This is a genomic window from Streptomyces sp. NPDC039736, assembly GCF_055596485.1.
This window is the reverse complement of the sequence record NZ_JBVIUQ010000003.1, coordinates 438,250-492,263: the sequence shown is the minus strand read 5'-3', so window position 1 is coordinate 492,263 and position 54,014 is coordinate 438,250. Positions and strand designations below refer to the sequence as shown.

Below are 54,014 nucleotides of genomic sequence, written 5' to 3'. Positions count from 1 at the left end.
CGGAGTTCCCGGGTATCCAAAACCAACAGGGACCAAGGGACTCAAGGACTGGGAAACTCAACCGTCGTACGGAGGTTTCTTGCCAGTCCGCTCCTGGGACGGTCCTCCGGGCGGGGCCGGGCCTCTCCCACCTCTTGGCACAGGATGTCGTCTCCGTCACTCGTACGAGCTGAATTTCGCACCTGCAACGCCTCAGGGATGTTCCCGCGACGACTGAGTGCCGATAGACCGGGCATACGCCTGCCTCAAGGCGGTACTACCGATCACGGATTGGGGCGTACGCGCATGAACAGCGAGCAGTTGGTCCAGCAGACCGTCGAAGAGCGCGGCCGGCGGCGGGCAGTGCAGGCGTCCCCCCAGCGCTTCTCCGGGACGACGAATCCGTTTCCCGGTCGTTCGGGGATGTCCTGGCGTACAGGGGCGGTGCGGACCCCGTCCGACCGCATGCCCGGTCCGACGCGTGGCTGGGGGACCGAAGGCGTCGCCCACGCACGGAGGGCTGCGCGGGACTTCACCGAGGGCCTCTCCCCCGCCCCCGCTGCGGACGCAGCCGATTCCCTCGTTCTCGTCGTGTCCGAGTTGGTGACCAATGCGGTCCGGCACGGCGGGGGCCGCTACACCCTCGCCTTCTCCGCCTCCCCCGACACCCTCACCGTCGCGGTGGGCGACCCCAGCCCGGAACTCCCCCACGAACGCACTCCCGACCTCGACGACGGGAGCGGCGGCTTCGGCTGGCACCTCGTGCAGCTCCTGGCCCAGGAGGTGACGATCGTGCGGGCCCGTCACCCGCGATCCCGGTGCACGCCGAGGCAGCCCGCCATCACTGAGACCGGGACGGTACCTGTCACCGGCAAGACGATCCGTGCCGTACTCCCCCGGTAGAGGAGTCCCGACGGCGCGGGTGCCCTGCCTGCGGCCTCCTGGCGAGGGAATCTGCCGTATCGCAGCCCCACAGAGCCGAGGCGTCGCCTAACGTGAACGCATGATGGAACCTGACACCGCAGCGCCCTGGGACGTCACTGATCCCGGCGTGCTCCGTCTGCCGTCCGGGCGACTGGTCCGGGGCCGGGGGCTGCGCCGCCCGCTGCCGCCGGGGACCACTCCGACGTATGCGATCTACCTGCTCGGCAAGCAGCCGCCCGCAGTCGCCTGGGAGGCTGCCTGGTTGCGCTGGCCGGACTTCCGCCTGCCCGCCGACCGGGCCGAGGCCCGCCGCCTGCTCACCGGAGCCTGGGACCGGGCGGGGACCGACCGGGTGGAACTGGCCTGCGAAGGCGGACGAGGACGGACCGGTACCGCACTCGCCTGTCTGGTCGTCCTCGACGGTGTCCCTGCCGCGGAAGCCGTCGACTTCGTGCGTGCGCACTACGATCCGCGTGCCGTCGAGACCCCCTGGCAGAAGCGGTACGTGCGGAACTTCACCGCCTGACCCAGGGCCGGCGTCCGCCCGTCACCCCGGTGGCAGCAACTCCTCGGCGGCGGTGGCGGCCACCGCCGCCGCGACCGCCGCCAGGGCCGGCGAGTCGAGCTTCCACTGCTGCCAGAACAACGGGACGTCCATCGTGCGGTCGGTCGCAAGGAGCGTCAGCGCCCCCGACCGCAGCAGGGGCAGTGCGTGGGCCTCCGGTACGAGCCCCCAGCCGAGCCCGGCGACCACAGAGGCACAGAAGCCCTCGGAGGTCGGCATGTAGTGCCGGAAGGCGCCCGCGGTGGGCAGCGGGGCATCAGTCCCGCCCAGCGAGCGCACGAAGACGTCCTGAAGTGCGTCCCGTCGGTCGAAGGACATCACCGGGGCCTCCCGGAGCCGGTCCACCAGCCGTCCCGACGCCAGGTACCGTTCCTCGAACTCCGGACTGGCCACCGGCAGGTACCGGGCCCGACCCAGGGCTCGCACGCTGCATCCCGCCACGGGATCGGGCGACGAGGTCACCGCCGCCATCACCTGGCCTTCGCGCAACAGGGCGGTGGTGTGGCCCTCGTCCTCACGGTGCAACTCGAAGCAGATCGCGGGTTCCCGCGGAACCCGCGTCAGAGAGGGCAGGAACCAGGTCGCGAGCGAATCGGCGTTCACGGCGACGGCCAGCCGTGTCGGGCCCTGCCGCCCCCCGGGCTCCGACGTCAGTCCCAGCTCGGTGCGCGCACCCCGCTCCAGCAGCGCGAGCTGACGGGCGAACCGCACGATCACCTGCCCCGAATCGGTGGGCCGCACCGGCTTCGACCGCATCAACAGCACGCGCCCGGTGCGCTGTTCCAAAGCCTTGATGCGCTGGCTGACGGCAGACGGGGTGACGTGGAGGGCGGCAGCGGCAGCGTCGAAAGTGCCCTCATCGACGACCGCGAGAAGGGTGTTGACCTGGTCCAGGGGAAGTTCTTCCATCACGAGCGCTAATGGTACGTAAGAATCTTTAGCTGGACTGAATCCACGCCGCTCCCTAGCGTCGACACCATGACAGACAGCACCTCAGGGATCGTCGCCGCAGTGCTCGCGGGTTTCGGAACGGGTCTCGCCCTCATCGTCGCCATCGGGGCGCAGAACGCGTTCGTCCTGCGACAGGGAGCACACCGTCATGCGGTCCTCGCGGTGGTCGCGATCTGCGCTGTCTCCGATGCCGTTCTCATCGCGCTCGGAGTGACAGGCGTCGGCGCGTTCGTCACGGCCTGGCCCGCCGCCCTCACCGTGGTGGGCCTCGCCGGCGGCGCCTTCCTGATCACGTACGGAGTCCTGGCCGCCCGACGAGTCCTGCGCCCCTCCCCCGAGGCCGCTCTCACCACGACCGGCAAGGCGACCGGCTCCGCCCGTGCGGCCGTGCTCACCTGCCTCGCCATGACCTGGCTCAACCCCCACGTCTACCTCGACACCGTCCTCCTGCTCGGTTCGGTCGCCTCCGATCACGGCTCTCTGCGGTGGGCCTTCGGCGCGGGAGCGATGCTGGCGAGCCTGACCTGGTTCGCCGGCCTGGGCTACGGGGCGCGCCTGCTGAGCGGTCTGCTGGCAAAGCCGGGGGCCTGGCGGGTGCTTGACGCAGTGGTGGCGGTCACCATGGTGGCCATGGGCGGGATGCTGGTCGCCGGAGTGTGAGGGAATTCTCCGATCTGCGAAAGGCTGTGGCGAACCGGCGAGGACCCCGTTCCTTCGGCCCGGCCAGGGGGTTCCGCACCCCTCACGTACCGTCAAGAACCGGTCCTGCCACCCGACACGCAGCCCTTCGGCCCCACCCATGTCACCCAAAACTCCCCGGAGGTGAGTAAGGTAACCGCATGACCGTCCCATACGCCCCGGACGACCGGGAAAAGGTAGTGGCGAAGCTTCCCGCCTCCCTGCGCCAAGAACTCAAGATCAGAGCAGCCGAGTTGGGCGTCGACATCAAGGATGCCGTCACCGAAGGGGTGCAGGCGTGGCGTTCGGACGCCTCCGAGCACCCCGTCGTCGACACAACCGGCGGCAGCTCCTTCTCGACGTACCTCCCCACCGGCCTGTACGGGGAGTTCAAGGACGACTGCAAGGAACGCGGCCTCCCCTTCAACCAGGGCATCGCCCAGGCCATCCGCCTGTGGCTCGGAGCCCACCCCTCCCCCCGTCGGCCCGCCCGCCCCAACGGCGCCCGGCGCATCATCTTCGGCAACCAGAAGGGCGGCGTCGGCAAGACGGCCACGTCCTCCGGTGTGGCCCAGGCCCTGGCCGAGGCCGGCAACCGCGTCCTGCTCATCGACTTCGACCCGCAGGGCCACCTCACCAAGCAACTCGGCTACCAGCTCTTCGACATCGAGGAGCCGAGCCTCGCCAAGCACATGCTCGGCGAGGCCAAAGGCGACCTGCGCGAGCTCCTCGTCCCGATAGAGGAGAGCGGCTTCGCGGGCCGGCTGTTCCTGCTGCCCGCGTGCAAGGACGCCTTCCTGCTCGACGCGAAGCTGGCCACCAGCCGCTTCGTGCGGGTCAAGGAGACCGCCCTGGAGAAGGCCATGGAGCCGTTGGAGAAGGAGTTCGACTACATCGTCGTCGACTGCCCGCCCAGCCTCGGCTACTCCATGGACACCGCGCTCTACTACTGCCGCACCCGCGAGGACGAGGAACCGGAGACCTGCGGAGTCTTCGTGCCGGTGCTCGCAGAGGACTCGTCCGCGGACGCCTACGACATGCTCTACGACCAGATCCAGGATCTGACCGCGGACATGGAGGTCGAGATCACCATGCTCGGCTTCATCGTCAACATGTACGACAGCCGCAAGGGCTACATCGCCACCTCCTCCCTGGACAGTTGGAAGGCGATCGGTGACCCGCCGGTCATCGGCATCATGCCGGAGCGCAAGGAGCAGCGCGAGGCCGTCCGCCTCAAGCAGCCGCTCCTCAGCTACGCGCCCGACTGCGAACAGTCCGAGATCATGCGCACCATCGCACGGAGGATCACCTCATGAGCGTCGCCGACCGTCTCGGCACCGGTTCCTCCTTCGGTGGCGTACCGCGCGGCCGAAGCGCCCGTGGACGCGCCAAGGCGCTCGTCCAGGGCGATGTGCCGGAGTACGAGCTGTCCCGCATCCGACTGGAAGAAGTCGCCCCGACCCCCCTCAACCCGCGCCGCAACTTCGGCACGGAGGAGGAGATGACCCGCTTCGGCGAAGAGCTGCGCAACACCCAGCTCGCCGCCTGTGTGGCCATCTCCCGCAAGGCCTATCTCAAGGTGTGGCCGCAGCACGAACTGGCCATCGACGACGCTCAGTACGTCCTGATCAACGGCGAGCGCCGCTACCGGTGCGCCCTGCATGTGGGCCTGGAGTCACTGGACTTCGTCGTACGGGACGACCTGGCGTCCTCGCGCGAGGCCTTCATAGACCACCTGCTGAAGGAGAACCTGGAGCGCGAGGACTTCGACGTCGTCGAACGCGCCCGGGGCGTGCAGCAGTTGGTGCTGGTGTGCAGCGAGGAGTCTCCCTCGGGAGCCCGGGCGCGGGCCGCGAAGCGTCTGGGCCGGGACCGCTCCTGGATCACCAATCAGCTCGCGCTGCTGGACCTCCCCCAGGACCTGCAGAACATGCTCAGCACGGGCTCCCTGCCCGAGCGGGACGGGCGGTTGCTGGCACGGCGGCTGAAGGAGGAACCCGGACTCAGCGTGCCGGCCCTTCTCCAGTACCTCCATGACCACCGGGAGCAGGAGGCCCGAGCCCGCGAGGAAGTCAAGGCGGCCGCCGAAGCGATCAAACGCCGGGGCCGGAGCACCGTCGAAGAGGCCCTCACGCAGAAGAACGCCGAGTTCGCGGCGGAGCAGGCCGAGGCTGAGAAAGTGTTGTCCGCGGACAACATGCCGCAGCCGGTGTGGCAGGACGCCCCTGCCCCGCGTGTGTCCGAGTCCGCCGCGCCCGTACCGACTGAAGCCGCGGCTCCTGTCGCGGTCCCGGCTCCCGCCCCCGAGCCCGTGGAAAGCCCTGCCCCGACGCCCGCCCCCGTGCGGGCCGTGCCGGAAGCCGAGCTGTTGTCCGCGGACAACAACTCCCCCCGCGTGGCTGCTCCGACCACCAACAGCGTCGCTCTCCATGACGACAGTGACGCGTCCGGGGACGGCGGCGCGGACACTGCATCCGTACGATCCGACGCTGCCCGACGACTGGTACGGCAGCTCGGTGCCACGCCGAAGGAACAGGCCCGCACTTTGGCCGCAGGGCTCAGCAGTGAAGAACTCGTCGCGCTGATCGAGGAACTGCACCAGCACATGTGAGGCTTCCCCACCGAATCGAAGGGGCACGTATCCGGTCGACCATGCCGGGGCGTGCCCCTTCGGCGTTCTCTACGCGGAGCGAGGAACAGGCCTGCCCCTCTCCCCCGCGCACCCCGCAGCAATACTGAGCCGATGGACAACACCACGCTCGTTCTGCCGCCCCGACTCACCGCGTCCGCCCGTACGATGCGTGAGGCCGCGCGGGAGCGTGGACTGTCCACGGAGCAACTGCCCACCTTTCAAGTGCCTTCCGGGTTGCGAGCTGAGCACATCCATGCGGGGCCCAGTTTCGCGGACGTGGTGGCACCCGTACTCGGCATCGCGCTTCTCCAGGCTCCCGAGGACTGGCTGGCCCGGTTGCCCCGTGCCTTCACTCAGCGGGACATCACTCTCATGCCGTTCCGCCAGGCTCGGGAACTGCGGCGGCCCGCGTTCATCAAGTCGCCCAACGACAAGCGGATCCGCGCCATGGTCTACACCGACGGATCACGCCTGCCGGAGGCCGACGAGATCGACGCGGAAACGCCGGTACTGGTCAGTGATGTCGTGGAGTTCACCGTCGAATACCGGCTGTACCTGCTCGACGGGACGGTCCACACCGGAAGCAGGTATGCGGAACACGGGCGGCTGAGCGTCGGCCCGCTGAGCCAGGACGCGTCTGCTTTCGGCACGGACCTGCTGTCCGCATGCGGTACGACGTTGCCCTCCGCCATCGTCGTGGACGTCGGTCGGACCGATGGGCAGTGGGCAGTGATCGAAGCGAACGCGGCCTGGGCGAGCGGTATGTACAGCGCGGACCCGCAACGTGCTCTCGACGTCCTGCTCCGCAGCACGGGCCTGATCGAATCGATGCTTGCGGACGCTCACCGCTTCTTCCGGCACTCCTCTCCCCCGGCGGTCCGATCGGCGCGCTGATTCACTTCCCGGGTCGGCCGGCCCGGGCCTCCACGAACTTGCTGGAGCTTGCTGTTGTCCGCGGACAACACCCCAGAGCCCCGGTTGCTCGAAGCGCGTCGGCTCTGTTGTCCGCGGACAACATCTCGGATCCGCGCTGCTCTCCTCCGGTGATGCGCCGGTCCTGTTGTCCGCGGACAACGTTTCAGCTCCACCATCGCGCTTGGTGGTGTGCCGGTCCCGTTGTCCGCGGACAACGTTTCAGCTCTGTTGCCGTTCTTGGCGGTATGCCGCTCTCGTTGTCCGCGGACAACAACTCAACTCCGTTATTGCCCTCGGCGGTGTGCCGGTTCTGTTGTCCGCGGACAACGTCTCAGACCCACCGTTGTCCTCAGCGGTGTGCTGATTCTGTTGTCCGCGGACAACACCACGCGTGCTCAGTCTTCGCCGACGTGGGTGATACGGGTGTCACCGAGCCGGTGCTGCACGTCCTGGAGAAGGAGTTGGAGGAGCTCCGTGAGCCGGTCCTGTTGTTCACTGTCGAGGCCACCGATCAGCTCGGCCTCCCTTCCCAGCACCTGGTCGACGGTCTCCTCGACCAGGTCGTGTCCGGCCCGGGACAGTGTGACGTCGACCGTGCGAGGGCGTCCCTCGCCTGGGCGGCGCGTTACCAGGCCTTCGCGTTCCGCCCGGGCGATTCGCTGGGAGATGGCCCCCGCCGTGACCAAGGAGCGGCGACTGAGCTCTCGGGTGCTGAGGGTGTAAGGGGGACCGCTTCTCCGCAGCACGCTGAGAAGGTCGAGGGTGGCTGCGTCCACTCCTGCTTGCGCGAGAACGCGCCTGCGGTCGTCGCCGAGGAGCTTGGCGAGTCGCCAGATGGGGGTGACGATTCCGATGGAGGAGACGGGTGTGCCGGGGCGTTCACGTACCCAGGCGGCTGCGATGTCCTGGACCGGATAGCCCGAAGCGCTGTCCGTCGGGTACTGCTCGTCCTTGCCCGCCTTCACTGGTTCTCTTGCCAAAGTACCGCTCCTCTGTTTACGTTTAGATCTAAATTTAGGTCTGAACGGCAAGTTCTGGGAGGCATCGTATGTCACGCACCATCCTGGTGACGGGCGGCGGAACGGGCATCGGCCGTGCTGTCGCCGAACACTTCGCGGCCCAGGGAGACACGGTCGTGATCACGGGACGACGGCCCGGGCCCCTGAACGAGGTGGCTGCACGGAACAAGAAGATGCGTGCCGTGTCCTGCGACCACACGGACCCGGAGGCGCTTCAGCGGCTCCTGGAGGAACTCCCTGGGAGGATCGACGTACTGATCAACAATGCCGGAGGCAATACCGACTTCGACCGAGCATCCGAAGCGGAGCCCGACCTGGCGTCGTATGCCCAGGCGTTCCGGGCCAACTTGGAGGCGAATCTGATCAGTGCCGCTCTGACGACCAAGGCCCTGGAGTCACGGCTGTCGGCAGGAGCGACGGTGGTGCAGATCGGATCCATCGCGGCCGACCAGGCTTCAGGTTCCTACGGTGCGGCCAAGGCCGCGCTCGCCAACTGGAACCTGAACGTCGCGGCAGAACTCGGACCCCGCGGCGTCACGGCAAACGTGGTGTCGCCCGGCTACATCGCCGACACGGAGTTCTTCCGTGACCGCCTCTTCGACGACCGGCGCAGCTCTCTGATCGACGCCACCGCAACCGGCAGGGCAGGAGTGCCCGCGGACATCGTGGGCGCCGTGGCCTTCCTGGCGTCGCCGGCTGCCCGGCACATCACCGGGCAGGTTCTGAATGTGAACGGTGGCGCACGCACCACCAGGTGACGTCGAGCAAACAGCAGGAGCGGCCGCCGAGTGAATGAGCAAGGGCACTCGTTGTTGTCCGCGGACAACAAGCGCATGTGTTGTCCGCGGACAACAGCCGGGGCCGCCGGTGGCCCATTGGCGACCCCAAAGTCGACGAGAAACGCAATTTTCGCGAATCCGGGCAAAAATCGACCCACAGAATGGGCGCTCAGAGGCCCGAACTCACGAGGGCTGGTGTGATGGGGTCATCGCCGCTGCGGGAGGCTCCCAGTGGCCCTCCTGGGCGTTTTTGGCTTCCTGTGAGGGCTTGGTGGTGGCTCAGGAGCCTTCAGAGAGGGGGATCACGGTCCGGTACTTGCCACCGGGCGACTGCTGAGGAGGTTCCGGGGCTCGCACGATGGTCAGCTCGCCGAGGTTGTTGTCCGCGGACAACACCTTCAGCTCCGTCTCCACCGAGCCCCAGACCTCATCTGGCAACGCACCCCCGGTCAGTCGCAGTCGAACGCGGAGTACGGAGGGGGCGGTCTGGACGACCTGGAACAACTCCACTCCGGGCGTGCGGTCGAAGAGCGTGCTGAACGCCAGCGGACTGAGCCGTACTTCTTCGCCGGAGGCACCGGGGAAGGTCAGGATGTCGCCCGCCCGGCCCTGCACTCGGATCGCGGGCAGTGGGCTGCCGCAGCGGCAGGGCGTCGGCTTCAGGAGGACGCTGTCCCCGAGGTCGTACCGAAGGAACGGTTGCACACGGTTGGCGAGGTTGGTGACGAGGACGGTGTGCGAGTACTGGCCGGGTGGGGTCGGCCGGTAGTCCGCCTCGACCGGTTCCACCACGGCCCAGTCGGAGTTGACGTGGTACCAGCCCTGCGCGCAGCTATAGCTGAGATAGGTGCACTCGGTGGCTCCGTAGGCGGTGCGGACAGCGGTGCGGCCGCCGAAGGCTGCGGCTGTCCGGTTCATGTCCGCTGTGGTCATGGTCTCGCCTGCCGGTTGCAGCAGCACGGGGTCGATCGTCAGGCGCCCGGCTTCCCTCTCCGCGGTGAGCAGCATGATCGTGCTGGTGTAGCCGATGATGACGGCCGGCCGGTATGCGTTGAGCTGGGCGACCAGTTCGGGCAGCGGGGTGTGGACGGAGAAGACGCGAAGGATCTTGTTGCGCCAGCCTCCTTCACGGGCCGCGCGACGGTTGCCGGCGAATCCCACGTAATGCCCGCCCACCGCCACGAGTTGAGCGAATCGGCCGCCTCGGGCCGCAGCCCGCAGGATGCCCGAGGGTCCCAGCCAGGTGGTGAGGGCCTGTGACATGAGCGCGGCACCCACGTTCAGGTACCGGTCGTCGAGTACGAACAGCCCGCGTCGGCCGCTGGTTCCGGAGGTGGTGGCCACCATGTACCTGCCCAGGAAGGGCTGCCCGATCTGTTCGGGGTCGTCGACGAAGGCGCGGATGTTGTCGTACGTGATCTCCCGGTCGGTCGACCAGTCGTCGAACCGCTCCATTAACCGGCGCTTGTCGGTGACGGGGAGGAGGGCCGGGTCATCCACCCGCCGGGGGAGGCCCCGGTAGAGATCGCGGTAGTACGGAGACCCTGCACGGGCCCGGGCCACGGCGTCGGCCAACCGGGCGCGTTGACGGCGGGCGAGCCCTTCCGTGCCCTGTCGGCGGGCTCGTCGGATGTCCTGGCCGAGCCATGACATGTCTGCCGGAGTGTTGTCCTGCGTCATCGTGAGGTGCTCCTTCGCGGGGGAGTGGAGTGGGCAGGGGGAGGGGAGGGGAAACCGACCTGCCGGAGGACGGCGAGGAAGTACGCCTCGACGTCCTGGGCGGCGGTGGTGTCGGGATACGCAGCCAGGTGCTGAAGTGCCGCGCCGCTGAGTACCAGTTGGAGGGTCTCCGGGTCGCAGTGCGGGGGCAGCTCACCTGCGGCACTGGCGTGCTCAAGGGTGTTACGGACGGCGCGACCGCGGTGACTTCCGTAGGCCGCGTCGTAGGCGCGCAGCAGCTCGGGCAGGTCGTCCATCGTTCCGTACAGGCGGCGGACGAGCCGGCGGGAACGGGGTTCACTGAGGTGGCGGGCCCAGTCCCGGACCATGGCAGGCACGTCCGGCCAGCTCAGTGCTTCGGGGGTGGTGTTCCGGTACTCCCACTCGATGGCACGCACCAGGAGCTCCGTCAGGTTTGGGAACCGGCGGTACACGGTCGCCCGCGTGACCCCCGCACGGCGGGCGATCTGCTCGATGCTGGTCGCGCCGCCACCCCGTTCGATCAGCAGGTCCAGCGCTGCGGCGAGGATCGCCTCGTCCGCCTCACGGCTGCGAGGGCGCCCGGGTGGGCGGGGAGGAGGAGCGGCAGGGTCGATCGTCATGCAGAAACGATACAGCGCTGCTCCGTATTTAATCCAGAGGCGTAGAGGCGTAGAGGCGTAGAGGCGTAGAGGCGTAGAGGCGTGGAGGCGTAGAGGCGTAGAAGGGAGAACCATGGGCCCGACCGTCATGAAGACCGCGGAAAGGGCCTCCCCATAACCTGTCCGCATGACGGAGAACGGTGGAGCAGGCGGGGGCAGCGGGCTTGATCCGATCGATGGCGTCGAGGTCCGCGCCTTCCTGGACGGAAAGGCCTTCGAAAGCTGGCTGGAGGACAACTTCGGCCGCCAGGAAGGCGTTTGGGTCAAGGTGACGAAGAAGAAGTCAGGAATCCCGTCCGTCACCGACGACGAACTCGTCGACACCGGACTGTGCTTCGGCTGGATCTCCGGACAGCGTCGCTCGCTCGACGGGGACCACTATCTCCAGCGGTACGTGCCGAGGCGGCCGGGGAGCCTGTGGTCGCAGGTCAACGTCGACAAGGTGGCGGTGCTGCTCACGCAGGGGCGGATGCGCGAGCCCGGAATGGCCGAGGTGCGCAGGGCGCAGGAGGACGGCCGCTGGACGAAGGCGTACGAATCCCAGAAGAACGCCGTCGCGCCGCCCGATCTGGCGGCGGAGCTCGACGCCGACCCCGAGGCGAAGAGGGCCTTCGACGCGCTGGACAGGACAACGCGCTACCAGTTGATCCTTCCGCTGCTGCAAGCCCTGACACCGAAGGCGCGGGAGGCCCGCAGGGAGCGTGTCCTGCGCGCGCTGAGGTTGCCCGGGGGAAGCTGAGGGCTTCCCTTCGGCGCGGGCACCGCCGATCGGACGGAGAGCGGGCTGTTGTCGTGTCCCGCGTTCATCATGGGAAGCTCCCGGCGTTGCTCGAACCGCGGGGTCCGAAGCCGGACCGGACCGATCGGGCCGATCGGGCCGGCGGATGTCGTCGTAGGCCGGTAGGCCGTGAAGGCGGTCGCACCCCACATGGAGGCACCACGATGAGCAGGGCCAGGAGAGCGGACGCGGGCGCGTCCGTGCCGCACGTCGCCGACAGTCATGACGTGATCCGTGTGCACGGGGCACGCGAGAACAACCTCAAGGACGTCAGCGTCGACATTCCCAAGCGCCGGCTGACGGTGTTCACCGGGGTCTCGGGGTCGGGCAAGAGCTCGTTGGTGTTCGCCACGATCGCCGCCGAGTCGCAGCGGCTGATCAATGAGACGTACAGCGCTTTCGTGCAGGGCTTCATGCCGACGCAGGCCCGCCCGGAGGTCGACGTACTCGACGGACTGACCACCGCCATCATCGTCGACCAGCAGCGCATGGGAGCCGACCCCCGCTCCACGGTCGGCACCGCCACCGATGCCAACGCGATGCTGCGCATCCTCTTCAGCAGGCTCGGCGAACCGCGCATCGGCTCGCCCAGCGCCTTCGCCTTCAACGTCGCCTCCGTGCGGGCGAGCGGAGCCATCACCGTAGAGAAGGGGGCGAAGAAGACGGTCAAGGCGACGTTCAACCGCACCGGCGGCATGTGCACCCGCTGCGAGGGCCGCGGCGCGGTCTCGGACATCGACCTCACCCAGCTCTACGACGACACCAAGTCGCTGGCCGAGGGCGCGTTCACCATCCCCGGATGGAAGTCGGACAGCTTCTGGACGGTGCGCGTGTACGCGGAGTCCGGTCTCCTCGACCCGAACAAGCCGATCCGCGAGTTCACCGAGAAGGAGATGCAGGACTTCCTCCACCACGAACCGGTCAAGGTGAAGGTCGAAGGGGTGAACCTCACCTACGAAGGCCTGATCCCCAAGATCCAGAAGTCGTTCCTGTCCAAGGACAGGGAAGCGATGCAGCCGCACATCCGGGACTTCGTGGACCGCGCGGTCACCTTCACCACCTGTCCCGAGTGCGACGGCACCCGGCTCAGTGCGACGGCCCGGTCCTCGAAGATCAAGAAGCTCAGCATCGCCGATGCCTGCGCCATGGAGATCAGGGACCTCGCCGAATGGGTCCGCGGTCTCCGGGAGCCCTCCGTGGGCCCGCTGCTGACGGCGCTGCAGCACACTCTCGACTCGTTCGTGGAAATCGGGCTCGGCTACCTGGCGCTCGACCGTCCGGCTGGCACGCTCTCGGGCGGCGAGGCCCAGCGAGTCAAGATGATCCGCCACCTCGGTTCCTCGCTGACCGACGTCACCTATGTGTTCGACGAGCCCACCATCGGCCTGCACCCGCACGACATCGAGCGCATGAACGACCTGCTGCTCAGGCTGCGGGACAAGGGCAACACCGTGCTCGTCGTGGAGCACAAGCCCGAGACGATCGCCATCGCCGACCATGTGGTCGATCTCGGTCCCGGCGCGGGTACGCAGGGCGGCATCGTCTGCTTCGAGGGAACCGTCGACGGACTGCGCAAGAGCGGAACGGTCACCGGCCACCACTTCGACGACCGCGCCTCGCTCAAGGCGGCGGTGCGCCGGCCCACCGGGATGCTGGAGATCCGCGGTGCGTCGGCGCACAACCTGCGCGACATCGACGTGGACATCCCGCTCGGGGTGCTCACCGTCGTCACCGGTGTGGCCGGGTCGGGCAAGAGCTCCCTGGTGCACGGGTCGATTCCGGCGGGGGAGGGGGTGGTGTCGATCGACCAGGGTCCGATCCGCGGCTCGCGGCGGAGCAATCCGGCGACGTACACCGGGCTCCTCGACCCGATCCGCAAGGCCTTCGCGAAGGCCAACGGGGTGAAGCCCGCCTTGTTCAGCGCCAACTCCGAGGGCGCCTGCCCCGAGTGCAACGGCATCGGCGTCATCTACACCGACCTGGGGGTGATGGCGAGCGTCTCCACGCCCTGCGAGGAGTGCGAGGGGAAGCGGTTTCAGGCGTCGGTGCTGGAGTACGAGCTCGGCGGGCGCGACATCAGCGAGGTGCTGGCGATGTCGGTGGCGCAGGCCGAGGAGTTCTTCGGGTCCGGGGAGGCGAGCACACCTGCCGCACACCGCATCCTGACCCGGCTCGCCGATGTCGGCCTCGGTTACCTCAGCCTCGGTCAGCCGCTGACGACCCTGTCCGGCGGTGAGCGCCAACGGCTCAAGCTGGCCACTCATATGGGGGAGAAGGGCGGTGTGTACGTCCTCGACGAGCCGACCGCGGGCCTGCACCTCGCCGACGTCGAGCAGTTGCTGGGTCTGCTCGACCGGCTCGTGGAGTCCGGCAAGTCGGTCGTCGTCGTCGAACACCACCAGGCGGTCATGGCGCACGCGGACTGGATCATCGACCTCGGGCCCGGGGCGGGGCACGACGGCGGCCGGATCGTTTTCCAGGGAACGCCCGCCGAACTCGTCGCCGCCCGGTCCACGCTCACGGGCGAGCACCTCGCGGAGTACGTCGGCGGGTGACGGGGGTACCGCGGACACCGGATGTCAGTGGGGGGTGGGAAGGTGTCGCACATGACTGAGACCGATCCCAAGAAGGACCTGCACCGTTACCTCAAGTCCGCCCGGGGAGCGCTGCTGTGGAAGGTCGAAGGGCTGTCGGAGTACGACGTCCGACGGCCTCTGACCCCCACCGGCACCAACCTGCTGGGGCTGCTCAAGCACCTGGCGGGCTGCGAAGTCGCGTACTTCGGTGACACCTTCGGGCGCCCGTTCACGGCCGAGCCGATGCCGTGGCTGGAGGACTTCGACGACGATCCCAGCGTGGACATGTGGGCGACCGCCGACGAGTCCCGCGCTTTCGTCGTCGGCCTCTACCGCAAGGCGTGTGCGCACGCGGACACCACCATCGAGGCCCTGGAGTGGGACGCCACCGGCCATGTGCCGCACTGGCCGAAGGAGCGGAGCGAAGTCTCGCTGCACCGCATCCTGGTCCACATGCTCGCGGAGACGAACCGGCACGGCGGGCACGCGGACATCGTCCGGGAACTGATCGACGGGAGCGCGGGTCTCCAGCAGGGCAACGAGAACCTGTCTCCGGTCGAGGGGGTTTCGTGGGAGACGTACGTGGCACGGCTGGAGGAGGTGGCACGAGAGGCGGCGCAGGCGGCGGGGGAGTCCCCGGGGAAGTAGGGGCTCAGTCCGTCGCGGCGGTGAACGCGTCCGCACGTAACAGCAACAGGGGGACGACGTCTGAGACGTCCGTCTCTCCCGCCACCGCGACGGCTTCCGAGGACAGCGTGCGGGGCCGCCCCGCACAGGGGGCCTTCTCGCGGGGCGGCCAGTACGGCCTCGGCGCCCAGGAGGCCTTCCAGAGCGGGGCCGAGGTTGCCGTCCGGCCGGCGTTCGCCCGTCGCTGCGGCGACGGCCGAGCCGTCGGGCGAGGGCAGGACCGGCCGAGAGGTGAACGGGAGGGAACCGGGGGCAGAGGCCCGGGGGCAGGCGTCTCGGATGCCGTGACGATGTGCCGTTCTTCGGTCCTTCAGTCCCTCGGTCCCTGGGCGGCCGGTGAGTGTCCCCGAGGTTCGTCGGCGTCTCAACAGGGCGATCTCGCTCGGCGCACTGGTGACGGGGTGCGCCGCCGGGCGGGGGCGGAGAGAGGTCCGGTACGGGGTCCGGTGTGATCCGGGACGAGCGGAATCCAGGGTGTACGTGATCCGGGGTGTACGTGATCCAGGGTGTACGTGATCCAGGGTGAGCCCGTGCCGACCGGCTGCGAGCCGGGTGGCACGGGCGGGTGGTCAGCGCAGGCCGATCGCTTGTGCGGGGCAGATGCCGACGGCCTCGCGAGCGGCGGCGGCGTCGGGGTCGGTCCGCGGCAGGCGGGGGCGCAGGACCTGGACGAAGCCGTCCTCATGGTCCTGGTCGAACACTCCCGGCGCGGTCAGCGCGCACATTCCGGAGCCGATGCACCGGTCGCGGGAGGCCCGTACCCGCCACTCCGCAGCCGGGGAGTCGTCGGGGCGGGATGCCATCGCCTACACCTCGTCCCAGGTGACGGGGAGGCTGTGCACGCCGAAGATGGTCTGGTCCGTACGGAGCGGGATCTCCTCCTCGGCGGCCGCCAGCCGCAGGGACGGGAACCGGGCGAGCAGGGCGGGCAGCGCCACCTGCATCTCCACGCGGGCCAGCTGCTGGCCCAGGCACTGGTGGATGCCGTGGCCGAAGCCCACGTGGCCGGTGGCCCTGCGGTGCAGGTCGAGGGTGTCGGGGTCGGGGAAGCGCAGCGGGTCGCGGTTGGCGGCCTCCATGGACAGGACGACGGTCTCACCGGCCTTGATCAGCTTGCCGTGCAGCTCGACGTCCTCCAGTGCCGACTTGGCACCCGTGTGCGTGATGGTGAGGTAGCGCAGCAACTCCTCGACCGCCTGCGGGGCGAGGGACGGGTCGTCGCGCAGGGCGGCGAACTGGGCCGGGTGACGCAGTAGGGCGTAGGTGCCCAGGGCCAGCATGTTGGCGGTCGTTTCGAGTCCCGCGCCGAGCAGGAAGCTGCCGACACCGGTGAGTTCCTCGTCCGAGAGATCGGTGGAGGTCAGGTCGCCGAGCAGGTCGTCGGTGGGCTCGGCCCGCTTGGCGAGGACCAGCTCGTGCATGTAGCCGCCGAGCGCGGTCATCGCCTCGTGCTGCGCCTGCTGGTCGGAGACGATCGAGGTCAGTTGCAACGCGCAGCGCTGGAAGAAGTCGCGGTCGGCGGCGGGGACCCCCAACAGCTCGCAGATCATCAGCGCCGGGATCGGCTGGGCGAACGCCTCGACCAGGTCCACCGGGCCGCCCGCGCGCTCCATCGCGTCGAGCTGTTCGGCGGTGATCTCCGCGACGCGCGCGGTGAGTTCGCGCATCCGGCGGACCGTGAACTTGCCCATGAGCAGCTTCCGGAACCGGGTGTGCTCGGGGGCGTCCATCCCCGTCATGTCGCCGGCCGGTGCGGGCGGCAGCTCGCCGATGTCCGCGAAGGGGTAGTGCAGGAGTTCGTACCGGGAGCTGAAGCGGGAGTCGGCGAAGACCGCCCGGACCGTCTCGTACCCGGTGGCCAGCCAGCCGACGTGGCCGTCGGGGAAGGTCAGCCGTACCAGCGGGTCCCGCTCGCGCAGGGCGGTCATCTCGGCGGTCGGGTCGAAGGGACATCCGGCGTCGCGGCCGGTGGGTATGCGGGGCACCGGCTCGACGGGGGGCGACGACAGGGGGCAGGTGGCTGCGGGCGCGGTCGACGTTTCGTGCTGCACGAATTCCTCCAGAGCGACAACAGACGTGTACCTCGCGGGCGGCATCAGAATGGCACCAGTGTGGCATCACCGCAAGGGATTCGTGGCACTAAGCGTGTCGGCTGGGCATCCTTCGGAAGTGGTCGGGTGAAAGTCGGGATCAGGACGATCAGGAGGGCGGGGCGGTCAGCGGCGGGGCTTGCCGCGCTTGGGGGAGTTCCGGCTGTGCTTCGCGCCGGCCTTGCCGCCGCCGCTCTTCGTCCTGGCGGAACCCGTGCTCTTGGCGGCGGGCTTGCGGGCCGGCTGCTTGGCCTTGTCCGTCCGCTTCTGCTGCTTCGCGTCGGCGGAGTTCTTCGGGAGGGCCGGGCCCCGGGTGCTGTTAACCGTGCGGCCTCGTACGATCCCGATGAAGTGCTCGACCAGCTCCGTCGGCTCGCCCGACTCCGTGTGGGGCCAGGACAGGGCGACCCGGGACTCCGGGGTGCCGGTGATCGGCCGGTACGTCAGGTCCTTGCGGTGGTGGAGGCGGGCCAGGGACTGCGGCACGATCAGGACGCCGACGCCCGCCGCCACCAGCTCGATCGCGTCCGCGGTGGTGGCCGGACGCTCTTTGGCGGGCACGCCCGGGAGCCGCTCCCAGGCCAGGGTGTCGTCCAGGGGGTGCAGGACCAGCTCGTCGGCGAGGTCCTCGGCGGTGACCTCCTCGACGGCCGCGATGACGTGGTCCTTGGGGATCACGACGACCGTCGTCTCCGTGTACAGGGGAATCGCGGCCAGGTCCGCGCGGTCCACGGGGAGGCGTACGAAACCGGCGTCGGCGCCGCCTTCGCGCAGTACGTCGAACACCTCGGCCGGGGCCGCCGCGACCAGGGTCAGCGGGACGTCGGACAGCCGCTCGTGCCAGATCCGCACCCACTTGGTGGGGGTCACGCCCGGGACGTACGCGAGCCGGAACGAAGGGGAGGTGGGGGAGGGTGCTTCCGAGCCTGTCACGCCGGTCAGGTTACCGGCAGCCACCCGGGCGCACCCACGGCAGCCGTGTGGTCGGCGGTGGCGCACACGCTCGATACCCTTGACACCATGACGTCGCACCAGAACACCCAGACCATGAAGCCCGCCACCGCGGCGAAGAAGCTGGGTGTGTACCTCGAAGCCACCCCCGCAGAGTTCCAGGAGGGCGTGGTTTCGCGTGCCGAGCTGACCGCGCTCCAGGCCGACCCGCCGCAGTGGCTCCAGGACCTGCGCGCCAACGGCCCGCACCCTCGTCCCGTCGTCGCCAACAAGCTCGGCGTCTCCATTTCCGGTCTCGCCCGCGGCGGTGTCACCGAGGCGCTCACCACCGAGCAGATCGACGCGCTGAAGGACGAGAACCCGGAATGGCTCCAGAAGGAGCGCGCCACGCAGAACGAGGTCCGCAAGGAGACCGTGCGGATCAAGGAGATGAAGGCGGAGAAGGCCGAGAAGCCGCAGTAGTTCCGGCCCCCCGCGCGGGCGGTCGGCTGTCCTCGGGGCGCTCACCAGGGGTGATGCCACGGAAAGCAGTTTTGTAGGAGTCTACGAAGCCGAGGGCTCAGCCTGCCGGGTTTTCATGTCTTTTACCCCTCGCTGCGAACCCCCTGTTGCCTGTGTACTCCCTCACACAAGGTGAACAGAGCCAAAGGGGAGTCATTGTGACCGCGTACGCCGAAGAGAAGAGCATCCAGGAGCTGGAGCGCACCTGGATGGACGAGGCGATCCGCATCGCCACCACCAGCGTGGCGAACGGCGGCGGCCCCTTCGGCGCGCTCGTCGCCAAGGACGGCGAGATCGTCGCGCTCGGCAACAACCAGGTGACCGCGAACCTGGACCCGACCGCGCACGCCGAGGTCAGCGCCATGCGTGCCGCCTGTCAGAAGCTCAACACCTTCTCGCTGGAGGGCTGCGTGCTGGTCACCTCCTGCGAGCCGTGCCCGATGTGTCTGTCCTCCGCGCTGTGGGCGCGCGTCGACCGGATCGTCTTCGCGGCCGACCGGGACGACGCCGCGGTGGCCGGCTTCGACGACCGCAAGTTCTACGACCTGTTCGAGAAGCGGCCCCAGGAGCTGTGGCCCGCGACCATCGAGCGGCTCGACGTGCCCAACCGGAACGAGCCGTTCGAGGCGTGGCTGGCGAAGTCGGACCGCATCGACTACTGAGGCCCGGCGCTGGGGGTGTGTGGAGGGGATGCGGCCCGCACCCCCCCCCACACACCCTTCCGCGCTACTTCTGGCAGAACGCGGAGTCCAGCACCTTCACCGCGTTCTCCGGGCCGTCCTTCGTCGGTGCCAGGTTCGCCGTGAGGGCGAGGGACGCCGCCCGGCCGTCGTCCGTGACGCCGTTGCGGGTCGCATGGCCCGGGATGTCGCCGCCGTGACCCCAGATGGCACCGCCGCAGCTCAGCGGCGTACGCGTCACCCCGAGGCCGTACCGCACGCCCTTGCCGCCCCACTTCTCGGGCACCGGGACCGTGGTGCGCATCTGCTTCAGCTCCGCGGGCTTGAGCAGCTTCCCGTCGAGCAGGGCCGTGAAGAAACGGTTCAGGTCGCTGGGCGTGGAGACGATCTGCCCGGCCGCCCAGCCCCATGAGGGGTCCAGCTCGGTGAAGTCCACCAGCGGCGCCCCGGGCTTCTCCGCGTGGTACGCCTTGGGGTGCTTGCCGCGGATGCGCTCCTCGCCCACAGCGGGGAAGTACGTCTTGCGCAGTCCGGCGCGGTCGATGATGCGCTGGTGGATCTGCTCGGCCAGCGGGCGGCCGGTGACCTTCTCGATCAGCAGCCCCAGCAGCACGTAGTTGGTGTTGCTGTACGCCCAGTCGGTGCCGGGGGAGAAGAGCGCCTTGTGCTCCAGGGCGATGTCGAGGAGCGTGCGGGGCTGGAGGTAGGTGTGCCGGGCCTTGCCCAGGACGTCGGTGAACATGTACTCGGTGTAGTTGGGCAGGCCGCTGGTGTGGTTGAGGAGCTGACGGACCGTGATCTTCCGGCCGTCGATGCCCTCACCGCGCACCAGGCGGGGCAGGTAGCGCTCAATGGGGGCGTCGAGGCCGACCTTGCCCTCGCCGACGAGTTGCAGGACGGCGACGGCCGTGAAGGTCTTGGTGTTGCTTCCCGCTCTGATCTGCCCGTCGACGGGCGCGGGGGCGCCGGTCTTCAGGTCCCCCTTGCCGACCGCGTAGTTGCGGGTGCGGCCGTCGCGGTCGGTGGTGGAGGCGAGGACGGCGGGGTACTTGTCCTGCTTGACGAGGTCGTGCAGGCCCTGGCGGAAGGCGGAGTTCCGAGTGTCCTGGGCGGGAGCGGTCGGCACCGCGTTCGCGGGCAGCACGCTGCCCACGGCGAGCGCGGCGGAGAGTGCGGCCACGGCGGCGATGCCGCGTCGGCGGCGGGTGGCCGTCAGAGTGCGTGCGGGCCGCTGAGGAGAACGTACGGTCATCGGGAACCTCTCCGAGGTCGTGTGCGTGGGTCGCGGTCGGACCCCTTCAGGTTCCCTGGGCGAGATCCACCGCCCCATAGGGGCAACAGGCGCATCAGGACGGGGGGCAGCTCCCCGTGGCGAGGGGGGTCAGGTACACCAAGTCCTCGGACGCGCCCCGGTTCTCAGGCACCCCGGTCCTAGGTCCAGTGGCACGGAGTCCCGCGACCGGAGACCGAGGCGCCGGGCGCCGTGTCCGCGTAGCGTCCTGGGCATGAAGATCACCCGGCAGCCCGACCGGCAGGCCCCGCAACTCCCCGCTCCCCGCACCCCCGAGCAGCGCAAGAAGGACGTACTGGCCCGGCTGGAGCGGGAGTCGGACATCTGGGTGGCCACGGCGGACGAGGACGGCGTCCCGTGTCTGGTGCCGCTGTGGTTCCGGTGGGACGGGGAGGCACTCTGGCTGGCGACCCGCACCACCAACCCCACCGGCCGCAACCTGCACACGAGCGGTCTGACCAGGCTGGCGTTCGGGGACACCAGGGACGTGGTGCTGATCGACGGGACGGTGGAGAGCTTCAGCGCGCAGGAGGTGCCGACCGGGGCGGCGGACGCGTTCGCCGCGCGCTGGGGCTGGGACCCGCGCCGCTCGGCCGGTTCGGCCACGCCGTACGCGTACTACCGTGTGGTGCCCCGGGCGGTGCAGGCGTGGCACGAGCAGCACGAGCTGCGCGGGAGGCATCTGATGCGGGAGGGCGTGTGGCTGGTCTGAGGCACCGGGACCGCGGCTGGTGGACGGCGGAACTCTCGGAGCCGCTGTACGTGGTGTGCCCGGGGTGCGGGGGCCGGGCGGCAGTGGTGACACGTCCCGGGCTGCCGGACCGTGTGTACTGCACCGACTTGCTGTTCATGCCCCGGCGGCTGGTCTGTGCCGGATGCGGGACGACGGCCGGCTGGGAGGCGCCGACGGAGGGCCGGGCGCTGGTCGGGGTGACCATGGGCGGCACGGAGGACCCGTACTTCGGGCGGCCGTTGTGGTTGCAGACGCGGTGTGCGGGGCGGGTGCTGTGGGCGTACAACGAGGAGCACGTGGGGGTGCTGGCGGACTACGTCGGTGCGCGGTTGCGGGAGCGGGGCGGGTCGAGTTCCACCGGTGCGATGATCCCGCGCCTGCCGGCCTGGCTGAAGCGCGCCGAGAACCGCCCCGACGTGCTGGCGGGCCTGGAGCGGCTGCGGGACCTCGCGGACCGCTCGGCTCCCGAGGAGCGGTCGGATGCGGCGTACGTGCGGGGGGAGCGGCCCCGAGGAAATCGGAACGTGTACTTCCGGGGCGGGCCGTACTAGGCGAAGGCGGCGGTCACGGGGCGGGCCGGGCGAAGGGCTCGGACGGGGGCGAGGTGGAGACGTACGCCAGTGGGGTCGGCCGCCGACCGGGCCGTCGGTTCGGGGGGTGGCGTTGACATGTCACGGGACGGTAGTCGTTTCGGTGTGCGTGGGCGGGAGGACGGTGACGCAGCTTGCGTGCTGCGGGTCGGCTTCGTGGCCGGTGCCGCCACCGAGGGGGCCCCGGTCGGGTTCGCCGGGGCCCGGGAGTTGAGGGGCGGGCTCTTCGTCGCGGCCCGGTCCGGGGCCGGTGGCCGGCAGGGGACGGGTTCGGCCCGTCGGTGACGGGGCGGTGGTCGACCGGCTCGGCGGATGGCTGAGCGCGATCGTGAACGGGGACGGGGACGGGTGTACGGGCGCGGGGTGTTCTAGCGTCCCTCGCATGAATTCCGTTGGCAGTGCCGATACGCGGCTGATCGTTCTGCGGGGCAATTCCGCTTCCGGGAAGTCCTCCGTGGCCGCCGAGATCCGACGCCGGTACGGGCGGGGGCTCGCGATCGTGGGGCAGGACAATCTGCGCAGGGAGGTGTTGCGGGAACACGATGTGCCCGGTGGGGCGAACATCGGGCTCATTGACGTGGTGGCGCGGTATGCCTTGGAACACGGCTTCCACGTGGTCGTGGAAGGCATCCTGTACGCCGATCGGTACGGAGCGATGCTGGAGGCGCTCCGGCGGGATCATTGCGGGACGACGCGCATGTACTACTTCGACGTGCCGTACGAGGAGACGCTGCGGCGGCACGGGACGAAGCCGCAGGTGACGGAGTACGGAGACGTGCGACTACGGGAGTGGTACCGGGGGTTGGACGTGCTTCCGGGGGCGATTGAGGAAGTCGTTCCGGCGTCCAGCAGTCTGGCGCAGACGGTGGGGCGGGTGATGGCGGAGGCCTTCGGGGCGGGGTAGGTGTCTGCGGTGGGTTTGCTCGCGGGCAGGGGGGGCTCCGGTCCGGTGCAGGGTGTGCGGGCTGCGGGCTGTCTGGACAGGGGCCTCGGCCTCCCACCTGAACCCGTGAGCGGGAGGTTGTCGCATGTGGCCGACGGCAGTGGGCTGTCCGCCCGCGAAGCGGTTATGTGCGTGGAACGCAGAGTTCTGCGAAGGCGAGGGAGCGGTTGAAGACGGCCTCCACGGTTGATCCCGGTACGCCGTGCCGGGCGTGGTCGGCGTCCGGGACGGTCCAGAGGTCGACGAGGGAGGCGGAAGTATTGCGCAGGGCCGTCGCCAGGGATGTGCTGTGCGAGCAGTCGACCATCGTGTCCGCCTCGCCGTGGATGAGGAGGAAGGGCGGCGCGTCGGGGCGCACCCGGGCCAGCGGGCTCGCCTCGCGGGTGCGGTCCGGGGCGGCGGCCGGGGCGCCGCCCAGCAGGAGGGCCTCGGGGGTCGCCGGGGCTTCGGGGGTGAACGGGCCGCGCGGGGAGGTCAGGTCGCTCGGGCCGTACCAGACCACCGCCCCCGCGAGCCCGGGTGCGGTCAGGGCCAGCAGCGACGCGAGGTGCCCGCCTGCCGACTCGCCCCGGACCACCGTCCTGGCCGGGTCGGTCCCCAGCTCCGGACCGCGCAGCCCGAGCCGGCGCAGGGTCGCGTGCAGGTCGTCGAGCGGGGCCGGAAACGTGGCCTCGCCGCTCAGCCGGCAGTCCGCGCACGCCACCGCGAAGCCCGCCGCCGCCAGGCGGACGAACGGGCCGGGGGACCGGTCGCGGGTCCGGAAGCCCATGTCGTCGCGCCGTCCGCTCCGCCGTGCACGAAGAGCACGAGGGGCGCGGGTGCGGGCGTCGGCGGCGTGGGGAGCCAGAGGTCGAGTTCGAGCGGGCGGCCGCCGGGGACCTCGGCGTAGGGGATGCCGCGCACCTCCCGCACCGAGGACGGGGGGTCCGGGAGGGGTGCGTGATCGGGATGCGGGGCCGCGATCAGTTCCCGTACGGAGGGCTCTCGTACGGGAAGCCCGTGCACGGAAACCCCTTGTGCGGAGGCCTCTTGTGCGGAAAGCCCTCGTGCGGCGGGCGCGGGCGTGTGTCCCGTCACCGGGTCCGCCACTCGTGGTCGAGCAGGAAGCGCACGTCGAACTGTTCCGGCACGCTGCCGAACTTGTGCGGTTCCGGGATCACCGGCTCGCGCGGCAGGCCGAGCGCGTCGGCCGGGGCGCCGAGCGTCTCGAAGAAGCGCTCGAAGGTGCCGCCGGGGCCGGCCGCGACACCGACGACCTGGCTGTGCTCGCGCTCCATGCGGTATGCGTGCTTGCAGTTCTTCGGCACGAAGCCGAAGTCGCCCGGCGTGAGCAGCTTCTCCTGCTGGACGCCCTCGGTGTCCTCGACGAACAGCCGCACCGCGCCCTGCGTGATGTAGAAGACCTCGTGCGTGTCGGCGTGCACGTGCGCCGGGATGATGTCGCCCTTCGGGCCCTCCACGGTGAAGAAGTTGAAGGTGTTCTCGGTCTGCTCGCCGCCCGCGTAGACGGTGATCAGGTCGCCGAAGAGGTGTGCGCGGTCGCCCTCGCCCTTCTCGATGAAGTACGGCTTTGTGGGATCGGCTGGTATGCGCGATGCGGTGCGGTAGCGGGTGGCGTACTCGATGGTCATGCGGGCCCCTTGCGTCGTTCGGCGGTCACATGGAATGTCAGGCAGCCTGACATGGGAGGTGGGGAAGAGGCAAGCTCCGCGTGCCGGGGGCCCGTGTGCGGGAGGGCGGGGGGCCGTTTGCCTGAGTGCGGTGTTCCATGTGCCTGGATACGATTCCGGTTCCGCCCGTGCTCACCCGAGGAACCGACGCAGACCATGCCCCCGACCCGCCGCCACGGCTTCCCGCACCTGCTCAGCGATGCCCGGCGCTGGTTCGAGGAGGGGCTGCTGGCGGCGCTGGAGGAGGCCGGGGTCGTCCCCGTGTCGCCGACGCAGGTGCAGTTGTTCGCCGTACTCGACGAGGACGGCACGACCGTCTCGGAGCTGGCTCGGCGGATGAGCGTCACCCGGCAGACCGCGCATCAGGCGGTGCACGGGCTCATCGCCGCCGGTCTGCTCGAACAGCTTCCCGACCCGGAGTCCGCCCGGCGGCGTCTGGTGCGGCGCACCGCGGAGGGGGAGCGCACGCACCGGCAGGCGGAGGACGTGCTCACCCGGCTGGAGGGCGTGCTCGCGGACCGGATCGGCGCGGAGGCGGTGGCCGCGATGCGGGCTTCGCTGGAGCTGGACTGGGGGAGCCCGTTGCGGGCGGAGGCGGGGCAACCCGAGGCGGGGCCGTCCGAGGCGGGCTGACCGGCCCGTGCGGCAGGCCCGTATCGGTCAGGGTGTTCGCCCTCGCCCGTCGCGGCGCGCGCCGGCCGGGGGCGGTTCCCGGCGGCGCCGCTCGCCGGCCCACCGATTTAGCCCGCCCTGCCCGGGTACGGTCCCAGGATGACCACCTACGTCGTCACCCTCCCCGGCACCCTGCTCGACAAGCTGACTCCCGCCGCCCACGCGACCCTGCTGCGTGAGCTGAGCCCCGCCGACCCCCGGCACACCGCGCTCGGCGAGGCGGAGGACATGGACAGGCTCACCCTGGACGAGGAGAACTCCACCTTCGTCATCCGCCTCGAAGTGCAGGCCGCCACCACCGGCGAGGCCGAGACCGAGGCCCGCCGGATCGCCGAGACGGCCCTGCGCGCGGCCGGTCTGGACGAGAACGCCGCGCCCATGGGCCCCGCCGCCCTGTCCGGGATCGACACCGAGTGAGCGGGACAGGGCCCCGGGGCTCCGAGGAGTTCGCGCCCGCCGTACGCACGATGATGCGGGCCAACGAGGCGAACTGGGACGCCCGCACCCCCGTCCACCTCGCCAGCCGCTTCTACGACGTCCACTCGCCCGAAGCCCGCCCCGAGCGCTGGTTCGCGGAGTACGAGTGGGCCGACCTCGGAGACCTCGCCGGACGCGAGCTGGCGCACCTCCAGTGCCATCTCGGTACGGAGACCCTGGCTTTCGCCGCCAAGGGCGCCCGCACCACGGGCCTCGACCTCTCCGGCGAGTCCGTCGCGGCGGCCCGCCGGCTGGCCGCCGACGCCGGGCTGCCCGTGACGTACGTCCAGGCGAACGTGTACGACGCCCAGGAGGTGCTGGGCGCCCACCGCTTCGACGTCGTCTACACGGGCAAGGGAGCGCTCTGCTACCTGCCCGACCTCGACCGCTGGGCGCACACCGTCGCCGCGCTGCTGCGCCCCGGCGGACGGCTGTACCTGGCCGAGTTCCACCCCGTGCTCAGCTCCCTCGGGCCGTCCCCCGCTCCCGGTGAGGGGCCCGAACTCCTGTTGCGGCACGACTGCCTGGACGGGCGGGGCGCCGTCCGCAGGGACGCCACGTACACGTACACCGACGGTCCGCCCGTCCAGGACGCCACCGAGTGCTTCGAGTGGACCCACGGGCTGGGCGAGGTCGTGACCGCCCTCGTTGGGGCGGGGCTGCGGATCGTCCGGCTGCGGGAGAGCGACGAGCTCCCGTGGCCGCGCTGGCCGGACATGGTCCGCACCCCCGGCGGCTGGTGGAGGCTGCCGGACACCGCGCCGCGCGTACCGCTGCTGTACGCGTTGCTCGCGGAGAAATGACGAGCGGCGGTATGCGCACGGCTATGGGAACCTCGGCACCCCCGCGCTACCCTCCGCCGCATGATTCCCACGGTCGTCTGGGGCACGGGGAACGTCGGCCGGGCGGCTGTCCGTGCCGTCGACGCGCACCCGGAGCTGGAACTCACCGCCGTACTCGTCCACGACCCGGCCAAGGTCGGGCGTGATGCCGGGCACCTCGCCGGAATGGGGAGGGAGGTGGGGGTGCGCGCGGTCGACGACGTCGGCGCGGTGCTGGCCGCACGGCCCCGGGCGGTCGTCTACGCGGCCTCCGGCGACCTGCGTCCCGACGACGCCCACGCGGACGTCGTCAGGGCGCTGCGCAGCGGAGCGGTCGTCGTCACGCCCGCGCTGTACGCGCTCTACGATCCGCCGAGCGCCCCGCCCGAACTGGTCGAACCCCTCCAGGAGGCCGCCGAGGCGGGCGGCGGCGCCCTCTTCGTCTCCGGGGTCGATCCGGGGTGGGGGAACGATGTGCTGCCCCTGCTCGTCAGCGGGCTCGGGAGCAGGATCGACGGCCTGCGCTGCCAGGAGGTCTTCGACTACTCGACGTACGACCAGCCGGAGTCGGTCCGCGATCTGATCGGGATGGGGCGTCCGCTGGACTACGCCGCGCCCATGCTGACGGAGTCCGTGCCGACCATGGTGTGGGGCGGGCAACTGCGCCTCATGGCCCGGGCCCTGGGTGTCGAGATCGAGGAGATACGGGAGACGGTGGCCCGGCGGCCGCTGGAGCGGACCGTCACCACCCGCACCATGGGCGCGTTCGAGGCGGGGACGCAGGGCGCGGTGCGGTTCGAGGTGCAGGGGGTGGTGGGGGGCGTGCCGAGACTGGTGATCGAGCACGTCACCCGCATCCATCCGTCGTGCGCGCCGGACTGGCCCACGCCGCCGGACGGGGTCGGGGCGCACCGGGTGATCGTCGAGGGGCGGCCCCGTATCGAGGTCACCGTCGAGGCGAGCGACGAGGACGAGAACCGCTCGGCGGGCGGCAACGCCACGGCGGTGGGGCGGCTGGTGAACGCGATCGACTGGCTGGTCGGGGCCCCGGCCGGGATCTACGACGCACTGGACGTGCCCCTGCGGGCGGCGCGGGGGCGGCTGGGAAGGGGTTCGGCATGAGCGGCATCGAGATCGACGTACCGGAGGGCAAGGACCCGATCGAGTACGTGTGGGGTGACATGGTGCCCGGCATCGGGCCGGCCGCGGCGGACTTCTCGCTGGCCGTGTACGCCCATACGACGCTCGGACTGCGCGAGTTCGAGGCGGCGCGGCTGCGGATCGCGCAGCTCAACGGGTGCCTGTTCTGCCTGGACTGGCGGACCGACCGGGACGGCGAGAAGGTCGAGGAGGGATTCGCGGGGGCGGTCGAGGCGTGGCGCACGGCCGACTCGCTCGACGGGCGGACACGGCTGGCGGCGGAGTACGCCGAGCGGTACGCCCTCGATCACCATGGCCTGGACGAGGAGTTCTGGGAGCGGATGACGGGGAGCTACTCGCAGGGCGAGATCGTGGAACTGACCATGTGCCTGGGCTCCTGGCTGGCGTTCGGGAGGCTCAACCGGGTGCTGGGACTGGACGCGAGGTGTGTGCTGCCGGGGCACTGAGGGCCCGCTGCCTCCAGCCCGATCGGCATGCCGCGCGCGGCTGCCCTGCGAGGACCACTGCGCGCCGCCGACGATCACCCCCGGGGCGGGGGACGCGGCGAGCGGTCGGTGTGGGCGGGGAGGAGGGGGGCGTCAGTCGCGGAAGAATTTTCGGGTAGGGGTGCATGCCCGTCGTGGGCGGGGGAACAAGCCCCTTCGACCCGAGCTCGCAGGCACATCCCCCCGGCCTGCTGAGCACCCTGGATGCCCCTCGGCCACTCCCCCCCCGGCCGCGGGGCATCCGTCTGTGCGGGCGGCCCGGACGTCTGCCTGGTCGGCGGCGGCGAGAAGTCTTCGGTTTGCCGGTCCCTCCGGTCCCTTCAGTCCCCGTCCGGGCCCCGGCGCACGGTCTGGGACAGGATGGGCGGATGACTCTCGGCGATTCGGGTGCGCGGAAGCGCGGCGGGCGTGCCCGGAACCGTGCCCGGAGGGCCGTGCTGGTGCTGGGCGCCGCTCTGCTGGCGGCGACGGCCTGTGCGGGGCCCGGCGGGGCGGAGCCCGGGCCGGAGCGGCCGGTTGTGGGGGAGCGGGCGGAGCGGCCGGTTCTCGCCGTGCGGTACGAGGCGCCGGCCGCCGCCGACCGGCCCGGGGTGCGGTTCCTGCACGAGCGGCGGGTGATGCGGGCGGCCGAGGCCGCGCTGGGTTCGCTGCTGGACTGGCGGGGGCGCGAGCCGATCGCCCTGCTGACGCGTTCCTGCGCGGGGGAGGGCTCTTCGTACGACCCGGAGAAGCGCCGGATCGAGCTCTGCTACGACGAGATCGCCGAGACGCGTACGGCCCTCCGGGAAGGCGGGCGGAGGGCGACCGACGACGAGGTGGCGGCCGTACTCCTCGAAACGCTGTACCACGAGGTCGCGCACGCTCTGGTCGACCGGGCCGGTGTCCGGGTCGCGGGCAACGAGGAGGACGCGGCGGACCGTTTCGCCGCGCTGATGCTGCTGCGGGAGGGGGAGGCCGGGGTGCGGCGGGTGCTGTACGCGGCTGACGGGTGGGCGGTGCTCGCCGAGCTGTACGAGGACGATCCAGAGGGTGCGGGGGACGGCACGGACACGGCCGGGGGAGGGCACGGTGGGCACTCGTCCGACCGTGACCGTGCCGTCTCCCTGCGCTGCTACGCCTACGGTGCCGTCCCCGCTTCCCGCCGCCACCTGCTCGGCCTCACCGGCCCGCGCGCCCTGCCCGCCGCGCGGGCGGCCGGATGTGCCGACGAGTGGAAGGGCGTGCGTGAGGGGTGGATGAGGGCGCTGGGGCCGGTGTTGCGGACGGAACCCCCAGTAGCCGGCTCCGGAGACGGGCGGGCCCTCGGCGGCTAGGGCTTCCAGCCGGTTGCCGCAGCCCAGGGTTCCGCGACCGTGATCACCAGGTCGACCACCGGGTCCTTCACGTCCGCGTACACGTCCGTGCTGTCGACCACGCCCGCGAGTTCCTGCTTGAAGCGGGCGTACGACGCGATGGCCTCCGGGTGCGCGCGGAACCAGTCGCGGAAGAGGAGCGCGAAGCGTTCGTTGGGCGAACCTGTGCGGCGCACGTGCAGGTTGACGGCGGAGTGGCCGGCGGCCTCCCGGCGCGTCCAGAGCCGTTTGGTCCAGTGCGCCGGGTCGTCGTCGAGACCTGCCGGGACGTGGTCGTGTCGGTGCGGGGAGAGCTGGAAGCCGCGCGCCGCGAGGGGGCCGGCGAAGGCTGCCTCGGCCGCCGACAGGTCCGCGACGCTCGCCTGGAGGTCGAGGACGGGCTTGGCGGTCATGCCGGGAATCGAGGTGCTGCCGATGTGTTCGACCCGGGCGGCCAGGGGCGCGAGGGCGGTCAGCAGGTCGTCGGTGAGGGCGCGCCCCTGGGCCTGCCAGTCGGCGGAGTGCGGGACGAGGACGGGGCGGGTGGCGCCAGGCTGCGCCGGGGTTCCGGTCATTCGGATGAGTCTAGGAGGGGGCGATCGGTCGGTAGGGTGCGGGCGGTGGTTGCGTCGGCACGGCGGAGGGCGGGGATCGTATGACCGGCGAGTGCGCGGCGGGGGCGACCAGTGGCCCGGTGGCAGGGGCGACGAGCGGTCCGGTGCCGGGGGCGGGCGAGCTGATACCGGAGGGAAGGCGGTCCGGGCCCGTACCGGGGGAGAGACTGCCCGGGGCGGCGCTGGAGGAGGGGGCCGGGCCTGTGCTGGAAGGGAGAGGGTCCGGGCCGCCGCTGGAGGCAGGGGGCGGGGTGGTGCCGGAGTGGCAGGGTGTGGCGGCCTTGGGGGCGGTGCAACATGCCCCACTGGTACGGCACTTCACCTTCCCCTCGGACGGTGAACTCCTCGCCTGCGCCCAGGCGGTCCCGGCAGCGAAGGCGGCCCCGGCAGCCCCCGCCGCCTTCACGGCCCCGGCAACCCTCACAGCCCTCACCACCCTCTCGCCCACGCCCCACGCCGTACTCGTCCTCCACGGCGCCGGCAACGGCGACAAGCAGAGCCCCACCGTCCTCGCCACGGCCTTCGCCGCACGCGGGCACCACGCCCTCGCCTTCGACTTCTCCGGCCACGGCGAAAGCACCGGCACACTGGGCCGGTCGAGCCTGCGGCGGCGGTTCGAGCAGGCCCGTGCCGTCGTCGACGCCTGTCTGCCCACCCGAGCCCCCCTCGTCCTCGTCGGCTTCAGCATGAGCGGGCAGACCGTCGCGGACCTCGCCGCGCACTACGGGCCCCGCGTCGCTGCCGTCGGCCTCTGCGCCCCCGCCGTGTACGCGGCACGGGCCTGGCCGGTGGCCTTCGGCGACGGGTTCACCGGGATCATCCGTACGCCCGACAGTTGGCGGAACTCCCCCGCGCTGGACGTCTTCCGGAGGCTGCCCGCCGGCGTGCGCGCGGTGCTCGTCACGCCCGCCGTCGACGCGGTGATTCCACCGGCGGTCACCGAAGCGGTCGCGGGGGCGCTCGATGCGTCGCGCGCCGCTTACGTGCGGATGGTGCTGCCCGCGGCGGACCACCGGCTGAGCCTGTGGTTCGCGGCGGAAGCGCAGTCCCGGGAGGAGTTTGTGGACGTATTGCTGAACGGCGGGACGAAGTCCGGCCCGGCCCACCGCATGGCCCCATGTGATCGGCCATAGCGGGGATGGGACTCGTGATCGCCCCTCGACCCGGCCTGCCGGACGCCCGACGTACCCGGCGGCGACCTTCGCCTGAGCAGAGCAGACCCCTCCGGAAAACCGCTCCTGAGCCCAGAGCTGGTGCGGCACGGGGTGTCGGGCCCAACAAGAGTATTGGCACTGAGTGTCAGGCGGCGGCATGCTGAGTGCCATGACGCCTACGGATCGCGACGCCGCCACCCTGCACGCCTGGACCGCCGTGGGAGGGCGGCCGGAACTCGTCGGCCGGGTCTCGTACGCCGGTGCCGGAGACGTGCTGTCGGCCAAACTGCCGGTGCGGCAGCTCGCGCGGGCCACGGTCGGGGCGTGCTCGCTGGCCGCCGCCGAGCTGGTGGCGGCGCGCGGCGGGACGGGGACGCCAGGAGAGCGGGCGGCGGCGCAGCGGATACCGGAGGTGCGGGTGGCGGAGGGTGCGGTGGCCACCGCCTTCCACAGCGAGCGCCACCTCCGGATCGACGGCCGGGGGCCCACCGCCTTCGCCCCGCTCTCCGGTTTCTGGCGCACCTCCGACAACTGGGTGCGTACGCACGCCAACTACCCGCACCACCGGGCCCGCCTGCTGCGCGCACTCGGCATTCCGGGCGACGGCTCACGCGACGACCGTGCGCTGGCCGGGGTGCTGGCCGCCGAACTCGCCACCCGGGAGGCGGCGGAGGTGCAGGAGACGGTGTACGCGGGCGGCGGCCTCGCGGTGGCGCTGGCCCCCGCGCCTGCCGCCGCCCCGGACGAATTGGTTCCGCTGGTGGAGATGCGGGAGGCGGCCGAGCGCGGCTCCCGGCGGCTGCCCGCCCGCGCCCCGGTGGCGGCCCCCGCCGACGGCGTACGGGTCCTGGACCTGACCCGGGTGCTCGCCGGGCCGGTGGCCGGGCGGACGCTGGCGCTGCTGGGGGCCGACGTGCTGCGGGTGGACGCGCCGCAACTGCCGGAGGACGCGGACACGTACGCCGACACCGGCATGGGGAAGCGGTCGACGCTGCTGGACCTCGGCGCGGCGGGGGACCGCGAGGTCTTCGAGGAGCTGCTGGCCACGGCGGACGTGGTGCTCTCGGCGTACCGCCCCGGCGCCCTGGACCGGCACGGGCTCGCCCCGGAAGCCCTGCTGGACCGCCACCCGGGCCTGGTCGTGGCGCAGTTGTCCGCGTGGGGCTGGACGGGGCCCTGGGCGGGGCGGCGGGGATTCGACAGCCTGGTGCAGGCGGGGACGGGCATCGCGGCGATTGAGGCGACGGGCGCAGCGGCCGCGTCCGGCCGGCCGGGCGCGCTGCCCGCGCAGGCCCTGGACCACGGAACGGGGTACCTGGTGGCGGCGGGCGTACTGCGCGGGCTGACGGAACGTCAGGAGACGGGCCGGGGCCGCCGGATGCGGTACTCGCTCGCCGGTACGGCCGCATGGCTGATGCACGGGGTACGGCGGGAAGCACCGTCCGAGGGCGCGTACGACGCCCGGCGCTGGATGACGGCCTGCGAGTCCCCGTACGGAAAGCTGGACCACGCGCTGCCGCCGGTGGGCTACGCGGGCGGTCCGGACGGCTGGGCGCGGCCGGTGGGCCTGTGGGGCGCGGACGCCCCGGCCTGGCGTTGAAAAGGGCTCCCCGCCGGTTTCACCCGGGGCCGGGCCCCTGCCGCCCGGCCGCCAGCACCGCCGCGAGTCCGGCCCGCAGGTCCTGGACGAAGGGGGCCGTGACCTCCAGGGACGGGAAGTGGCCCCCGGAGCCGGGTGTGTTCCAGCGCACGATCCGCCGGTACCGTTCCCGCGCCCAGGCGCGCGGGTACTTCTCGATGTCGCGCGGATAGGTCGTGATCGCCGACGGGACGTCGACCCGGAGTCCGGGGTCCAGTGAGTCGTGGCTCTCGTAGTAGATGCGGGCCGACGACGCCCCGGTCCGGGTCAGCCAGTACAGGGTGACGTTGTCCAGGACCCGGTCCAGGGACATCGTCTCGAACGGGCTGTCCCAGGTGTCCGACCATTCGGCGAACTTGTCCAGGATCCAGGCGAGCAGCCCGACCGGTGAGTCGACGAGCGCGTAGCCGGTGGTCTGCGGCCGGGTCGCCTGCTGCTTCGCGTACGCGGTGCGGTGGTGCCAGAAGTCGTACGTCTCCTCGGTCCACCGCAGTTCGGCCTCCGTCAGGCCGTCCGTGGTGTTTCCGGGCGGCGGCTGCGCGAGCGTCGTGTGGATGCCGAGCACGTGCTCCGGGAACCTGCCGCCCAGCACCGTGGTGACGACGCCGCCCCAGTCGCCGCCGTGGGCCAGGAACTGGTCGTAACCGAGCCGTCCCACCAGTTCGACCCAGGCGGCCGCGATCTTCTCCGTCCCCCAACCGGTCGCGTCCGGCCGGTCGCTGTACCCGAAGCCGGGCAGCGAAGGGGCCACGACGTGGAACGCCGGCGCGTCCGGGTCCTGCGGGTCGGCCAGTTCGTCCACCACGTCCACGAACTCCGCGATGCTGCCCGGCCAGCCGTGGGTGAGGACCAGGGGGGTGGCGTCCGGGCGCGCGGACCGGCGGTGCAGGAAGTGGATGCCCAGACCGTCGACGGTCGTGCGGAACTGGCCGATCCGGTCGAGGCGCTGTTCGAAGGACCGCCAGTCGTACGCCGTGCGCCAGTACGTGACGACCTCGACGAGGTCGGCGAGCGGAACGCCCTGTTCCCAGCGGCCGGGACCGGGCGCGGCGCGGTGGACCGTCTCGGCCTCCGGCAGCCGCGCGTCGGCCAGCCGGGCGCGCAGGTCGGCGAGTTCGGCGTCGGACGCGCGGGCTTCGAACGCGTGGACGTCGTCGGAGCGACGGGGTGAGCGGGGCGGGTGGGGCATGAGACCTCCTGGCCGTGGTGGAGCCGGTCGGGCCGCAGGGGAGCCGGACGGGTCGTGCCGGAGCCGGTCCGGCCCATAGTGGAACCGGCTATGACGGTTCTACTCGCTCTTGGCGTCCGCGCGCAACCGGCTAAGGTGGTTCCATGTCTGCTGCCTTCCCCGACTTCCGCCTCGGCGCCGTGCTGGCGACCAGCTTCACGGGAACCCTGTCGGAGCGTCACGGCGACTCCGTGGAGCGCATCCCCACCCCGGGGCGGCTGGCCGACTGGCTGGCGGTGAGCGGTCTCGCCGTGGACGGCTGCACCCCGGCCCAGCTCGACCTCGCCCGGGAACTGCGGGAGGCGATCCATGCCGCCGCCACAGCCGCCGCCTTGGAACAGGCGCTGCCCGCCTCCGCGGTCCGTGTGATCAACGAACGCAGCGTCCGGGGGCGGGCCGCCGCGATCCTGACCGCGGAGGGCGAGCGGCGCTGGCAGCTCCACCCGGCCACCGGCGTGGAGGACGCCCTCGGCGTGATCGCCGCCGACGCGGTCGGCGTCATCGCGGGCGATCGGGACGGAAGGCTGGCCCTGTGCGCCTCACCGACCTGCCTCGCGGCCTTCTTCGACACCAGTCGCAGCCGCACGCGCAGATGGTGCGACATGAACACGTGCGGAAACCGTCAGAAGAAGGCCCGCTTCCAGGCGAACCGACGTGGGTCGACCGCCGCCCCGTGAGCTCGAACACCCGCGTGAGATGCTGCCCTTCCGTGTTCCGTCCACTCCCGAGGCCGTCATGTCCGCACCCGAACACCGCGCGTCGGCCTCCCTCGCGGAGCCCCGCCCCCTGACCCCCGGCGCCCTCCCCGGGCCGCTCCCGGCGCCCGGCGCCGTCCCCGACCTGTGGTCCCTGCGCATCCTGGCGTACGACGCCCCGGACGCCCCGGAGGCCCTGGCCCTCCTCGATCCCGCCGAGCGCCGGCGGCACTCCGCCTTTCGGCGCGCGGAGGACCGGGTCCGCTATCTCGTCGCGCACGCCGCCCTGCGCGGGCTGGCCGGCGCGTACCTCCGCCAGGAGCCCGCCTCCGTGCGCTTCGGGCGGGAGGACTGCCCGTTGTGCCCCGAGCCGCACGGGCGCCCCTCCCTCCCCGGCAGCGGGCTGCACTTCTCGCTCTCGCACAGCGCGGACCTGGTGATGTTCGCCTTCGGTACGACACCGGTCGGGGTCGACGTCGAGATACTGCCGTCGCCGAGTCAGGTCGACGAGGTCGCTCAGGTGCTGCACCCCCGTGAGCAGCGGGAGTTGGCCGCCCTCCAGGGCGACGACCCCGCCCGCGCCGCCGCCTTCGGGCGCTGCTGGTGCCGCAAGGAGGCCTACCTGAAGGGCACCGGTACGGGGCTCGCCGTACCTCTGGGCGATACGTACGTCGGGGCCGGGGAGCGGCCGGGGGACGTTCCGGGGTGGCGGATCGCGGACGTCCGGGCCCCCGAGGGGTACGCCGCCGCTCTCGCGTACGTCACCTGAGCCCCTTCCGCATGAGCCCCTTTCGTACTAGAGCAAAAGTCTGTTGCTCCTAGGTCAAACCTTGGCTACGTTGGGGATCATGCCTGCCGAGACCCCGCGCCCCGTCACGCTCACCGGACGCCACGTGCGCCTCGAACCCCTCACCGAGCAGCACCTTGGCGACCTCTTCCTGGCCGGTGGCCGGGACGAGGAGGTCTGGCGGTGGCAGGGCGGTCCGGCACCGCAGACGGAGGCGGAACTCGCGGAACTGCTGCGGAGCGTGCTCGACGGGCCGTACCTGCCGTTCGCCGTGATCCACCGGGAGAGCGGGCGGGCGGTCGGCTGGACGACGTACCTGGACGTCTCGGAGGAGGACGAGCGGCTGGAGATCGGCTGGACCTGGTACGGGCGCGCGTACTGGCGCACCCCGGTCAACACCGAGTGCAAACTGCTCCTGCTCGCGCACGCCTTCGACGACCTCGGCATGGGCCGCGTCCAGCTCAAGACCGACCACCGCAACGAACGCTCACAGGCCGCCATCGCCCGGCTCGGCGCCCGGCGCGAGGGCGTTCTGCGCCGCCACCGCCGCCGCCCGGACGGCACCTGGCGCGACTCGGTCTACTTCTCGCTGCTGGCGGAGGAATGGCCGGAGGCGAAGGCGCGGTTGAGCGCCCGCCTCGGGCGGTGACCCACTCCGCGCACGCCTTCCGGGCCTGCCGGGCCGCCGGGCCGCGCCGGGGTCCTCACGGGGAGCCGACGTACCCGGGCCGCACCGGCTGCCCGGGGCCGGCCAGCTCCCGCAGGGTCCGGCCCAGGATCTCCACGCCTTCCGCGACGGCACCGGCCGGGCCCGCCGCGTAACCGAGGACGAGGCCCGGGCGGCCGGGGAGTTGGCGGTGCCAGGACAGGGGCTGGCACTTCACGCCCCGGGCGAGGGCGGCCGAGGCGAGCTCCGTGTCGGGGACGCCATGGGGGTACGTCACCGTCAGGTGCAGGCCCGCCGCCGCGCCGTGCACCACCGCGCCCGGCAGGTGCCGCCCGACGGCGGCGATCATCGCGTCGCGGCGTCGGACGTGGCGGCCCCGGAGCAGGCGCAGATGCCGTTCCAGGCGGCCGGACTCCATCAGGTGGGCGAGCACCAGTTGGGGCAGGACGGCGTTGCCGAGGTCGGTGAAGCGCTTCGCCTCGGTGAGGGCCCGCAGGTGGCGGGGCGGCGGCACTATCCAGCCGATGCGCAGGGCGGGGGCGAGGAGTTTGGAGACGCTGCCGAGGTAGCAGACCCGGTCGGCGAGGAGGCCGCGGAGGGCGGGCACGGGGGGACGGTCGTAGCGGTGTTCGGCGTCGTAGTCGTCCTCGAGGATCAGGCCGTGTTCGGCCGTCGCCCAGTGCAGCAGTTCGCGGCGGCGCTCCCCGCTCATCACCACCCCGGTGGGGAACTGGTGCGCCGGTGTGAGCAGCACCGCCGGGGCGCCGGTGGCGCGCAGCGCGTCGACGCGGACGCCGTCCCCGTCGACCGGTACCGGCGGGGTGGTGAGGTCGCCGTGCAGCAGGTGCTGGCGGGTGCCGAGCGAACCGGGGTCCTCGACGGCGACGCTGTGGACGCCGTCGGCGCGCAGCACGGGGTGCAGGAGGGTGAGGGCCTGCGCCGTACCGGCGACGACGAGGACGTCGCCCGGCTCGACCCGGATGCCCCGGTTGCGCCCCAGCCAGTCGGCGACGGCGCGCCGCAGCCGGGGCGCGCCGCGCGGGTCCCCGTACCCGAGGTCCTCCGCCGACAGCCCGGCCAGCACCTCCCGTTCGGCGCGCAGCCAGGCCGCGCGGGGGAAGGCGGTGAGGTCGGGCTGCCCGGGCGTGAGGTCGATCCGCGCCCCGGCAGCCCGCAGGGCGTCGAAGACCTCGGGGCCGGGGGCTCCGGTGAAGAGGGCCGGCGGGCTTGGTGCGGGGGGTCCGTCCTGGCCCCCGGGCGTGAGCAGGGGCGGCCGGTTGCGAGCCGGCGGGAGGCCGAGCGGGGCGGCGACGACCGTGGTTCCGCCGCGTCGGCGGCCCTCGACGTGACCGTCCTCGGTGAGGCGGCGGTAGGCCTCGGTGACCACGCCCCGCGAGACGCCCAGTTCGGCGGCGAGGACCCGGGTGGGCGGCAGCTTGGCGCCCACGACGAGCCGTCCGTCGGCTATCGCCGTGCGGAGCCGCCGGGCGAGCCAGTCCGCCTTGCCGCCGGAAGGGGCGTCGCCGAGGTCCAGTTGGAGGAAGTCGGAGCCGTACGCGGCGGGGGCGGGGACGAGGGCCGCCCGGGTGGGCGGTGCGGTCGTGGCGTCGCTCATCCGGTCCCCCCTCGTCGGCCGGGGCCATGGTGTCACGCGGGAGAGTCCGGGGGGCCGAAGGCGAACTCCGGCGCCCCGGCGGTGAGCAGGGCCGACACCGGGGATGTGGGCCAGTGCGTGGACAGTTCGTCGGTGAGGGACTTCAGCAGCGCCGGAACCGTTTCCGACGCGCCGCCCTCGTGCATGGCCTCCGTGACGACCAGGATGCGGGTGGTGTGCGGGCCGACCGCCGAGTGCCCGCTCTGGCGGTTGGTCCAGCGGCGGGCGTGCGCCCGGTTCGCGGAGTCCACGAAGGTGACCTCGCCCGGGGCGGGGTGTTCCGTGTCGCCGCCGAAGGTGGTGTAGAGCTCGTCGCCGCGGGCGGGCCGCACCTCCAGGAGCGGGCCCGAGACGCGGTCGGCGTCCAGGGCGGCGACCGGGATCGCGTACGCGACGGAAAGGGCGTTGCACAGGTCCACCACGGGGTGGATGCGGGGGAGCGACCCCTCCTTGCGCAGGCGCCGCAGGAGGGACTCGGAGGCGCAGCGGTACTGCGTCGGCTTCAGGCCCAGACGGCTGAAGGTCCGCCGCCAGGCGAGCACTTCGGGCAACTGTCCCTCGGCGGAGTCCGCCAGCCGGTCCAGCGCGCGGGCGGTGTACTCCGCGACCCGCGGGCCGACGTCGGCGGCCGGATGGACCCCGGAGGCGTACAGCGCGCCCGCGCTCAGCTCGGGGTGGGCGGCCCGGATCGTATCGGCGTGACGAAAGCGCACGTCAGGCCACCGCCAGCCGTGCGCCCAGGCCGACGAAGGACACGGCGAACACCCGCCGGACCGCGGTCAGCACGCGGGGCCGGGCCAGCACGCGGTCCCGGACGGCGGCCGCGGACACCCCGTACGCCGCGAAGACGACGAAGGTCAGGGCCATGAACACGGCGCTCAACTCCAGCATCGCGCCCACCGAACCCGACCTCCCGGCAGGCACGAACTGCGGCAGGAAGGCGACGAAGAACATGGTCAGTTTGGGATTGAGCAGGTTCATCAGCACCCCGGAGACGACGACCCGCCCGGCCGGGCGGCGCTCGGCCGGCCCCACCTCCAGCGCCTCCCTGTCGCGCAGCGTCGCCCACGCCATGTACAGCAGGTAGCCGACGCCGAGGTACTTCACCGCCTCGAACGCCACCGGACTGGCGTTCAACAGCGCCGCGAGCCCGGTGACCGAAGCCAGCAGATGCGGTACGACGCCGAGCGTGCAGGCGAAGGCGGCCACCAGACTCGCCCGGCGGCCGTGGGACAGCCCGGCGGCGAGGGTGAACACCACGCCGGGGCCGGGGGTGAGCACCACGGCGAGGGTGGTGAGCAGGAACGCGGGACTCAAGGGGGACCTCCTGGTTTCAAGGTCCTCTCACTCTGGCGCGGTCATGGCCCGTCGAGAAGAGCCAAAGACGACCGTCCCGGCAGGTCCAATCGGGTCCGGTGCCGGGGACGGCGGGCGATCCGGAGGCGTCGTCGGCACGGGTGCCGGCCGAGTCCCGTCAGGCTCCGGAGGGAGCGGGGGACGGGTCCGAGGCGAGGCGGGCGTGGAGGTGTTCGTCGTGGTATTCGCCGTCGCCGAAGCGGTAGGAGGCGCGGAGCGTGCCCTCCGCGGGGAAACCGGCGCGCAGGGCCACCCGGCAGGAGGCCTCGTTCTCGACGGCGTGGGCGAGTTCGAGGCGGCGGACGCCCGCCGTGCGGAGCGCCCATTCGGCCGCGGCGAGCGTCGCGCGGGTCGCGAGGCCCCGGCCGCGCGCGGCGGGGAGCAGCCAGTACCCGATCATCCCGAGCCCGTCGGAACGGTCGGTCCAGCGCACGCCGAGCCCACCGAGGAAGCGGGGGCCGGCGCCGGGGCCCGGGTCCGTGCCGGGGTCCGTCGCGGGGCCGCCGAGCAGCGCGAAGGCGGCGAGGGTCCCGGCGTCCCAGGCGTCCCCCCGTACCTCGATCCACTTGACGGCGGCGGCGCGGTCGGCGGTGCGGAGGGGGTTCCAGAGGGCTGTCCGGGGATCGGCCGCGCCGTCCATCAGGCCCTGTACGAGGGAGGGCACCTCGATGTCCTTGCGGCTCCAGGGCCGCAGATGGGCGTCGCCGAGGTCCAGTGTGGTGGGCGTGAAGGCGCGCGGGTCCGCGGCGGGGGAGGTGGAGGTGCTCATGGCAGCTCTTTCTAGCGGGGGTCGCGGGGTGGGGCCAGCGGATTTCCCGGCGGAGGGCCTTCGTTCCGTCCGTCGTGCCACGTCGTCGGTGCCGTCCTCGACCTCGCGTACCGGCCGCGTGCGGACGGGACCCACGGGGCGGAGGCGGCGGGCGGCACCCGCGAGGTCTCACCGCTGCGCGTCCCGCCGGCGGGCGCGGTGCTTGGCGGCGTGCAGGCGGTTGCCGCACAGGTTCGGGATGCAGTAGCAGCGCCGGCCCGCCTTGCTGGTGTCGACGAACAGGCCCGTACAGGTCGGCGACTGGCAGGGCCGGAAGCGGCTGTGGCCGAGCGTGTGCAGCACGCCGAGCAGGCCGGTGCCCACGAGGGCGGCGAGCTCGTCCGCCACGGAGGCGCCGGGGGTGGTGGCGATGTGCCACTGGAGGCGGCCGTCGTCGTCCCGGAGGAGGGAGAGGTCCGACGTGGCCCTGGCGGTGAGGCGGTTGGCGCCCTCGGCGACCTCGTCCTCGGTGGCGGCCTCCAGCAGTGCGCGCGTCTCCTGACGGAGGGCCAGTACGGCGGCCAGGTCGTCCTCGGTCGGGGCCGTTCCCGGCGGCAGTGCGTCAAGTCGTACGTCGTGCTCGGCGAGGAAGGCGGTCAACGCCTGCGGAGTGGTGAGGACTTCGCCGATGTCCGTGCGGACGCGGGCGGAGGTGTTGACGAGGTCCGTGGCGACCCCCGCCCCGGTGGCGTAATGCGAAAACTGAATTTTCAAGCCTTACTCCCGCGTTTTCCGTGCTAGCGTAATGCGTGAAAGGGAACCATACCCCTTAGCGTGTCCCGGGTCGGCCGAGCTGCCGGGCGCGCGGGAAGGACCGTCGCCCATGCGTCCCCTCTTCCGCCGTGTCACCCGGACCGTCAAGGACGTGCTGTCCGGCATCGACGCCGGGCACGCGATCCGGCACGGCGCACCGGTGCCGCCCCGGGCCGGGGCCCCGTCCCCGGCGCGAGCCCAGGGCCCGTCCCGGCCGCCCCGTCCGTTACCGGCGTCACCCACCCCGGGAGGAATCGTGAACACCCTCGAACCCACCGGCACCGCGGCCCTCCTCGCCTACCTCGACGGCCGTCAGACCCGCTGGCGCATCATTCTCGACGCGGCCGTCGACGCCGCCGGGGACGACCCGCGCGCCCGGCTGCTCGCCGTCTTCGACGCCCTGCGCGAGTGGGCCTGCGGCTCCCCCGTCGACGGCTTCCGCAGCAACGCCTTCATCCAGGCCCAGTACGAGTCCGACCATCCGCACGGTGTCGTCCGCGCGGTCGTCGCCCAGCACAAGCGCACCCTGCGCGACCGCATGCTCGCCCTCGCCGAGGCCACCGGCACCCCCGACCCCGGCCTCCTGGTCGACCAACTCCTCCTGGTCTACGAGGGGTCGACCGTCAACCACTCCCTCGGTACGGTCGCCGAAGCCGCCGCCAAGGCCCACCGCACGGCCCGCCAGCTCATCGCCGCCGCCACCCCGCAGCCGCTGGACGCGTTCTGGGCGGGGCGGGCCTGACGCGGGCTGCGTACGCTCGGTGCCATGACGAGCGCGAACCCCATGCCGGACCCGGTCCTCCCTGCCACCCCGTACGCCGTCCTGACCACCACCGCCGACAGCGAGGCCGGGGCCGCCGAGCTGGCGGACCGCGTGATCGGCGAGCGGCTGGCCGCCTGCGCGCAGGTGTACCCCGTGCGGTCCGTGTACCGGTGGCAGGGGGCGGTCGAGCGGGCGACGGAGTGGCGCATCGACTTCAAGACACGCGGCGAGCTCCTCCCCGAACTCACCGCCCGGATCGGTGAGCTGCACGACTACGACACCCCGGAGGTGGTCGCCGTCCCGGTGGTCGCGGGCAGCCCGGCCTACCTGGAGTGGGTCGCGGAACAGACGCGGGAGGCGCAGGTCCCGTAGGAGACGCGAAGAGCCTCACGCGCTCGTCAGCACCACCAGCCGCTGCGTCGCCCGCGTCATCGCCACGTACCTGTCCACCGCGCCCGCGATGCCCCCGCCGAAGTTCTCCGGGTCGACCAGCACGACCAGGTCGAACTCCAGGCCCTTGGAGAGCGTCGGCGTCAGCGAGCGCACGCGCGGCGAGACCGGCCGGAAGCCGGCGTCGCCGATGACGCACGCCACCCCTTCCGGGTGCTCGGCGAGCCAGCCGTCCAGGACCGCGTCCAGGTCCGCCGCCGCGCCGCGCCCCACCGGGATGCCGTTGCTGCGGATCGACGTCGGCACGTTCGCGTCCGGCAGCGCCTCCCGGATCACCGGGGCGGCCTCGGCCATGACCTCCTCCGGCGTGCGGTAGTTGACGGTGAGCGAGGCCACCTCGATGCGGTCCAGGCCGATCCGCTCCAGCCGCTCCCGCCAGGACTCGGTGAAACCGTGCCGGGCCTGCGCCCGGTCGCCGACCACGGTGAAGCTCCGCGAGGGACAGCGCAGGAGCAGCATCTGCCATTCGGCGTCGGTCAGTTCCTGCGCCTCGTCCACGACGATGTGCGCGAACGGGCCGGCCAGGAGGTCGGGTTCAGCCGTCGGCAGGCCGTCCTCGTCGATCAGGGTGTCCTTGATGTCCTGCCCGTGCAGCATGCCGAGCGCGCCCTCGCTCTCGTCGATCTCGACGTTCTGCAGGATGCTCTCCATGACGTCGGCCCGGCGTGCCCGTTCGGCGGCGACGGCCGCTTCGTGGCGCTGCCTGCGCGCCGAGGACTCGGGGTCGCCGAGCCGCTGGCGGGCCGCGTCCAGGAGCGGCAGGTCGGACACCGTCCAGGCGTGCGGGGCGTCCTTGCGCTGGAGGGCGCGCACTTCGTCCACGGTGAGGTGCGGAGCGCACTTGCGCAGGTAGGCGGGCACCGACCACAGGTCGCCGACCAGGTCGGTCGGCTCCAGGATCGGCCAGGCGCGGTGGAGGGCGCCGATCAGCTCGCGGTTCTGGAGCAGCGAGCGGCGCAGGAGCTGGGGGGAGACGCCCGAGGACTCGCCGTCCTCATCCGCGTCGCTGTCCCCGTCCCCGTATTCGTCCGCGTGCTTGTCCATGAGGATCGTGAGCAGTTCCTCGCGGATCTGGTCGCGGGCCTCGTTGTGCGGGGTGCCGGGTTCCACGGCGGCGAAGGCGGCGGCCCAGTCGCTCGCGCTCAGCCACACGTCCGCCCAGTGCGTGGAGACCGTCATGCCCTCGGCGGGCGGCTCCTCGTACAACGCGACGGCGGGCTCGATCGCCCGCACCATCGCGACGGACGACTTCAGCCGGGCCACCTCCGGGTCGGCCTCGGGCAGCGCGTCCGCGCCCTCGGCGACCAGGTCCGCCACGACGCAGGTCCGCACGCCCTCCTCGCCCAGGCTCGGCAGCACGTCGGCGACGTAGTCCAGGTACGGGCGGTGCGGGCCGACGAACAGCACGCCGCCGCGCCGGTGCCCCAGGCGCGGGTCCGCGTACAGCAGGTGCGCGGTGCGGTGCAGGGCGACGACCGTCTTGCCCGTGCCCGGGCCGCCGTCCACCACGAGCGCGCCGCGCGAGCCCGCGCGGATGACGGCGTCCTGGTCGGACTGGATGGTGGACAGCACGTCCCGCATCCGGGACGACCGCTCGCCGCCGAGGCTGGCGATGAACGCGGACTGGTCGTCCAGGGCGGCGGCATGCCCCTCCAGGCCGTCGGCGGTGAACACCTCGTCCCAGTAGTCGCTGATCAGGCCGTCGCTCCAGCGGTACCGGCGGCGGCTGGCCAGCCCCATCGGGTGGGCGTGCGTGGCGGCGAAGAAGGGTTCGGCGGCGGGGGAGCGCCAGTCGACCAGCAGCCGCCGGCCCTCGTTGTCGGTCAGGCCGAGCCGGCCGACGTACACCGGCGCGGAGCCGTCGTCCGGTACGAAGTGGCCCAGGCACAGGTCCAGGCCGAAGCGGCGCAGGGTGCGCAGGCGGGCGGTCAGGCGGTGGATCTCGGAGTCGCGGTCCATCGCCTCACGGCCGAGCCGGCCGGGCGCCCTGCGGGCGGTGTCGAGGTTCGCGGAGAGTTCGGCGATCGTGTCGGCGAGGCTCTTCGCGATGGCGGCGAAGTGGGCTTCGTCGGCGCCGATCAGCGCGGGGGCGGACTTGGCGGAGAGAGTGTCGGGCAGGTTGAACGCGCTGGAGGGCAGGGGGGTCGTGGCGGCAGCTTCGGACAACGTGGCACGCAACTCGGGGATCTCCCATTTCTGCAAGGTTCTGGTCAGCCCTGATTTCAGCCCCGGTCGACTCGCGTCGACGCCGGTCGACACCGGTCGGCTCCGGCTGAGATCCGCGATTCTGCACCAGCACCGGGGCCTTGCCGCAAGGCCCCCCATGAGCTATAAGTTGAGAGTGGCAAGGAGAGCGGTTACCTCCTTGCCTTTCTTTTTTGCCCGCTCACGGGTGCCGGACCCCATAAAACTATCGTTGATTGAACGTCCGACGGTGGAGTGTTAGTTTTGGGGGGGTCGGCAAGGCAGCAGCCATGAGGGGACGGGCACGGCCATGAGCAAGGACACGGAACCGGGGCCGCACGCCGCGGCCGGGAGCGTGACGCTCCTGCGCGGGCTTCCCGCCGGGGCGCAGCCGCGGGCGGCCGAGCTGTACTGGGAGGCGTTCGGACGCAAGCTGGGCCCCGCCCTCGACCCACCCGGCACGGCGCTCCCCTTCCTCGCCGCCCACCTCCACGCCGACCGCGCGGTCAGCGCGCTCGTCGACGGGCGGCTGGTGGGCCTCGCCGGGTACCAGCTCGGCGGGCGCTCGCTGACCGGCGGGACCCTGAGCGACGTGCTCCGGGCGTACGGGCCGCTGCGCGGCCTGTACCGCGCCGCACTGCTCGCCCTCTTCGCCCGGCGGTCCGCCCCCGGGGAACTGGTCATGGACGGCATCGCCGTCGACGCCACGGCGCGGGGCACAGGGGTCGGCACCCTGCTGCTCGACGAGGTGGCGGCGATCGCGGCCGAGCACGGGTGCCGCAGGATCCGACTCGATGTGATCGACGTGAACCCGCGGGCGAGGGCGCTGTACGAGCGCCGGGGCTTTCGGCCCGTACGGACGACGTCGACCCCGTATCTGCGCGGACTGATGGGATTCGGAGCGGTGACGACCATGCACAAGAGCGTGGCGAAGGGGGCAAGGGCATGACCGGCCGTATCGAGAACACCGGGGGACGGGACGCGGCCGGCAGCGCCGAGGACACCGGGGGGCAGGCCCTGACCGGCCGTGTCGAGGTTCCCACCCGCATGCTCGTCCACGCCCTCGTCCGCGAGGACGGCACCGTCTCCACCGGCGAGCTCTACGGGGTCGCCGACCTGCTCGGCATGAGCGACCAGCAGGTGCGGCTCTGCATCAAACGCCTCGTCGCCGAGGGCCGGTTCACGCATGAGGGGCGCGGACGCAAGGCCGTCCTGTACGCCACCGAGGACACCGTCCGTGCCCTCGCTCCGCACCCCGACTTCCTCCGCCACGCCTTCCGGCAGGACGCCGGGCTCGCCCCCTGGGACGGCGTCTGGCACCTGGCCGCCTTCGCCCTCCCCGAGACCGAGCGCGCCGCCCGCGACACCCTGCGCGACACCCTCGTCCACCTCGGCGGCGCGCCGCTGCAAGGGGGCCTGTACGTGAGCGCCAACCCCTGGGAGCCGTACGTCGAGGAGGCCGTCGACCACCTGGGCGTGCGCGACGCCCTCACCCTCCTCACCACCTCCGACCTGCGCCGGGGCGAGCACCACACCCCCGCCGGCCTCTCCCGCGCGCTGTGGCCGCACGACGAGATCGCCGCCCGGTACCACCGGCTGGCCGCCGTCGCGCGGCCCCGCCTGGCCCGCCTCACCGCGACGGAGCCCCTGGAGCCGGCGGCGGCGCTCACCCTCGCGGTGGAACTCGCCGCCGAACTCGGCCGGGCCATGGACCCCGACCCCCTCCTGCCACCCGAACTGCTTCCGGCCCCCTGGCCGGGCCGGGAGGCGCGGGCGCTGGTGGCCCGGTGCTGGGAGGCCCTCGCCGTACGGACGGAGACGACGCGGGAAGACCCCCCGGTCCTCTTCCGCGCGTACGCGCAGGTGGCTCGGGAAGCGGTCGACGGCGTACGCGAACGGGCTCAGGCCGACGGCTCCGCGGCGGCCCGCAGCTCCGCCAGGGCGGCCGCCTCCGGCGTGCCCTCCTCGGCGCTGTAGACGTGCACGACCAGGCCCGACTGCCCGGGCGCGGCCGGAACCTGGAGGGTTTCGAAGTCCAGGGTCAGCGGGCCGGTCGCCGGATGGTGCAGGCTCTTGCGGCCCGCCGCGCACATCGTGACCTCGCCGCTGTCCCAGACGGCACGGAACTCCTCGCTGAGGGCGGCGAGTTCGGCTACCAGGGCGAGCAGCGCGGTGTCACCGGGGTGCCTGCCGGCGGCCATCCGCAGCAGGCCGACCGCCTCCCGGGCGCGCACCTCCCACTCGGGGTGGACGACGCGCGAGGCCGGGTCGAGGAAGAGGAAGCGGGCGTTGTTGCGGTCGCGGCGGGGGTGCGGGCCCTGGAGACCGCCGAGGAGCTCGGCGCCCAGGGCGTTCCACGCCACCACGTCCAGGCGGTGGTCGGTGGCGATCACCGGGAGCCGGTCCAGGGAGCGGAGGATCTGGCGCAGGACAGGGCCCACGCGGGCGGCGGGGGCCGCTTCGGCGGTGCCGACGGCGGTGGGGACGGGGCCGGGGCCCGCGCCCGTTCCGGCGAGCGCGCTCAGGTGCGCGCGTTCGGCCGCGCCCAGCCCCAGGGCGCGGGCGAGCGCGTCGAGGACCTCGGGGGAGGGCTGGGTGGCCCGGCCCTGTTCCAGCCGTACGTAGTAGTCGACGCTGATGCCCGCGAGCTGGGCCAACTCCTCGCGGCGCAGCCCCTGCACGCGACGGCGGCGGCCCACGGCGATCCCGACCCGCTCCGGCGCGACCCGGCCGCGCCGGGCACGCAGGAACTCGCCGAGCGCGGGGCGGGCGGGCGCGGGGGCGCGGGAGCTCTCCGTGCCGCGGGTGTCTGCACTGCGGGTGTCTGCCGGGCGGGTCATGCCTCCCAGTATGGGCGGCGGCCCCGCGTGGGTGGTCCTCGCGGTACCAGGAACGCCGGTCCGCCGGACGCGGAGGGTTCTGGCTGCGCGGCCGGCCCCGGGAGACCGTAACGGCATGAACTCACGTACCCGCGACGGCATGAACGCACCTACCCGCGACGCCATGAACGCACGCACCCGCGACGGCCTGGGCGCGCGGGCCGAGGGCGAAGCCCGCAAGGTCCTCCTCGTCACCGTCCATCCCGACCCCCGCTCCCTGACCTCCTCCCTCGCCGCCTTCGCCGCCGGCCACCTGCGCGCGGCCGGACACGAGGTCACGGTCTCCGACCTGTACGCGATGAAGTGGAAGGCCGCCGTCGACGCCGACGACTTCCCGGGCCTGGCGGGCGACGAACGCCTCGCCGTGATGGCCGAGTCCGGCCGGGCCGCGGCGGCGGGCACGCTGACCGCGGACGTCGCGGCCGAGCAGGAGAAGGTGCGGTGGGCGGACGCGGTCGTGGTCCAGTTCCCGGTGTGGTGGTTCGGCCCGCCCGCGATCCTCAAGGGCTGGTTCGACCGGGTCTTCACCGCCGGTTTCGCGTACGGGCCCGGGCTGCTGCCGTACTCCGGCGGCGACAGCGCGCTCGCGGGCCGCCGGGCGCTGCTGTCGGTGACGGCGGGGGCCCGCGCCACGGCCTTCTCCGACCGGGGCATCCACGGCAGCCTCGCGGACGTACTGCACCCCTTGCAGCACGGGCTGTTCGCCTTCACGGGGATGGAGCCGCTGGACCCCTTCGCCGTGTACCACGCCAACGAGCTGCCCGAGGAACGCTTCGAGGCGGCGAAGACGGCGTACGCCGCCCGCCTGGACGGCCTCTTCACCGACGCGCCGGTCCCGTACCGCACCCTGACGGGCGGCGACTACGACCACGACATGCGGCTGCTGCCGGGCGTGGAGGAGCCGGGCGTGTCGAGCCTGGACCTGCACGTACGGGCGCGCGGCTGACCTGGCTGACCTGTCCGCACGGGTGCGCGGCCGAGGGCGATGCGGCGACCGGCCCCGCCCCGCCGTCGGACGCCGGGCGGCACGGCTCACGTCCCCGGCGGCGCGTACTGCTCCGCCTGCGTGCGGAACATCGCCGCGTACCTCCCGTCCGCCGCCAGCAGTTCCTCGTGCGTGCCGTGCTCGACCAGGCGGCCGGCGCTCAGCACGTGGATCGTGTCCGCGTGCCGCACGCCCGACATGCGGTGGGTCACCAGGACCACCGCCCGGTGCGGGTCCGCCAGGCGGCGGATGCGGGCGAAGGCGGCGATCTCCGCCTCCGGGTCGAGGGCGGAGGTCGGCTCGTCGACGATGAGGACGCTGTCCGCGGGCGCGGTGGCGGTACGGCGGTGGGTGCGGGCCAGCCCGATCTTCTGCCACTCCCCGCCGGAGATCTCCGACGCCCCGTGGAACATCCGGGACAGCAGCGTGCCCAGCCCCAGGGGGAGCCTCCCGACGACGCCCAGGGCCTCCGCGTACGCGACCGACTCCAGCAACTCGCCCTCCTCGGCGGGCGACCGGGGGCGGCCGATGCGGATGTTCATTCCGGCGGTCACCGGCCAGCGTTCGAAGTCCTGGGTGAGCAGGGAGACCCGGGAGAACACCTGCGCCCGGTCCACCTCCCGCACCTCCTGCCCGTCCCACCGCACCGCTCCGTCCTGCGGCAGCAACAGACCCGCGACGACCTTCATCAGCGTCGACTTGCCGGAGCCGTTCTCCCCGACCACCGCCGTCACCGACCCCATCGGGAGGGTCAACGACACCCCGTCCAGGGCGGGTTCCTCCCGGTCCGGATAGCGGTACGTCACCTTCTCCAGCCGGACGGCCGCCACCCGCTCGGCGAGCGCGCCGCCACCGCGCGGGATCGCCCGCCGCCCGGCCTCCGTGAGGAACTTCTCGTGGTCCTGGACGTACAGGCTCTCCTCGTTGAGCCGGTTCACGTGCATCACCAGCGCCCCCAGGCTCGCCGACCCGGAGCGCACCGCGATCACCGCCGTTCCGGCGACGGCCAGTTCCATGTGCCCGGCGACGATCAGCCAGCCGAGCAGCGCGTACGTGCCGACCATGACCGCGCCCGACAGGGCCGCCGCGACCAGCTCCGTCACCGCCTTGCCGGTGGCCAGGCGCTTCTGCTCGGACTCCGCGCTGTGCGCCATGTCCTCGTACGCGGTGAGCAGGTACGGGCCGACCGCGTGGATGCGCACCTCCTGCGCCGCCGACCGGGAGGTGAGGAGCTGCGCGATCAGACGGCTCGCCCGCAGGTGCTCCATCCAGGCCAGCACCGACACGTACCGCTCCTGCGCCACCCGCATCGCGCCCCAGCCGCGCGGGGCGGCGATCAGGACCAGCATCGGGAGCAGCGCCGGGTGCAGCACGGCGAGGACGCCTCCGGCGGCGGCCAGCGAGATGGTGCCGTTGAGCGCGGCGACGCACGCGCCGATCATCTGCCGGGCGGCCTGCGCCCCGAACTGCGCGACGTCGATGAGCCGCCGGAACTCCGGGTCCTCGATGGCCTCCAGCTCCACCGCCGACGCGGCGGCCAGGTACTCGGTGGTCGCCAGCCGCTCCACCATCGGCTCCAGCCGGCCCGCCCGCGACGTCGACCAGCAGGCGAGCACCGCGCCGACGACGGCCGCGCCCGCGCCCACGCAGAGGGCGGGCAGCGCCTCGTACAGGCGGTCGGCGGGAGCGGCGGCGCCCAGCAGGGCGTGCATGACGGCGTTCACCGCGAGCAGCCCGACGGCGGCGGCGACACCCTGGCCGATCTCGCTGACGCCGACCGCGACGAGGGCGTTGCGGTCCGCGCGCCAGGCCCGGCGCAGGGTCGCGCGGACCAGGCGGGGCATCACCCGGACCGCGCCGAGCATGCTCAGTTCCAGGGGCGCGCTGTCGTACTGGGTCCAGCCCGTGTCGTACCGGAGCGGCCCGCCGAACAGCTCGCGCTCGCTGGCCGAGACGACGGGCTCGCCCACGCGGACCCGGCCGAAGAGGCGGGCGAACGCGCGGCGCGGGAGGCTCGGGTTCCTCCGGGGCTCGGTGGTGGCGGTGCCGGTGGTGCCGGTGGTGTCCGTGGTGGCGCTCGTACCGTTGGCGTCGTCGGGGCGGTCGTCGGTGCGGGACTCGGTGTGGTCGTCCGTGCGGGACTCGGTGCGGGATTCGGTGTGGGCCGTCGGGTCGGTCACTCGCCACCCCCTGGGTCGGGACCGTTCGAGGGTCCGGCGGCCACCCGTGCGGCGTCAACGGCGCGACCAACGGCGCAGGGAGCAGAGAGACGGCAGGGCGTGTCAGTCCGTCCCGGGTGCGGTGCGGTGGAGCCGGTAGTGGCGGGCCACCCGGGCGCGGTTGCCGCACGAGGGTTTGCAGTACTCCTGGCGGCCGTGCCGCTTCAGGTAGTAGCGCACGCAGCGCGGTGCAGTGCAGGCGCGGAGCAGTTCCCGTTCGGGTCCGGTCAGGAAGCCGATGGCGGCCCGGGCGACGGCGGCGGTGAGGCGCACGCGCGGGCCGGGCCCCGCGAGGGGCAGGAGGGTGTGGGTGAAATCGCCCCCGAGGCATGACAGTTGAGGGGTGACCGGCTGCTGTCCGGCGGCCGTGTTCAGCCGTTCCAGGGCGTCGGGCACGGACAGCAGGCGGTTCGCGTCCGCCGGGCTCGGCGGTGCCGGTGCGACCACCTGCGCGAACAGTGCCCGTACCGCCTGACGCAGCGGCACCAGGTCCTCCCGTAGGGCGCCGGACGCCGCGGCGGCGGCGAGGTCGGCGGCCGTGAGCCCGTACGCGGACAGCCCGGCCTCCTGTGTCCGCAGCCACCGCGCCGCGCCCTCCTCGCCGCCGTCGGTCAGGTCGTCGGCGATCCCGCCGGCCCCGTCGTGCCGGACGGTGCCGGCCAACTCCAGTGCTGGGCAAGGTTCCACGACGTCCACCTCTCTTGATCGCTGCCGGGCGCGCAGCCTACAGTCCCCTAACGGAAGCACGCCATTTTTCCATTAGGGGGATGTCGCATGGCCACCTTGCTCGCCCAGATCAGCGATCTGCACCTGGACGGCAGCGCACGCACCACCGAGCGGGCCGTCCGCGTCATGGATCATCTGCGCGCGCTGCCGCGCCCCGTCGACGCGCTCCTGGTCACCGGTGACATCGCCGACCACGGCACGATCGCCGAGTACGAGGAGGCCGCCCGGCTGCTGGAAGCGCCCTTCCCCGTGCTCCCCTGCCCCGGCAACCACGACATCCGGTCCGCCTACCGCAAGGGGCTGCTCGGCGAGAGCGCGTCGGACGCCCCCGTCAACCGCGTCCACCACCTCGACGGGACCGCTCTTCTCCTCGTCGACTCGACCCTCCCGGGCCGCGACGAGGGCCTGCTCGACCCGGTCACCCTGCGCTGGATACGGGACACCCTCGACGGGCTCCCCGCCACCACCCGGGCCCTCCTCGCCCTCCACCATCCGCCGGTCGTCCTCCACCACCCCCTCCCGGACGCCCACCTGCTCCAGAACCCGGCGGACCTGGCCGCCGTCCTCGCCGAACACCCCCAGGTCACCGCCGTCCTCACCGGCCACGCCCACACCGCGGCGGCCACCTCCTTCGCGGGCCGGCCGCTGCTCGTGGGCCCGGCGGTGACCTGGACGCTGCGGCTGCCCTGGGAGGGCGCCCGGGCCGCGGACCGCGAGCAGCCGCCCGGCCTGGCCTTCCACGTGCTGGACGACGAGGGGCGGCTGACGACGCACTACCGGGTGGTGCTGTGAGCCGGCCGCCCGACGGCGCTCCGCCCCCGGGCGCACGCCTCGTCGTACCGGTCCAGAACCAGGCGCGCCACCGCGTCGTGCGCGCCCAGCGGGGCGGAGGCGACCGTTCCGGCGGTGGCCGCCGCCTTCCGGGCGAAGAAGCCCGGCGTCATCAGGTAGCTCGCCACCGCCACCTGCCGGAAGCCCCGCGCGTGTAGCGCGGCCACCGCGTCGGCCGGTGTCGGTGCGCCCCCGCACAGGTAGGAGGCGACCGCCGGGCGGCCCAGCCGGTCGGCGAGCAGCCCGGCCATGGCGGCGGTACCGGCCCGGGAGCGCGGGTCGGAGGAGCCTGCCGAGGCGAGGACCACCGGGCCGGCCGCCGGGGCCGCCGCCTCGGCGAGCCGGTCCGCCAGCGCCGACGCCAGCCGGGGGTGCGGCCCGAGCGCCCCCGCGATCCGGGCACGCACCTGCGGGGCGGCGGCCAGCGCTTCGGGGACGTCGACCCGTAGGTGGAAACCGGCGCCCAGGAGGAGCGGGACGAGGACCACCTCGCCGTGCAGGGCGGCGAGCACGTCGGCGAGCGCGGGCCGGGCGACGTCCACGTACGCCAGGACGACGGGGAGACCGGGCCGCAACTCCCGCACGCGGGAGAGCAGTTCCTCGGTGGCGGCCGTTCCTTCGGGGTCGCGGGTGCCGTGCGCGACGGCGAGCAGGGGCGGGGGCAGGTGTCGCGGCAGGGGGGCGCGCCGGCTCATCCGGGGTCCACTGCCAGCCGGTAGCCCCGCTTGGTGACCGTACGGACCAGTGAGCCGTACGGGCCGAGGGCCGACCGCAGCCGCCCCACCGCCGCCTCCACCACATGCGCGTCCGGCGGGCGGGGCGCCTCGGACGTGTCGGCGGCGGGCCACGCCCGGCGCAGCAGTTCCGCGCGGCTGAGGACGGTGCCCGGGCGCTCCGCGAGAGCCCGCAGGACCGCGGCGGGGAGGGGGGTCAGGTGGACCGTCCCGGCGGGGCCGGTGACGGCCGCGCCCTGGAGCGTCAGGTCGCCGCCCGCGGTGGCCAGGTGGCGTCGGTGGCGGGCCGGCAGCTCCTGGTCGAGGGTGCGGACCAGCGCCCCCAGCCGCCCCCGTTCCGGCCACACGCACGGTACGTCCGCCGCCAGCAGCGGCCGTGCGCACACCGGGCCGATGCAGGCCGCCAGGACGTTCGTGCGCAGGGCGTCCAGGACCTGTTCGCGGCGGCCCGTCCCGTCCGCCGCCGCCAGGAACGCTTCGATCGCGGGCGCACTGGTGAAGGGCAGCGCGTGCACCTCGCCCCGCACGGTCGCCTCGACCAGCCGTCGTACCGCGTCCGGGTCGGCGGCCGGCCCCCACCGGTACACCGGCACCTCCACCACCTCCGCGCCGCGCTCCCGCAGCGCCGCCGTGAACTCCGGGAGCGGCGCGCCGTGTTCCTGCACGGCGACCCGCCTGCCCGCCAGGTCCCGCTCCAGCAGCCACACCAGCATCTCGTCCACGGCCTCCGACGCGGGCGCGTAACTCTCCCGCAGTCCGGACGCCCGGATCGCGCCGGTCGCCTTCGGGCCCCGGCTGATCACGGTCGCCGCGCGGCACGCCTCGACCAGGCGCGCGCCCGTGCCCCAGCCCTCCGCCGCGCTGATCCAGCCGCGCCAGCCGACGCCGGTCGTGGCGACGACGTAGTCGAGGGGGCGGGCGAGGCAGGCGTCGGTGGCGTCCCGGACGAGAGCGTCGTCGTCGAGCGGCACGATCCGCAGCGCGGGCGCGGACAGGATCTTCGCGCCGCGTCTGCGCAGCAGGGTTTCGAGTTCGTCGCGGCGCCGGTCGGCCGTGACCCCGACCGTCAGTCCGGTCAGTGAGCCCTCCGGCGGAACGGGCGTGGCGGGCGTCGCTGTCGTCATGGCCCGACCCTGGCCGAGCCGTGTTAAGCCGCTGTTGCGGAGGTGTCTCCTGGGAGTTAGCCCTGCGCTACGGGCATGTGTCCCTCGTCTCGCACGCTCCTGCCGCAGACGTGAACGCTCTGTTCCGTCCGCGCAACGCGCGGGATGCGGGGGTGTAACGGCGCGCGGGCACGGTGGGGGCCATGAACCGGACCGCGACGGCCCTCGTCGACACCCACTGCCCGTACTGCTCGCTCCAGTGCGGCATGCGCCTCGGCGCGGCGGCATCGGGGCCCTCACCCGTGGAGATCGTCGAGCGCCCCGACTTCCCCGTGAACCGGGGCGCCCTGTGCGGCAAGGGACACAGCGCCGCCGCCGTCCTCGCCCCTGGCGTCCGCCTCACCGCTCCTCTCGTACGGGACACCAAGGGCGGCCCGCTGCGGGAGGCCGGCTGGGACGAGGCCCTGGACCGGGCGGCGTCCGCCATGGCGCGGACCGGCACCCGGCATGGACGCGACGCGGTCGGCGTCTTCGGCGGCGGCGGCC

General features: G+C 72.5%; 56 protein-coding genes (1 of these 56 running past the window's edge). 33 read left to right on the top strand and 23 right to left on the bottom strand.

What is annotated here, in order from left to right; genetic code table 11:
* Positions 1-144: 144 nt before the first annotated feature.
* Together ACZ56L_RS11665 and ACZ56L_RS11660 are read left to right on the top strand one after the other, a co-directional pair.
* Complete coding sequence (locus ACZ56L_RS11665; protein WP_471063426.1) at positions 145-882, top strand: ATP-binding protein; 738 nt, start codon at positions 145-147, stop codon at positions 880-882.
* 100 nt (positions 883-982) lie between these two features.
* Complete coding sequence (locus ACZ56L_RS11660; RefSeq protein ID WP_471063424.1) at positions 983-1,429, top strand: protein-tyrosine phosphatase family protein; 447 nt, start codon at positions 983-985, stop codon at positions 1,427-1,429.
* Between the two features lie 21 nt (positions 1,430-1,450).
* Here the strand turns inward: ACZ56L_RS11660 and ACZ56L_RS11655 are convergent, their stop codons facing one another.
* A complete protein-coding gene (locus ACZ56L_RS11655) occupies positions 1,451-2,377 on the bottom strand; it encodes a LysR family transcriptional regulator ArgP (protein ID WP_401763735.1) in 927 nt (308 codons plus the stop codon).
* A 69-nt stretch (positions 2,378-2,446) separates the two neighbouring features.
* Between ACZ56L_RS11655 and ACZ56L_RS11650 the strand changes: the two genes are divergently transcribed.
* The 4 genes from ACZ56L_RS11650 to ACZ56L_RS11635 all read left to right on the top strand — a co-directional run bounded on the left by ACZ56L_RS11650 (position 2,447) and on the right by ACZ56L_RS11635 (position 6,623).
* On the top strand, positions 2,447-3,079 hold the full coding sequence (locus ACZ56L_RS11650; protein ID WP_468687214.1) for a LysE/ArgO family amino acid transporter: 633 nt from the start codon (positions 2,447-2,449) through the stop codon (positions 3,077-3,079).
* Positions 3,080-3,258: 179 nt separating this feature from the next.
* Positions 3,259-4,413: a ParA family protein gene (locus tag ACZ56L_RS11645; RefSeq protein ID WP_345227652.1), complete on the top strand. Its 1,155-nt coding sequence runs from the start codon at positions 3,259-3,261 to the stop codon at positions 4,411-4,413.
* Positions 4,410-5,708 (top strand): ParB/RepB/Spo0J family partition protein, encoded by a 1,299-nt coding sequence (locus ACZ56L_RS11640; RefSeq protein WP_471063422.1) that lies wholly within the window; start codon positions 4,410-4,412, stop codon positions 5,706-5,708. The genes ACZ56L_RS11645 and ACZ56L_RS11640 overlap by 4 nt, the downstream gene beginning before the upstream one ends.
* A 132-nt stretch (positions 5,709-5,840) precedes the next feature.
* Entirely contained in the window at positions 5,841-6,623 is a 783-nt protein-coding gene (locus ACZ56L_RS11635; protein WP_471063420.1) for an ATP-grasp domain-containing protein, read from the top strand.
* Between the two features lie 416 nt (positions 6,624-7,039).
* Here ACZ56L_RS11635 and ACZ56L_RS11630 read toward each other — a convergent pair whose 3' ends face one another.
* Entirely contained in the window at positions 7,040-7,609 is a 570-nt protein-coding gene (locus ACZ56L_RS11630; protein ID WP_471063837.1) for a MarR family winged helix-turn-helix transcriptional regulator, read from the bottom strand.
* 83 nt (positions 7,610-7,692) lie between these two features.
* Here ACZ56L_RS11630 and ACZ56L_RS11625 point away from each other — a divergent pair, with 83 nt between their 5' ends.
* Complete coding sequence (locus ACZ56L_RS11625; protein ID WP_471063419.1) at positions 7,693-8,421, top strand: SDR family NAD(P)-dependent oxidoreductase; 729 nt, start codon at positions 7,693-7,695, stop codon at positions 8,419-8,421.
* A 300-nt stretch (positions 8,422-8,721) separates the two neighbouring features.
* Here the strand turns inward: ACZ56L_RS11625 and ACZ56L_RS11620 are convergent, their stop codons facing one another.
* Together ACZ56L_RS11620 and ACZ56L_RS11615 are read right to left on the bottom strand one after the other, a co-directional pair.
* Positions 8,722-10,122, bottom strand: a complete 1,401-nt coding sequence (locus ACZ56L_RS11620; protein ID WP_471063417.1) for a phenylacetate--CoA ligase family protein — start codon at positions 10,120-10,122, stop codon at positions 8,722-8,724.
* Positions 10,119-10,763, bottom strand: coding sequence for a TetR/AcrR family transcriptional regulator (locus ACZ56L_RS11615; RefSeq protein ID WP_471063415.1), 645 nt, complete (start codon positions 10,761-10,763; stop codon positions 10,119-10,121). Before ACZ56L_RS11615 ends, ACZ56L_RS11620 begins: the two co-directional genes overlap by 4 nt.
* A 166-nt stretch (positions 10,764-10,929) precedes the next feature.
* Here ACZ56L_RS11615 and ACZ56L_RS11610 point away from each other — a divergent pair, with 166 nt between their 5' ends.
* From ACZ56L_RS11610 to ACZ56L_RS11600, 3 genes are all read left to right on the top strand, one after another.
* Complete coding sequence (locus tag ACZ56L_RS11610; protein WP_471063413.1) at positions 10,930-11,541, top strand: YdeI/OmpD-associated family protein; 612 nt, start codon at positions 10,930-10,932, stop codon at positions 11,539-11,541.
* A gap of 203 nt (positions 11,542-11,744) precedes the next feature.
* On the top strand, positions 11,745-14,135 hold the full coding sequence (locus ACZ56L_RS11605; protein ID WP_471063411.1) for an ATP-binding cassette domain-containing protein: 2,391 nt from the start codon (positions 11,745-11,747) through the stop codon (positions 14,133-14,135).
* Between the two features lie 51 nt (positions 14,136-14,186).
* Positions 14,187-14,804 carry a DinB family protein gene (locus ACZ56L_RS11600; protein WP_471063409.1) on the top strand — a complete coding sequence of 206 codons (618 nt, stop codon included), beginning with the start codon at positions 14,187-14,189 and terminating at the stop codon, positions 14,802-14,804.
* Between the two features lie 608 nt (positions 14,805-15,412).
* On the opposite strand, the gene ACZ56L_RS11595 is transcribed toward ACZ56L_RS11600, so the two are convergent.
* From ACZ56L_RS11595 to ACZ56L_RS11585, 3 genes are all read right to left on the bottom strand, one after another.
* A complete protein-coding gene (locus ACZ56L_RS11595) occupies positions 15,413-15,646 on the bottom strand; it encodes a ferredoxin (protein ID WP_471063407.1) in 234 nt (77 codons plus the stop codon).
* Between the two features lie 3 nt (positions 15,647-15,649).
* Positions 15,650-16,894, bottom strand: coding sequence for a cytochrome P450 (locus tag ACZ56L_RS11590; RefSeq protein WP_471063405.1), 1,245 nt, complete (start codon positions 16,892-16,894; stop codon positions 15,650-15,652).
* A gap of 165 nt (positions 16,895-17,059) precedes the next feature.
* Positions 17,060-17,866, bottom strand: a complete 807-nt coding sequence (locus tag ACZ56L_RS11585; protein WP_471063403.1) for a LysR family substrate-binding domain-containing protein — start codon at positions 17,864-17,866, stop codon at positions 17,060-17,062.
* Positions 17,867-17,953: 87 nt separating this feature from the next.
* Here ACZ56L_RS11585 and ACZ56L_RS11580 point away from each other — a divergent pair, with 87 nt between their 5' ends.
* Positions 17,954-18,346 carry a DUF5997 family protein gene (locus ACZ56L_RS11580; RefSeq protein ID WP_345227680.1) on the top strand — a complete coding sequence of 131 codons (393 nt, stop codon included), beginning with the start codon at positions 17,954-17,956 and terminating at the stop codon, positions 18,344-18,346.
* A 248-nt stretch (positions 18,347-18,594) separates the two neighbouring features.
* Positions 18,595-19,047: a nucleoside deaminase gene (locus ACZ56L_RS11575; protein ID WP_345227995.1), complete on the top strand. Its 453-nt coding sequence runs from the start codon at positions 18,595-18,597 to the stop codon at positions 19,045-19,047.
* Between the two features lie 64 nt (positions 19,048-19,111).
* Here ACZ56L_RS11575 and ACZ56L_RS11570 read toward each other — a convergent pair whose 3' ends face one another.
* Positions 19,112-20,317, bottom strand: a complete 1,206-nt coding sequence (locus ACZ56L_RS11570; protein ID WP_471063401.1) for a serine hydrolase domain-containing protein — start codon at positions 20,315-20,317, stop codon at positions 19,112-19,114.
* Positions 20,318-20,570: 253 nt separating this feature from the next.
* Between ACZ56L_RS11570 and ACZ56L_RS11565 the strand changes: the two genes are divergently transcribed.
* From ACZ56L_RS11565 to ACZ56L_RS11555, 3 genes are all read left to right on the top strand, one after another.
* Positions 20,571-21,068, top strand: coding sequence for a pyridoxamine 5'-phosphate oxidase family protein (locus ACZ56L_RS11565; protein WP_345227684.1), 498 nt, complete (start codon positions 20,571-20,573; stop codon positions 21,066-21,068).
* A 128-nt stretch (positions 21,069-21,196) separates the two neighbouring features.
* Positions 21,197-21,640, top strand: a complete 444-nt coding sequence (locus ACZ56L_RS11560) for a hypothetical protein (RefSeq protein ID WP_345227686.1) — start codon at positions 21,197-21,199, stop codon at positions 21,638-21,640.
* Positions 21,641-22,061: 421 nt separating this feature from the next.
* Positions 22,062-22,583: an AAA family ATPase gene (locus tag ACZ56L_RS11555; RefSeq protein ID WP_471063398.1), complete on the top strand. Its 522-nt coding sequence runs from the start codon at positions 22,062-22,064 to the stop codon at positions 22,581-22,583.
* A gap of 163 nt (positions 22,584-22,746) precedes the next feature.
* Here the strand turns inward: ACZ56L_RS11555 and ACZ56L_RS11550 are convergent, their stop codons facing one another.
* Entirely contained in the window at positions 22,747-23,391 is a 645-nt protein-coding gene (locus tag ACZ56L_RS11550) for a prolyl oligopeptidase family serine peptidase (protein ID WP_471063396.1), read from the bottom strand.
* Positions 23,392-23,695: 304 nt separating this feature from the next.
* Positions 23,696-24,253: a quercetin 2,3-dioxygenase gene (locus tag ACZ56L_RS11545; RefSeq protein WP_471063394.1), complete on the bottom strand. Its 558-nt coding sequence runs from the start codon at positions 24,251-24,253 to the stop codon at positions 23,696-23,698.
* A gap of 195 nt (positions 24,254-24,448) precedes the next feature.
* Between ACZ56L_RS11545 and ACZ56L_RS11540 the strand changes: the two genes are divergently transcribed.
* From ACZ56L_RS11540 to ACZ56L_RS11515, 6 genes are all read left to right on the top strand, one after another.
* Positions 24,449-24,925 (top strand): MarR family winged helix-turn-helix transcriptional regulator, encoded by a 477-nt coding sequence (locus ACZ56L_RS11540; RefSeq protein WP_471063392.1) that lies wholly within the window; start codon positions 24,449-24,451, stop codon positions 24,923-24,925.
* Between the two features lie 138 nt (positions 24,926-25,063).
* Entirely contained in the window at positions 25,064-25,381 is a 318-nt protein-coding gene (locus ACZ56L_RS11535) for a hypothetical protein (protein WP_345227697.1), read from the top strand.
* 50 nt (positions 25,382-25,431) lie between these two features.
* Positions 25,432-26,244, top strand: coding sequence for a class I SAM-dependent methyltransferase (locus ACZ56L_RS11530; protein WP_345227997.1), 813 nt, complete (start codon positions 25,432-25,434; stop codon positions 26,242-26,244).
* 60 nt (positions 26,245-26,304) lie between these two features.
* The gene (locus tag ACZ56L_RS11525) at positions 26,305-27,384 is read left to right on the top strand and encodes an NAD(P)H-dependent amine dehydrogenase family protein (protein WP_345227699.1); all 1,080 of its coding nucleotides are present in this window, start codon (positions 26,305-26,307) and stop codon (positions 27,382-27,384) included.
* A gap of 5 nt (positions 27,385-27,389) precedes the next feature.
* On the top strand, positions 27,390-27,869 hold the full coding sequence (locus ACZ56L_RS11520; protein ID WP_345227999.1) for a carboxymuconolactone decarboxylase family protein: 480 nt from the start codon (positions 27,390-27,392) through the stop codon (positions 27,867-27,869).
* 407 nt (positions 27,870-28,276) lie between these two features.
* Positions 28,277-29,221 carry a DUF4344 domain-containing metallopeptidase gene (locus ACZ56L_RS11515; protein WP_471063390.1) on the top strand — a complete coding sequence of 315 codons (945 nt, stop codon included), beginning with the start codon at positions 28,277-28,279 and terminating at the stop codon, positions 29,219-29,221.
* Here ACZ56L_RS11515 and ACZ56L_RS11510 read toward each other — a convergent pair.
* Positions 29,218-29,814, bottom strand: coding sequence for a GrpB family protein (locus tag ACZ56L_RS11510; protein WP_471063388.1), 597 nt, complete (start codon positions 29,812-29,814; stop codon positions 29,218-29,220). The genes ACZ56L_RS11515 and ACZ56L_RS11510 overlap by 4 nt on opposite strands.
* Positions 29,815-30,143: 329 nt before the next feature.
* On the opposite strand from ACZ56L_RS11510, the gene ACZ56L_RS11505 reads away from it, so the two are divergent.
* Positions 30,144-30,986, top strand: a complete 843-nt coding sequence (locus ACZ56L_RS11505; protein ID WP_471063386.1) for an alpha/beta fold hydrolase — start codon at positions 30,144-30,146, stop codon at positions 30,984-30,986.
* Positions 30,987-31,176: 190 nt separating this feature from the next.
* A complete protein-coding gene (locus tag ACZ56L_RS11500) occupies positions 31,177-32,607 on the top strand; it encodes a CoA transferase (protein WP_471063384.1) in 1,431 nt (476 codons plus the stop codon).
* 19 nt (positions 32,608-32,626) lie between these two features.
* Here ACZ56L_RS11500 and ACZ56L_RS11495 read toward each other — a convergent pair whose 3' ends face one another.
* Complete coding sequence (locus ACZ56L_RS11495) at positions 32,627-33,835, bottom strand: epoxide hydrolase family protein (RefSeq protein WP_471063382.1); 1,209 nt, start codon at positions 33,833-33,835, stop codon at positions 32,627-32,629.
* Between the two features lie 143 nt (positions 33,836-33,978).
* On the opposite strand from ACZ56L_RS11495, the gene ACZ56L_RS11490 reads away from it, so the two are divergent.
* The 3 genes from ACZ56L_RS11490 to ACZ56L_RS11480 all read left to right on the top strand — a co-directional run bounded on the left by ACZ56L_RS11490 (position 33,979) and on the right by ACZ56L_RS11480 (position 36,005).
* Positions 33,979-34,551 carry a CGNR zinc finger domain-containing protein gene (locus tag ACZ56L_RS11490; protein WP_468687153.1) on the top strand — a complete coding sequence of 191 codons (573 nt, stop codon included), beginning with the start codon at positions 33,979-33,981 and terminating at the stop codon, positions 34,549-34,551.
* A 58-nt stretch (positions 34,552-34,609) separates the two neighbouring features.
* A complete protein-coding gene (locus tag ACZ56L_RS11485; RefSeq protein ID WP_468687152.1) occupies positions 34,610-35,338 on the top strand; it encodes a 4'-phosphopantetheinyl transferase family protein in 729 nt (242 codons plus the stop codon).
* Positions 35,339-35,417: 79 nt separating this feature from the next.
* Positions 35,418-36,005 carry a GNAT family N-acetyltransferase gene (locus ACZ56L_RS11480; protein ID WP_471063380.1) on the top strand — a complete coding sequence of 196 codons (588 nt, stop codon included), beginning with the start codon at positions 35,418-35,420 and terminating at the stop codon, positions 36,003-36,005.
* Positions 36,006-36,060: 55 nt separating this feature from the next.
* Here ACZ56L_RS11480 and pdxR read toward each other — a convergent pair whose 3' ends face one another.
* The 5 genes from pdxR to ACZ56L_RS11455 form a co-directional block, all read right to left on the bottom strand.
* Complete coding sequence (gene pdxR, locus ACZ56L_RS11475) at positions 36,061-37,638, bottom strand: MocR-like pyridoxine biosynthesis transcription factor PdxR (RefSeq protein WP_471063378.1); 1,578 nt, start codon at positions 37,636-37,638, stop codon at positions 36,061-36,063.
* A gap of 32 nt (positions 37,639-37,670) precedes the next feature.
* Positions 37,671-38,390, bottom strand: a complete 720-nt coding sequence (locus tag ACZ56L_RS11470) for a B3/B4 domain-containing protein (RefSeq protein WP_468687148.1) — start codon at positions 38,388-38,390, stop codon at positions 37,671-37,673.
* Position 38,391: 1 nt separating this feature from the next.
* Complete coding sequence (locus ACZ56L_RS11465; RefSeq protein WP_468687146.1) at positions 38,392-38,994, bottom strand: LysE family translocator; 603 nt, start codon at positions 38,992-38,994, stop codon at positions 38,392-38,394.
* A 157-nt stretch (positions 38,995-39,151) separates the two neighbouring features.
* Positions 39,152-39,802, bottom strand: a complete 651-nt coding sequence (locus ACZ56L_RS11460; RefSeq protein ID WP_471063376.1) for a GNAT family N-acetyltransferase — start codon at positions 39,800-39,802, stop codon at positions 39,152-39,154.
* 168 nt (positions 39,803-39,970) lie between these two features.
* Positions 39,971-40,555: a CGNR zinc finger domain-containing protein gene (locus ACZ56L_RS11455; RefSeq protein ID WP_345227732.1), complete on the bottom strand. Its 585-nt coding sequence runs from the start codon at positions 40,553-40,555 to the stop codon at positions 39,971-39,973.
* 295 nt (positions 40,556-40,850) lie between these two features.
* Here ACZ56L_RS11455 and ACZ56L_RS11450 point away from each other — a divergent pair, with 295 nt between their 5' ends.
* Together ACZ56L_RS11450 and cutA are read left to right on the top strand one after the other, a co-directional pair.
* Positions 40,851-41,336 carry a hypothetical protein gene (locus ACZ56L_RS11450; protein ID WP_471063374.1) on the top strand — a complete coding sequence of 162 codons (486 nt, stop codon included), beginning with the start codon at positions 40,851-40,853 and terminating at the stop codon, positions 41,334-41,336.
* A gap of 24 nt (positions 41,337-41,360) precedes the next feature.
* On the top strand, positions 41,361-41,729 hold the full coding sequence (gene cutA / locus ACZ56L_RS11445; RefSeq protein ID WP_471063372.1) for a divalent-cation tolerance protein CutA: 369 nt from the start codon (positions 41,361-41,363) through the stop codon (positions 41,727-41,729).
* A 15-nt stretch (positions 41,730-41,744) separates the two neighbouring features.
* Here cutA and helR read toward each other — a convergent pair whose 3' ends face one another.
* Positions 41,745-43,973 (bottom strand): RNA polymerase recycling motor ATPase HelR, encoded by a 2,229-nt coding sequence (gene helR / locus ACZ56L_RS11440; protein ID WP_471063370.1) that lies wholly within the window; start codon positions 43,971-43,973, stop codon positions 41,745-41,747.
* Between the two features lie 328 nt (positions 43,974-44,301).
* Between helR and ACZ56L_RS11435 the strand changes: the two genes are divergently transcribed.
* Positions 44,302-44,940 carry a GNAT family N-acetyltransferase gene (locus tag ACZ56L_RS11435; protein WP_471063368.1) on the top strand — a complete coding sequence of 213 codons (639 nt, stop codon included), beginning with the start codon at positions 44,302-44,304 and terminating at the stop codon, positions 44,938-44,940.
* A 68-nt stretch (positions 44,941-45,008) separates the two neighbouring features.
* On the top strand, positions 45,009-45,968 hold the full coding sequence (locus ACZ56L_RS11430; RefSeq protein ID WP_471063834.1) for a PaaX family transcriptional regulator C-terminal domain-containing protein: 960 nt from the start codon (positions 45,009-45,011) through the stop codon (positions 45,966-45,968).
* Here ACZ56L_RS11430 and ACZ56L_RS11425 read toward each other — a convergent pair.
* On the bottom strand, positions 45,893-46,831 hold the full coding sequence (locus ACZ56L_RS11425) for a helix-turn-helix transcriptional regulator (protein ID WP_471063366.1): 939 nt from the start codon (positions 46,829-46,831) through the stop codon (positions 45,893-45,895). The two genes, ACZ56L_RS11430 and ACZ56L_RS11425, sit on opposite strands and share 76 nt — an antisense overlap.
* Before the next feature lie 163 nt (positions 46,832-46,994).
* Between ACZ56L_RS11425 and ACZ56L_RS11420 the strand changes: the two genes are divergently transcribed.
* Positions 46,995-47,816, top strand: coding sequence for an NAD(P)H-dependent oxidoreductase (locus tag ACZ56L_RS11420; protein ID WP_468687127.1), 822 nt, complete (start codon positions 46,995-46,997; stop codon positions 47,814-47,816).
* 86 nt (positions 47,817-47,902) lie between these two features.
* On the opposite strand, the gene ACZ56L_RS11415 is transcribed toward ACZ56L_RS11420, so the two are convergent.
* Positions 47,903-49,825 (bottom strand): ATP-binding cassette domain-containing protein, encoded by a 1,923-nt coding sequence (locus ACZ56L_RS11415; RefSeq protein WP_468687414.1) that lies wholly within the window; start codon positions 49,823-49,825, stop codon positions 47,903-47,905.
* Between the two features lie 312 nt (positions 49,826-50,137).
* On the bottom strand, positions 50,138-50,761 hold the full coding sequence (locus ACZ56L_RS11410; RefSeq protein WP_471063364.1) for a CGNR zinc finger domain-containing protein: 624 nt from the start codon (positions 50,759-50,761) through the stop codon (positions 50,138-50,140).
* A gap of 87 nt (positions 50,762-50,848) precedes the next feature.
* Between ACZ56L_RS11410 and ACZ56L_RS11405 the strand changes: the two genes are divergently transcribed.
* The gene (locus ACZ56L_RS11405) at positions 50,849-51,592 is read left to right on the top strand and encodes a metallophosphoesterase (RefSeq protein WP_471063362.1); all 744 of its coding nucleotides are present in this window, start codon (positions 50,849-50,851) and stop codon (positions 51,590-51,592) included.
* Here ACZ56L_RS11405 and ACZ56L_RS11400 read toward each other — a convergent pair.
* Together ACZ56L_RS11400 and ACZ56L_RS11395 are read right to left on the bottom strand one after the other, a co-directional pair.
* Entirely contained in the window at positions 51,574-52,326 is a 753-nt protein-coding gene (locus ACZ56L_RS11400; protein ID WP_471063360.1) for a sirohydrochlorin chelatase, read from the bottom strand. The two genes, ACZ56L_RS11405 and ACZ56L_RS11400, sit on opposite strands and share 19 nt — an antisense overlap.
* The gene (locus ACZ56L_RS11395) at positions 52,323-53,489 is read right to left on the bottom strand and encodes a uroporphyrinogen-III synthase (RefSeq protein WP_471063358.1); all 1,167 of its coding nucleotides are present in this window, start codon (positions 53,487-53,489) and stop codon (positions 52,323-52,325) included. Before ACZ56L_RS11395 ends, ACZ56L_RS11400 begins: the two co-directional genes overlap by 4 nt.
* Before the next feature lie 182 nt (positions 53,490-53,671).
* On the opposite strand from ACZ56L_RS11395, the gene ACZ56L_RS11390 reads away from it, so the two are divergent.
* Positions 53,672-54,014, top strand: the 5' end (the start) of a protein-coding gene (locus tag ACZ56L_RS11390; RefSeq protein WP_471063356.1) for a molybdopterin oxidoreductase family protein. Its footprint extends 1,859 nt past the window's final position; the window shows 343 of its 2,202 coding nt (coding positions 1-343); the start codon lies at positions 53,672-53,674; its stop codon lies off the right edge, out of view.

What these genes read in the sequence shown, in the direction of transcription:
- ACZ56L_RS11665 (WP_471063426.1), top strand. Translation starts at nt 145, where the DNA reads ATGTCGTCTCCGTCACTCGTACGAGCTGAATTTCGCACCTGCAACGCC.
- ACZ56L_RS11660 (WP_471063424.1), top strand. Translation starts at nt 983, where the DNA reads ATGATGGAACCTGACACCGCAGCGCCCTGGGACGTCACTGATCCCGGC.
- ACZ56L_RS11655 (WP_401763735.1), bottom strand. Translation starts at nt 2,377, where the DNA reads ATGGAAGAACTTCCCCTGGACCAGGTCAACACCCTTCTCGCGGTCGTC.
- ACZ56L_RS11650 (WP_468687214.1), top strand. Translation starts at nt 2,447, where the DNA reads ATGACAGACAGCACCTCAGGGATCGTCGCCGCAGTGCTCGCGGGTTTC.
- ACZ56L_RS11645 (WP_345227652.1), top strand. Translation starts at nt 3,259, where the DNA reads ATGACCGTCCCATACGCCCCGGACGACCGGGAAAAGGTAGTGGCGAAG.
- ACZ56L_RS11640 (WP_471063422.1), top strand. Translation starts at nt 4,410, where the DNA reads ATGAGCGTCGCCGACCGTCTCGGCACCGGTTCCTCCTTCGGTGGCGTA.
- ACZ56L_RS11635 (WP_471063420.1), top strand. Translation starts at nt 5,841, where the DNA reads ATGGACAACACCACGCTCGTTCTGCCGCCCCGACTCACCGCGTCCGCC.
- ACZ56L_RS11625 (WP_471063419.1), top strand. Translation starts at nt 7,693, where the DNA reads ATGTCACGCACCATCCTGGTGACGGGCGGCGGAACGGGCATCGGCCGT.
- ACZ56L_RS11620 (WP_471063417.1), bottom strand. Translation starts at nt 10,122, where the DNA reads ATGACGCAGGACAACACTCCGGCAGACATGTCATGGCTCGGCCAGGAC.
- ACZ56L_RS11615 (WP_471063415.1), bottom strand. Translation starts at nt 10,763, where the DNA reads ATGACGATCGACCCTGCCGCTCCTCCTCCCCGCCCACCCGGGCGCCCT.
- ACZ56L_RS11610 (WP_471063413.1), top strand. Translation starts at nt 10,930, where the DNA reads ATGACGGAGAACGGTGGAGCAGGCGGGGGCAGCGGGCTTGATCCGATC.
- ACZ56L_RS11605 (WP_471063411.1), top strand. Translation starts at nt 11,745, where the DNA reads ATGAGCAGGGCCAGGAGAGCGGACGCGGGCGCGTCCGTGCCGCACGTC.
- ACZ56L_RS11600 (WP_471063409.1), top strand. Translation starts at nt 14,187, where the DNA reads ATGACTGAGACCGATCCCAAGAAGGACCTGCACCGTTACCTCAAGTCC.
- ACZ56L_RS11595 (WP_471063407.1), bottom strand. Translation starts at nt 15,646, where the DNA reads ATGGCATCCCGCCCCGACGACTCCCCGGCTGCGGAGTGGCGGGTACGG.
- ACZ56L_RS11580 (WP_345227680.1), top strand. Translation starts at nt 17,954, where the DNA reads ATGACGTCGCACCAGAACACCCAGACCATGAAGCCCGCCACCGCGGCG.
- ACZ56L_RS11575 (WP_345227995.1), top strand. Translation starts at nt 18,595, where the DNA reads ATGGACGAGGCGATCCGCATCGCCACCACCAGCGTGGCGAACGGCGGC.
- ACZ56L_RS11570 (WP_471063401.1), bottom strand. Translation starts at nt 20,317, where the DNA reads ATGACCGTACGTTCTCCTCAGCGGCCCGCACGCACTCTGACGGCCACC.
- ACZ56L_RS11565 (WP_345227684.1), top strand. Translation starts at nt 20,571, where the DNA reads ATGAAGATCACCCGGCAGCCCGACCGGCAGGCCCCGCAACTCCCCGCT.
- ACZ56L_RS11555 (WP_471063398.1), top strand. Translation starts at nt 22,062, where the DNA reads ATGAATTCCGTTGGCAGTGCCGATACGCGGCTGATCGTTCTGCGGGGC.
- ACZ56L_RS11550 (WP_471063396.1), bottom strand. Translation starts at nt 23,391, where the DNA reads ATGGGCTTCCGGACCCGCGACCGGTCCCCCGGCCCGTTCGTCCGCCTG.
- ACZ56L_RS11545 (WP_471063394.1), bottom strand. Translation starts at nt 24,253, where the DNA reads ATGACCATCGAGTACGCCACCCGCTACCGCACCGCATCGCGCATACCA.
- ACZ56L_RS11540 (WP_471063392.1), top strand. Translation starts at nt 24,449, where the DNA reads ATGCCCCCGACCCGCCGCCACGGCTTCCCGCACCTGCTCAGCGATGCC.
- ACZ56L_RS11535 (WP_345227697.1), top strand. Translation starts at nt 25,064, where the DNA reads ATGACCACCTACGTCGTCACCCTCCCCGGCACCCTGCTCGACAAGCTG.
- ACZ56L_RS11530 (WP_345227997.1), top strand. Translation starts at nt 25,432, where the DNA reads ATGATGCGGGCCAACGAGGCGAACTGGGACGCCCGCACCCCCGTCCAC.
- ACZ56L_RS11525 (WP_345227699.1), top strand. Translation starts at nt 26,305, where the DNA reads ATGATTCCCACGGTCGTCTGGGGCACGGGGAACGTCGGCCGGGCGGCT.
- ACZ56L_RS11515 (WP_471063390.1), top strand. Translation starts at nt 28,277, where the DNA reads ATGACTCTCGGCGATTCGGGTGCGCGGAAGCGCGGCGGGCGTGCCCGG.
- ACZ56L_RS11510 (WP_471063388.1), bottom strand. Translation starts at nt 29,814, where the DNA reads ATGACCGGAACCCCGGCGCAGCCTGGCGCCACCCGCCCCGTCCTCGTC.
- ACZ56L_RS11500 (WP_471063384.1), top strand. Translation starts at nt 31,177, where the DNA reads ATGACGCCTACGGATCGCGACGCCGCCACCCTGCACGCCTGGACCGCC.
- ACZ56L_RS11495 (WP_471063382.1), bottom strand. Translation starts at nt 33,835, where the DNA reads ATGCCCCACCCGCCCCGCTCACCCCGTCGCTCCGACGACGTCCACGCG.
- ACZ56L_RS11490 (WP_468687153.1), top strand. Translation starts at nt 33,979, where the DNA reads ATGTCTGCTGCCTTCCCCGACTTCCGCCTCGGCGCCGTGCTGGCGACC.
- ACZ56L_RS11485 (WP_468687152.1), top strand. Translation starts at nt 34,610, where the DNA reads ATGTCCGCACCCGAACACCGCGCGTCGGCCTCCCTCGCGGAGCCCCGC.
- ACZ56L_RS11480 (WP_471063380.1), top strand. Translation starts at nt 35,418, where the DNA reads ATGCCTGCCGAGACCCCGCGCCCCGTCACGCTCACCGGACGCCACGTG.
- pdxR (WP_471063378.1), bottom strand. Translation starts at nt 37,638, where the DNA reads ATGAGCGACGCCACGACCGCACCGCCCACCCGGGCGGCCCTCGTCCCC.
- ACZ56L_RS11460 (WP_471063376.1), bottom strand. Translation starts at nt 39,802, where the DNA reads ATGAGCACCTCCACCTCCCCCGCCGCGGACCCGCGCGCCTTCACGCCC.
- cutA (WP_471063372.1), top strand. Translation starts at nt 41,361, where the DNA reads ATGACGAGCGCGAACCCCATGCCGGACCCGGTCCTCCCTGCCACCCCG.
- ACZ56L_RS11435 (WP_471063368.1), top strand. Translation starts at nt 44,302, where the DNA reads ATGAGCAAGGACACGGAACCGGGGCCGCACGCCGCGGCCGGGAGCGTG.
- ACZ56L_RS11425 (WP_471063366.1), bottom strand. Translation starts at nt 46,831, where the DNA reads ATGACCCGCCCGGCAGACACCCGCAGTGCAGACACCCGCGGCACGGAG.
- ACZ56L_RS11420 (WP_468687127.1), top strand. Translation starts at nt 46,995, where the DNA reads ATGAACGCACGCACCCGCGACGGCCTGGGCGCGCGGGCCGAGGGCGAA.
- ACZ56L_RS11405 (WP_471063362.1), top strand. Translation starts at nt 50,849, where the DNA reads ATGGCCACCTTGCTCGCCCAGATCAGCGATCTGCACCTGGACGGCAGC.
- ACZ56L_RS11400 (WP_471063360.1), bottom strand. Translation starts at nt 52,326, where the DNA reads ATGAGCCGGCGCGCCCCCCTGCCGCGACACCTGCCCCCGCCCCTGCTC.
- ACZ56L_RS11395 (WP_471063358.1), bottom strand. Translation starts at nt 53,489, where the DNA reads ATGACGACAGCGACGCCCGCCACGCCCGTTCCGCCGGAGGGCTCACTG.